Raw genomic sequence first — 55084 nt, 5'->3', positions numbered from 1 at the left:
GGGATGGCGGAACTCGACCCCGTCGACGGACATCAGCCGCCCGTTCGCGGTGCTGTAGACCAGCTCGATCGGCACGCCGTCGCGCGTGGCCGTGATGGTCAGGATCGGGCCGGTGCGGTTGATCACGACATTGGTGAAGCCTTGCCCGATCAGCGTCTCGGCAATGACCTGGTCGTTGTCGAAGCTCGTCAGCACCGGATAGTCCGATTCGACGAGCACGCTGCGGCTCTCGGCCTCGAGCGCGGCTTCGGGGATGACGACGACGTTTCCTTCCGGAGTCGGAACAGCGGTCTGCGCCGCCGCCGTCGTTGCCAGAAGCGCGGCCAGTGCCGCGGTCTTGCCGCCGATCAGGACAGCCTTAAGGGGATTCGTCAGCATGATGATCGTCCTTGTATTTGGTTCTATGGGTGGATTGAAAACTGAACGCCCCGCCCGAGCCGCAAGTTCATGTCGGCGCCGCGCGGGTGCGCCATGCTCACCGGCGCTTGTGCGAAGTTGATCCTGCGTGAGGCTGATGCTGCGCGTCCGGCCGGAACTCGCCGACAACGCCGGGGCCAAATCGCCCTGTTCCGGCATGGTCCCGCCGGGAAGCGGCCTGCCGCCAATCTGGACGGGCATCCGCACCGATTGGCCGCTAGCACCCTTCCCAAGCGTCCGAACGGCGCCGCAACTGAACAGGAGACTTCACATGATCCGCAAATTCGCATTCGCCGCTGCCCTGGGCCTCGCCGCACCTGCCGCTTTCGCACAGACCGCCGATGCCCCGGGCGAGACGACCTTGGACGCGGCCGCGACCTATGAGGCCGCGCGCAACCAGCTGGGCATCCTCCAGTTCTGCCAGACCCAGGGCCACACCGGCGCCGAGGCCGTCGAGGCGCAGACCCAGCTGCTGGCGATGATCCCGGCCGGCGACGAGACGGCCGGCGCCAGCGCCGAACAGGCCGGGGCCGAGGGTACCGTGTCGGTGGGCGACACGCAGATCACGCTGGCAGAAGCGGCCGAAGCGCAAGGCACCAGCGTCGAGGCGACGTGCCAGCAGATCGAGGCGGCGGTGAACCAGGTGGCCGGCTCGCTGCAAGCCGGCTGATCCGGCGGCGGCTCGCGCCTGTCCCTTTACTGACTTCTTGGCGCGTCCCCTTCCACGAGGGGGCGCGTCACCGCCTCGGCGGCCGAGTGATCCTCGGCTTCGGCGCCGGTCTCGACGACCTCGCGCGCTTCCTCCTCGTCATCGTCCTCGAGCGCCGGGGGATCCTCGCCCGCGAGGAAGTTGCCGAACCGCTCCCATCCCGGAACGTGATCGGCCAGAACGCGCAGCACGACCAGCACCGGCACCGCGATCACCATCCCGATCACCGACCAAAGATAGGCCCAGAACGCCACGGCCAGGAACACGACGACCGTGTTCATCTGCAGCCGGCGCGAGACGAAATAGGGCGTGACGATCTGCCCCTCCAGCGAGGTGAGGCCCAGATAGGTCAGCGCCACCATCAGCGGCCAGAAAAGGCCCGGCATCACGATCATCGCAACAAGACCCGAGATCGCGACCCCGGTGATGGAGCCAAGATAGGGGATGAAGTTCAAAACGAAGGCGCCCAGCCCGAACAGCAGCGGCGCCGGCATCCCCCAGGCCCACATCGCCAGCCCGATGGCCAGCCCCAGCCCCGCATTGATGATCGTGATCGCGCCGAGATAGTTGCCAAGCGAATCCTCGATCTCTCGCAGGGCGAGATAAGCGGCGCGCTTCTCGCGCATCCGGTCGAAGCTCTGCACGATCTTGAGATAGAGCAGGTCGCCCGAGGCCATCATGAAGAACAGCAGCACCAGCGTGAAGAGAACCTGCGCCAGCAGCAGCGGCGTCAGCTTCATCACGGTCTGGAGAGTCGATTCGCCTTCCTGCTCGACGCGGATGGTCTGCTCGCCGGGCGTCGCGGGCGCCTCCACGCGCTGCGCCTCGTCGATGCGGCGGGCGGCGTCCTGGAAGTCGCGCAGCGATTCTTGCAGGTCGTCGAACTTCTGTTCGAGCTGCGTGGTGATCAGCGGCATGTTGTTCATCGCCCGGCTGATCGGGCCGCTGGCGGCGTAGGCCAGCACCGCGACGCTGAACAGGATGCCAAGTGTGACACCAAGCGCCGTCAGCGCATCGGGCACGCCATAGCGCCGCGCAAAGCGGCGCAGCGGGGTGAAGACGAAGAACAGCAGCAGCGCCATGGTGACGGGCATGAGGAAGTCGCGCGCTGCCGCGATGGCCCCGAACGCCATGAACAGGAAGATGCCGACCACCGCCCAGCTGGCGAGGCGCGGCGAGCGCCCGGACCCCTCGCCGCCGAAGCGAGGGAAATTATGTTGATCAGACCGTGCCATCTGTGCCCCCCGGCACATGCCCCTGAGCGGGGAACATGATGCGGCAGAACGCCAGAAGGCGCCGGTTGTTCCGGCGCCTTCTGCAGAAGCACGTTTGTTTTACAATCAGATGGACCGATCGCCCGACGCGTCGATGACCCGCGTCGGCAGGCCCATCTCGCCCAGCAGCTCGAGGAAGGGCCGCGCGGGCAGGTCCTCGACATTGGCCATCTGCTTCACGTCCCACGGCCCGCGTGCGATCAGGATCGCCGCTGCAACCGGCGGCACGCCCGCCGTGTAGCTGATCCCTTGGCTGCCGACCTCGGTGAAGGCCTCCTTGTGGTCGGCGACGTTGTAGATGAAGACCTCGCACGGGTTGCCGTCGCGGGTGCCCTTCACCAGATCGCCGATGCAGGTCTTGCCCTCGTAGTCCGGCGCAAGGCTGGCCGGGTCCGGCAGCACGGTCTTGACGACCTTCAGCGGCACGACCTTCTGCCCCTCGGCCAGTGTCACGGGCTGCTCGGAGAGCAGGCCCAGCTTCTGCAGGACCGTGAAGACGTTGATGTAATGCTCGCCGAAGCCCATCCAGAAGCGCACGTCGGCGTCCTTGTAGCGGGCCGAGAGGCTGTGCACCTCGTCATGGCCCGACAGATAGGCGGTGCGCTTGCCGACGACGGGCAGGTCCCATTCGCGGCCGACCTCGAACATGCGGTTCTCGCGCCATTCGCCGCCCTGCCAGGAATAGACCGTGCCGGTGAATTCGCGGAAGTTGATCTCGGGGTCGAAGTTGGTGGCGAACCAGCGGCCGTGGCTGCCGGCGTTGATGTCCACGATGTCGATGCTGTCGATCTTGTCGAAATACTCGTCCTCGGCCAGGCGCGCATAGGCGTTGACGACGCCCGGATCGAAGCCTGCGCCCAGAACGGCCGTGATGCCGGCCGCCGCCACGTCCTCGCGGCGCTTCCATTCGTAGTTGCCGTACCAGGGGGGCGTCTCGCAGACCTTTGCCGGGTCCTCATGGATCGCGGTGTCGATATAGGCCGCGCCCGCGCGGATGCAGCCTTCGAGGACGGTCATGTTGATGAAGGCCGTACCCACGTTAATGACGATCTTGGCGTCCACTTGCCGGATCAGCGCCTCGACCGCGCCCGCGTCCATCGCGTCCAGCGCGTGGCTGGTGAAGGGCATCTGGTGGCCCTTCTCGCGCAGGCTCTCCACGATCGCGTCCGCCTTGGACTGCGTGCGGTTCGCGATGTGCAGGTCGCCGAACTCGGCCGCCCATTGCGCGACCTTGTGCGCGACGACCTGCGCCACGCCGCCGGCCCCGATGATGAGCACGTTCTTATTTGCCAATTCCGTCTCCTTTCCCGAGCTTTGGGTGAAAGGGCGCCTCAGGACAGGCTGCCTTTGTATTCCTCGTAGGGGAAGCTGCGGACGGTGCGGATGCTGCCGTCCTCTTCCCGGATCGCGATGGAGGGCATCGCGACGCCGTTGAACCAGTTCTTCTTCACCATCGTGTAGCCGGCGGCGTCGTCGATGCTGACGCGGTCGCCGATCTGCAGCGGTTGCTCGAAGCGCGCCTCGCCGAAGATGTCGCCCGCGAGGCAGGTCTTGCCCGCGATCTGGTATTCATGCTCGCCCCGGCGCGGCAGCTTGGCACTTTCGCGGTAGATCAAGAGGTCCAGCATATGCGCCTCGGTCGAGCTGTCGACGATGGCGACCTGCTTGCCGTTGTCGATGATGTCGAGAACGCTCACCTCCAGCGTGGTGGTCTTGGTGATGCTGGCCTCGCCCGGCTCGAGGAAGGCTTGCACGCCGAAGCGGTCCTGAAACTGCTTCAGGCGGTCGGCCAGCTTCTGCAGCGGGTAGCCCTCGCCCGTGAAGTGGATGCCGCCACCAAGCGAGACCCAATCGAGGCGCTTCAGGATGTCGCCGAACTCGGTTTCGATCCGGGTGAGCTGGCGGTCGAACAGGGCGAAATCGCCGTTCTCGCAATTGTAATGGATCATCACGCCGCTGATCCGGTCCAGCGCCTGTTCCAGCCGCGCCACGTCCCATTCGCCAAGGCGGCTGAACGGGCGCGCGGGGTCGGCCAGATCGAAGCCGCTGGTGGAAAACCGCGGGTTCAGGCGCAGGCCGGCCGCGATTCCCGATGCCTTACCGGCGAAGCGGTCAAGCTGGCCGAGGCTGTTGAAAATGATCTTGTCGGCGTAGCCGACCGCCTCGTCGATCTCGTGATCGGCCCAGGCCACGGAATAGGCATGCGTTTCCTTGCCGAACTCCTCGTGCCCGAGCCGAAGCTCGTAGAGCGAGGACGAGGTCGTGCCGTCCATGAACTCGCGCATGAAGTCGAAGACGGACCAGGTGGCAAAGCATTTCAGCGCCAGCAGCGCCTTCGCCCCCGAGGCCTCGCGCAGCCAGGCGACCTTCTCCATGTTGGCCCGCAGGGCCGCTTTGTCGATGAGGTAGAAGGGCGTCTGCGGCAAGGTCATCGGGCGGAGAATCCTGTGATCGGGCCGTGGCGTCGGCGGAAGCCGCGATATAGGCGCGGGCCCCGCTTTTCGCAAGGAAACATGACGTTCCGGTGACGACCGACGCCTTCAGCCGGCGGGCGAGGCCGCCCCGAGCCGGCGCAGCTCGCGCTTGACCAGCTCCAGCTCGGCCCGCAGCGCGGCGATCTCGGCCAGCAGGTCCTCGTCCAGCGGCCGCCCCGCCAGAAGCGGCAGCCGCGCCAGGTGCAGCCCGTCGGGGCGCGTCGGCTCGTCCGGCGCCCCGTCATCGGCGGTCAGGACCAGCGTCTGCACGCCGTCGCTGATGGTCGAGCCGGGCAGCGCCACTTCCAGCAGCCAGCCGTCGCCGTCGCCTTCAAGCTGCGCCTGCGCGACGATCTCGCCCAGAAGGGTCAGCGCGACGCGGGCCGGGCGGGCACCGCCCTCCACCCGGCCGCGCCAGACGCCGCCCTTGACCCCGTGGCTCTGGAACCGCAGCATCGCCGTCTCCTCAGATCTGGGCGCGGGTGTGGCGCGAGACGACGACGTCCCGCAGCGTCACCGCGTTCATGAAGGGCGCATCGAAGATCACGTCGATCCAGGCCTTCTCGACCGGCCGCGCCGCGAGATTGGCATAGCCGAGATCGAACTCGATCACCCGCGTGCAGGTCTTGGCGCCGATGGGGTCGCCCATCTGGCGCAGCATCTGCTCGGTGTTCGGGCCTTGCTGGAGGTTCAGCCGCGCGTAGACGACGATCGACCGCTCGGCCTGAAGCGAGGCGTCGAGGCGCAGGATGCTCTGGCTTCCAAGGCCTTCCAGCGCCTCGGCCGGCAGGCCGAGTGAGAACGAGAGGTAGCGGCCACCGAAGCCCATCACCTCCAGCGCAAGGGCGTAATCGGCAAGGTCGGTCGCGTGGCGGTTGCGGCACTGGCGCAGGATCAGCGCGCGGTTCGGGCAGTCGTGGAACAGCGCCACCTCGGGCGAGAGCCAGCGCCCGTTCTCGGGCGCGGCCAGGGCCGTGACGTCATTGGCCGCCTGCATCACCCGCGGCCGCCAGCGCCAGTCCGTTCCCGCGGGAAGCTGCATCCGCGCCAGAGAGCCGCGTGCCCCCGCCACCATCCCGTCCGACAGCTGCAGCAGCTGGCCCAGAAGCTGGTGCAGGTCGCGCGCCTGATCGCGCAGCTCGGGGTCCAGCGGGCGGGCATTGCGGCGCATCGCCGCCTGCAGCCGCGCCCACCGGCGGGCGGCACGCTGGCGCAGCACGCGCGACAGCCAGCCTTCGTTCAGCGCGATCATGTGCGGCCCCGCGCGCCCCGCCCGGTCCGGCGGGCGGCACATGGCCGGTCACATCGAATCGTCATCGCGCCCCCATCCGGTCGAACCCTCTTCGGAGCGATAACCTGCACGGCGAGTCCGGGCAAGTCCTGCAACCATGACACTAGCTGCGGCGCAGCATCTGCCTAGGCCATCAGCGCGTCCAGCCGCGCCGCGCAGATGAAGTCGTTCTCGGTCAGCCCGCCCGCCTCGTGCGTGGTGAAAGTCACGGCGCAGTAGCCCCAGCCAAAGGCGATGTCGGGGTGGTGGCCCTGCTTGTTGCCGAGCCAGGCGGCCAGGTTCGCGGTCTCCACGGCCTTCGCGAATCCCTTGAAGGCGAAGCGCCGGGTGATGGCGGTGCCGGTCTCCGAGAGGCTCCAGCCGTCCAGCTGGCCCATCATCCTGCGCGCCTCGTCGAGGCCGAGCGGCGCGATGCCGCCCTGGCAGGGCAGGCAGGTCTTGCTGGCAAGATCAGTGTCGGTGGTCATGGGCGTCTCCTCAGGCAGCGTCCTTGGGCGGATAGGCGGGCGCGTGCAGGCCAAGCGCGCGGGCCTGCCGGATGTCGGCCAGCAGGTCGCGCCTGGCCGCGGCGAACAGCGAGTCCAGATCGTCTATCACGAAATAGAGCGGCTGGTGGATGTCGATGCGGTAGGGCGTCCTGAGGATGTCGATCACATCGAAAGGCCGCCGCTCGGGCCCGCCGCTGTCATGGCCCGAGATCGCCCAGGGTAGCTCGGTCACCGAACTCGCCAGCCCCGAGCCGAGCGCCTTCACCTCGCCGCCCTCGCGCATCAGCCCGAATTCGATCGAGAACCAGTAGAGGCGGATCAGCCAGCTGTAATCGGCCTTGTCACAGCGTGTGCCCGCCTCGCCGATGGCCTGGCTGAAGGCGGCGAAGGCCGGGTCGGTCAGCAGGGGCGTGTGGCCGAAGATCTCGTGGAAGATGTCCGGCTCCTCGATATAGTCGAAATGCTTGCGCTTGCGGATGAAGCTGGCCGCCGGAAAGGCGCGGTCGGCCAGCATCCCGAAGAACTTGCCGAAGCCAATCAGCGCCGGCACCGGCTCGACCCGCCAGCCGGTCAGCGCGCCCAGCTTGGCCGACACGTCGGGACATTGCGGCACGCGGTCCCGCGGCAGGTCCAGAAGATCGAGACCGCGCAGATAAGGCTGCGCCATGTGCCGCTGCACCGCGGGCATCTGCTGCGCCACCAGATCGCGCCAGACGGCGTCCTCTTCGGCGTCATAGGCGATGAAGCCGTCGGCGTCCGGGTGCTTGGCCTCGTACTCCGTCGATTTGGGCATGCGGTCCTCCTGTATCTCCTCCGAATCCATTCTACCTCCATTCCCAGAAAAAACTTGCCGGAAGCGGCCGACACCATCAGCTTGAGGGCATCACATGCCGCTCCTGCCGTTCTTTTGGGAAGATCATGCCGGACCTCGATGACATTGACCGCCGCCTGCTGCGCCTCCTCCAGCGCGACGCCACCCGCTCCACGCAGGAACTGGCCGAGGCGGCGGGCCTCTCGACCTCGCCAGCCTGGCGGCGGGTCCGGCGCCTGATCGAGGAGGGGGTGATCGGCCGGCAGGTCGCGCTGGTCGCCCCGGCCAAGGCCGGGCTGCACGCGATGGCCTATGTCCAGGTTTCGCTGATGGACCATACCGAGCCGACGCTGGCGCGCTTCGACGCCTTCGTGCAGGACCACGACCAGATCATGGAATGCGCGACGATCACCGGCAGCTACGACTACCAGCTGAAGGTCGTCGCCGCCGACCCCGAGGGGCTGGAGCATTTCCTCATGCGCCAGATGCTGCCGCTCGGCATCATCCGCAGCACGGTGACGCATTTCGTCCTGCGCCAGACGAAATACACGACCGCCCTGCCCCTCTGATCACAACAGCGGCGAGGCCAGTGCCAAGAGATTGTTCCGCAGCCGCCGCCAGGTGGACCAGCGCCGCACCTCCTCCAGCGTGACCTCGCGGGCGCGGGCGATGTAGCTGTCCTGCCGGGCGTCCAGCTCTGCGACGGTGCCCGCATCGAAGAGGGCCATGTTCACCTCGTAGTTCAGCTCGAAGCTGCGGCGGTCGAGGTTCGCGCTGCCGATCATCGCCATCTGCCCGTCCACGGTCATGATCTTCGAGTGCAAGAGCCCGCCCTCGAACAGCACCAGCTTCACCCCCGCCGCCAGCAGCCCGTAATAGAACCCCTCGCTGGTCGCGCCCACGATCAGGCTGTCGTTCCTCGAAGGCAGGATCATCGTGACCTCGACCCCGCGCCGCGCCGCCGCCCGCACCGCCGCATCCAGCGCCGCGTCGGGGACGTAGTAGGGCGTCGTCACCACGACCCGCTCGCGCGCCGCATGCAGCATCCCGGCCAGGCAGTCCGAGATGCTGCCGGCCCTCAGGTCCGGTCCCGTCGCCACGACCTGCGCCATCACGCCCGGCGCCTCGACCGGCTCGACCAGCTGCAGCATGTGGCCCAGATCGCGCCCCGTATAGCTCATCCAGTCGCCCAGGAAGATCGCCTGCAGCTGCCGCACCACCGGCCCCTCGACCGAGACCAGGATGTCCACCCAGGGCGCGAAGCGCGGCTTGATGGCAAAGGCCATGTCGGCGCAGTTGCGGCTGCCGGTGAAGGCGATGCGGTTGTCGATCACCATGATCTTGCGGTGATTCCTCAGGTCCAGCCGCTGGAACAGCATGCTGATGAACGGCAGCCCCCAAGGAAACGCGGTGACGCATTCGGCCCCCGCCGCCTGCATCCGGTCCCACAGCTCGGACCGCACCAGCGCGCGCGAGCCGAGCGCGTCCACGATCACCCGACACTCGACCCCTCGCGCCTCGGCCCGGCAGATCGCCTCGGCGATCTTGGTGCCGCTGTGGTCGGGAAGCCAGATGTAGAAGAGGACATGGACATGGTCATGCGCCCGGTCGATGGCGTCCACCATCCGGTCGATGGCCGTGTCGCTTTCGTCCAGCAGGTGCAGGCGGTTGCCGATCACGGCGCCCATGCCGCCCACGGCCGCATTCGCGGCGACGATCGGCGCCGCACGCTCGGGCGGATCCGAGACCAGCGCCGGAGTCGGCAGGCGCAGCCCGGTCAGCCGGTCCCGCGCATCGGCCATCCGCTGCACGTCGGCCTGGTTCATCCGCACCTCGCCGAACAGGAGATAGGCGGCGATCCCGACCAGCGGCACGGCCTCGACCACCATGATCCAGGCCAGCCGCACGGCGGGATCGACCCGCGGGCGCAAAAGCACGCGCGCGACGATCACCAGCGACAGCGAGGTATGGAAGACGAAAAACAGCGTGGGCCACATGATGGGCGCATCATCCGCGCCGGCCCAAGTAATTGCAATTCCCCGCATCACGGCCTATCTGGGGGCCTGCAACAGCCAAGGCCGCCCGCGATGAACTGGATCACCAATTACGTCCGCCCGCGCATCAACTCGCTGTTCTCGCGCCGCGAGGTGCCCGAGAACCTGTGGACGAAATGCCCCGAATGCGGGACCATGCTGTTTCACCGCGAACTGTCGGACAACCTGAACGTCTGCACGAATTGCGACCACCACATGGCGATCACCCCGCGCGACCGCTTCTCCGCGCTGTTCGACGCCGGCGCCTTCGTCGAGGTGAAGGTCCCCGAGCCCATCGCCGATCCGCTGCAGTTCCGCGACCAGAAGCGCTACCCCGACCGCATGAAGGCCGCACAGAAGGCCACCGGCGAGAAGGAGGCGATGCTGGTCGCCGAGGGCGAGATCGGCCGCACCCCCGTCATCGCCGTCGGCCAGGACTTCAGCTTCATGGGCGGCTCGATGGGCATGTATGTCGGCAACGCGATCATCGCGGCCGCTGAACGCGCGATCGAGACCGGCAAGCCCCTCGTCCTCTTCTCCGCCGCCGGCGGTGCCCGCATGCAGGAAGGCATCCTGTCGCTCATGCAGATGCCCCGCACCACCGTCGCGGTCGAGATGCTGAAGGAAGCGCGCATCCCCTATATCGTGGTCCTGACCCACCCGACCACGGGCGGGGTCACCGCCAGCTACGCCATGCTGGGCGACATCCAGATCGCCGAGCCGAACGCCCTCATCTGCTTCGCCGGCCCCCGCGTCATCGAGCAGACCATCCGCGAGAAACTGCCCGAGGGCTTCCAGCGCGCTGAATACCTGCTCGAACACGGCATGCTCGACCGCGTCACGCACAGGAAGCAGCTGCGGGACGAGCTGGTCTCGATCCTGCGCATGCTCGGCCACATGCCGGCCCCGACCCGCGGCGATTTGCCCGCACCCGCGCCGGCGGCGCCCGCACCCGAACCGGCCACCGCCGGCTGACCATCTTCTGTGCAGAAATATCCCGGGGGTCCGGGGGCTGGCCCCCGGCTTTGTGACGCATGAGCCATACCGATCCCAGCCCGTCCGACCAGATCCTGTCCCGCCTCCTCGGCCTGCACCCCAAGGTCATCGACCTGTCGCTGGACCGGATGCACCGCATCCTGGAAGCGCTCGGCCACCCCGAGCGCCGCATCCCGCCGGTCATCCACATCGCCGGCACCAACGGCAAGGGCAGCACCCAGGCCATGATCCGCGCCGGGCTCGAGGACGGCGGTGCGCGCGTGCACGCCTATACCTCGCCGCATCTCGCCCAGTTCCACGAGCGCATCCGCGTCGCCGGCAACCTCATCTCCGAGAAGATGCTGGCGGACACGCTCGAGGAATGCGAGGCCGCCAATGACGGCGCCCCGATCACCTTCTTCGAGATCACGACCGCCGCCGCCTTCCTCGCCTTCTCGCGCGTGCCGGCGGACTACACGCTGCTCGAGGTCGGGCTCGGCGGCCGGCTGGATGCCACCAACGTGATCGACCAGCCGCATCTGACCGTCATTACCCCCGTCAGCATCGACCACACGCAGTATCTGGGCGAGACGCTGCCGCTCATCGCCGCCGAAAAGGCCGGGATCATCAAGCCCCGCGTCCCCGTCATCGTCGGCCCGCAACAGGACGAGGCGCTGCGCGTGATCGAGGCCCGGGCGCAGGGCCTGACCGCCCCCATCATCGCCCATGGCCAGCACTGGATGATCCAGCCCGACCGGGGCGGCATGGTCTATCAGGACGACCATGGCCTCTGGGACCTGCCGCTGCCAAACCTCGCCGGCCCGCACCAGATCCAGAACGCCGGCACCGCGCTGGCCGCCCTTCGCGCCCTCGGAGCCACCGAGGCGCAGGCCATCGCTGCCGTCACCCGCGCCGAATGGCCCGCCCGGATGCAGCGCCTGAAGCGCGGCCCGCTGGTCGATCTGGCCGGCACGGCCGAGCTGTGGCTCGACGGTGGACACAACCCGGCCGGGGGCGAGGCGCTGGCGGCGACGCTGTCGGCCATGCCGCCGCGCCCGACGCATCTGGTCTGCGGGATGCTGAACACCAAGGACATCGCCGGCTACCTGCGCCCGCTGGCCGCTTATGCCGCCAGCCTGACCGCCATCGACATCCCCGGCGAGCCGAACACCCTGCCGGCCGAGGACACACGCGCCGCCGCCGCCACGGTCGGGATGACCGCCCGCACCGCCCCGGATGCGGCCGAAGCGATTGCCCGGATCACGGCCGAGGATCCCGCCGCCCGCATTCTGATCTGCGGCTCACTGTATCTTGCAGGCCGCATCCTGCGCGAGAACGGCTGACGCGGCGCAACCATCACGCGGCCGGGCGGTTGACCTTGCGGCCGCACCGGAGGAGCCGATGACCGAAGAACGCGACAGCCGCACCGCCGTCCTGCGCGGGCTTGCCAATCGCTGCCCCAATTGCGGCGAGGGAAAGCTGCTTGAGGGCTACCTGACCCTGACCGCGGAGTGCGAACATTGCGGCGCCCCGCTCGGCCGCTACCCGGCCGCCGACGGTCCGGCCTTCTTCACCATGACGGCAATGCTTCTGCTGCTGATCCCGGTGATCGGCTTCATCTGGGGCATCTGGCGCCTGTCGCCCGCGATGCTGCTGATCGTGACCAGCGTCATCATGACCGTGCTGACGCTGATCCTGCTGCGCCTCATCAAGGGCGCCTTCATCGGCTGGCTCTGGGCCCAGAACGAGCAGGACCGCGGGTCCTGACCCGCGGCCCCAAGCCCTGCTGCCAGTCCTACTGCCAGTCCCAAGGGCAGGTGAACTGCCCGAGGCGCGATCTCACCTCGGCCTCGTCCGTGCCCGGCCCTCGGGTAAGATAGGCGACCAGTCCGCGCTTCTTGTCCTCGCGCACCGCGCCCACCGTGGCGCCCGTCCCCTCCAGCGCCTCGTTGTAGACGCGGGTGATCGCCAGCTTGCGAAGGTCCGGCTTGAAGATCTTGCCGACGGCGGTCTTCGGCAGCTCGGGCAGGATCTCGATATGCTTGGGGATGGCCGCGCGCTCGTGGATATGGGTCTTCGCATGTTCGGTCAGCTCGCGCACCGAGACCTCGGCCCCGCCGATAAGCTCGACATAGGCGCAGGGCAGCTCTCCGGCGAAGCTGTCGGGCTGGCCGATGGCGCCGACGAAGGCGACGGCGGGGTGGGACAGCAGCCCCTCCTCGATCTCGGCCGGGTCGATGTTGTGCCCGCCCCGGATGATCAGGTCCTTGGCGCGCCCGGTGATCCACAGATAGCCGTCCGCGTCGATCCGCCCCAGATCGCCCGTCCGCAGATAACGGTCCTCGGCGAAGAGCTTATGGTTCTTGTCCGCCTCGGTATAAGTCGAGCCGGGGAAGACGCCGGGATTGGCGACGCAGATCTCGCCCACCTCGTCAACCGCGCATTCATGCACCTGCCCATTGTCCGAGTGGTTGAGGATACGGACATGCGTGTGCGGCAGCGGAATGCCGACCGAGCCGACCTTCTTCAGCCCGTCCACCGGGTTGCAGCTGACGAGGCAGGTCGCCTCGGTCAGCCCGTAGCCCTCGGCGATCTCGACGCCAGTCGCGGCCTTGAAGCGGTTGTACAGCTCGATCGGCAGCGGGGCCGATCCCGAGATCGCGGTCTTGAGGCTGCTGACATCGGCGTTCACCGGCCGCTGCATCAGCGCGGCGATGGCCGTCGGCACGGTGATGAGGAAGGTCGCCTGCCAGCGCTCGATCAGCTTCCAGAAATTGTCGAAGACTCCGTCGCCGCGGTAGCCCGCCGGCGTCGGCATGACCACATGCGCGCCCGAGGCGATGCAGGACATCAGCACCGGATAGGCCGCGAAGACGTGGAACATCGGCAGCGGGCACATCAGCACGTCCGTCTCGTCGAAAAGCAGCGTGCCGCCGAGCCAGCCGTTGTAGATCATCCCCGAATACTTGTGCTGCGCGACCTTCGGCGTTCCCGTGGTGCCGCCGGTGTGGAAATAGGCGGCGACGCGGTCGCGCTTGGGATCGTCGAAGTCCAGCCCGACATGGTTGCAGCCGCTTGCCGCCGCCTCGAAGGCCAGGACCTTGGCCTTGTGCGCCGCCTTCACCTTGGGCCGGATCAGCGGCACGATGAAGCGCTTGAGGCCGCGCAGGTGGCGGTTCAGGTCGATCTCGACCACATGGGTGACGCTCGGCGCCTGCGCCACGGCCTCGGCCGCCTTCTGCGCCACGTCCGTCTTGGGGAAGGCGCGCAGCGTGACCAGCACCTTGGCATTCGTCTCGCGCAGGATGCCGGCGATCTGCGTCGCGTCCAGCAGCGGGTTGATGGGGTTGACGATCCCCGCCGTCGCGCCCGCCAGCAGGATCACGGGCGTCTCGATGCTGTTCGGCAGAAGATAGGCGACCGTGTCGGTCGGCCCGACGCCGAGGCTGCGGAACAGGTTCGCCGTCTCGGTCACGCGCTGGCGCAGCTCGGACCAGGTCAGGGTCGTCGCCGGATCGCGCGGCCCCGACAGAAGCTGGAACGAGATCGCGGGCCGGTCGGGAAAGCGCTCGGCCGTGCGCGACAGGAAGTCGTAGATGGTGACCGGCAGGTCGCGCTGCTCATAGGCGGCCTCGGCCTCGACCCTGTCGCGGTCCGCGTAATTGCTGAACTTTCCCATTGTGTTCTCTCCTCCCCTGCACGTCGCGTGTCATGCGTCCCCTCGGCCGCAGCATGCGCCATGGCGCGAAAACGGGGCAAGACTTGACTCGCAGGCAGGCACCCGGAACGCGGCGTCATCGGGCATTTCCTCGGATTCTATGCATCGGAACAGTTGTTCTCCTTATGGTTGTGCCGATATAGCTGTCGTACCGCTCGGGAGACCTCAGGATGAACAAGCTCGTCCCTGCCCTTTTGATGCTGTCGTCGGCGCTGCTGCTGGCCGCCTGCGGAACGCCGCCGGCCACGAGCGGGGCCGAGGATCCCTATGCCGTGCAGGTCGGCACCGCGGGGACCGCCACCTGCCCCACCACCACCGCACAGGAAAATTCGGTCGGCGCCGCGGCGACGAACCAGGCGCGGCGCCAGGCGGGCCTGCCGCCGGTCCAGCCCAGCCCCCGGCTTGCGCTGGTCGCGGCGCGCCATGCCTGCGACATGGCGCAGCGGGGGCGCATGACCCATATCGGCAGCACGACGACGGGGCCGGCCGCGCGGGTGCGTGCCGCCGGCTACCAGCCGCGGATCACCGCCGAGAACATCGCCGCCGGGCCCTTCAGCCAGACCCGCGTGCTGGGCGAATGGACGGGGTCCCAAGGCCATCTGAAGAACATCCTGCTGCCGCAGGTCAGCGAGTTCGGGATCGGTCAAGCGATCGCCGAAGATGGCCGGACGCGGTACTGGACGGCCATCTACGCCGCGCCGAAATAGACGGCGCCCGCACCTCCACCGCGCCCGCCTGAGGGCGCGAAGGGCGCCGCAGCGGGATGCGTCAGGCCGCGCTGACCGCGGCCTCGCGCGCCCCGTCGGTGAATTGCATCCGGGCCAGCCGGGCGTAGAGCCCACCTTCGGCCACCAGCGCGTCATGCGTACCCTCGGCCACGATACGGCCCTGGTCGAAGACCACGATGCGGTCGGCCTTCTTCACGGTCGCCAGCCGGTGCGCGACAACGACCGTCGTGCGCCCCTGCGCCAGCCGTGCCACGGCCGCCTGCACCAGCGCCTCGGATTCGGCGTCGAGCGCGCTGGTCGCCTCGTCCAGCAGCAGGATCGGCGCGTCGCGCAGGATGGCGCGGGCGATGGCGATGCGCTGGCGCTGGCCGCCTGATAGCATCACCCCCCGTTCACCAAGCGCAGTGTCGTAGCCCTGCGGCAGCGCGGCGATGAAGTCATGGGCATGGGCGGCGCGGGCGGCAACCTCGACCTCGGCCTCGGGCGCGTCGGGGCGGCCGAGGCGGATGTTCTCGCGCGCCGAGGCGGCGAAGATGACCGGGTCCTGCGGCACCAGCGCAATCCGGCGGCGGAACTCGGCGCGGGCCATGTCGCGCAGATCGACCCCGTCCAGCGTCACCCGGCCCTCCTGCGGGTCCCAGAATCGTTGGATCAGCTGGATGACCGTCGTTTTGCCCGCGCCCGAAGGGCCGACCAGCGCCACCGTCTCGCCGGGGCGGATGCGCAGGTCGACGCCTTCCAGCGCGCGGGCATCGGGACGGGTCGGAAAGCGGAAACCCACCCCCTCCAGCGCGATCTCGCCTCGCAGGGGCTGCGGCAGCGGCAGGGGCGCGGGCGGGTCGGTCAGCGCATCCTCGGCCGAGAGCAGCTCGGCCAGCCGCTCGGTCGCGCCGGCGGCGCGCTGCAGCTCGCCCCAGATCTCGGACAGGGCGCCCGAGGCGCTGGCAACGAGCACCGCGTAGATCACGAACTGCACCAACTCGCCCGCGGTCATAACCCCCTCGCGCACGTCCCGCGCGCCGATCCAGAGGACGCCGATCACCCCGGCGAAGATCAGGAAGATCACGATGGCGGTCATCACCGCGCGCGTGCCGATCCGCGTCAGCGCGACGCGGTAGGAGGACTCGGTCACGTCGTCGAAGCGGGCGATGCTGCGCCCCTCGTGGGTGTAGGCCTGCACGGTCTGCGCGGCGAGCAGCGCCTCGGAGGCGGCGCCGGACGAGGCCGCGATCCAGTCCTGGTTCTGGCGCGACAGGCCGCGCAGGCGCCGGCCCAGCAGGATGATCGGGATCAGGATCGCCGGCACGATCAGCAGCACGAGGCCCATCAGCTTCAGCGAGGTCAGCGCCAGCATGGCCAGCCCGCCTCCGAGGATCAGCATGTTGCGGAGCGCGATGGACAGGGACGATCCGACGACCGACTGGATCAGCGTCGTGTCGGTGGTGATGCGCGAGAGGATCTCGCCGGTCATGACCCGCTCGAAGAAGCCGGGCGACAGGGTGATGACGCGGGCGAAGACCGCCTTGCGGATGTCGGCCACGACCCGCTCGCCGAGGCGGGTGACGAAGAAGTAGCGGGCGGCGGTGCCGAGCGCCAGCAGCGCCACGATCAGCAGCGCGGCGCCGAAATACTCGTCCAGAAGCCCCGCGCCGTCGTCGAAATTGTCCACCACGCGGCGCACCGCAAGCGGCAGGATCAGGCTGATCATCGAGGTCAGCGCCAGCGCCACCATCGCCAGCGCCACCTGCGACCGGTAGGGCCGCACGAAGGGCCACAGCGCCGAGAGCGCGCCCACCCGCTTGCTGACGGGACGGTCTTTCAGGTTGCTCGCGCCGCGTGCCATGACTTGCCTTTCGCTGCCCGGCCCCGGTTTATGCCCCGGGCGCGGGCAGAACAAGCGCGCCCGGCAGGGGGCGGCGCTAAAGCCGCAGCTCGCCCGAGGCCAGCGCGGCCTCCAGCGCCGCCACCGCCTCGGCAAGGCGGGCGTCGATCACGTGCAGGTACTGCGTCCAGTCCAGCAGCCCGGTCAGCTCGGCCGTGCCGTCCGAGATGCCGCGCAGCCCGACCAGCGGCAGCCCGAACGCCTGCGCCGCCCGCAGATGGGCGAAGGTCTCCATGTCCACCATGTCCTCGGCGATGGCGTCATAGGCCGTGCCGCTGACGATGTTGGCGCCGGTTGAAAGGCTGGTGACCGGCAGGCCCGGGATGCGGTGCGGCAGCTCCAGCACGGGCGGCAGGTCGAGGAAGGGCGTCACTCCGCGGGGAAAGCCCAGGGGCGAGGCGTCGATGTCGCGCCAGGCGACGCTGCCGGCCTGGTAGACCTGCGCCTGCGACAGCCGCGCCGATCCCGCCGAGCCGAGCGAGACGACCAGCCGCGGCAGCTCCGCCATCGCGGCCAGCGCGGCGGTCAGCTGCACCGCGGCCTCGATCGGGCCGACGCCGGTCATCAGCGGCGTGATCCGGGCGCGCAGGGCGGGGCCGTATTCGGCCTCGGCCGCCATCACGAAGAGGATGGGAATGCCGGCGATCATGTCGGGGACGGGCGGGGTCATCTGCACCTGCGCTGTGGCTTCGTGCCGGGGTCGCACGGGCCGGGCGCGCGGGTCAATGCCCCTTGCGAGCCGCGCGCCGCCTGTGGCACCTCTGCCCGGCAGAAGCGAGGGCGCGGCAGCATGAACGACACCGGCGGCACGATCACCCGGACCTATGGCGCGCGCGTCGCCCAAGGCAAGCTGCGGCGCGATCCGGCGCAGGAGGCCGTGCTGCCCCATCTGGACCGGGTGCTGGCGCAGATGCGGAGCGCCCCTGCCCCGGCCGCGGCGCGTCCGAAATCGGCCTGGCGCGCCTTCCTGGGCGTCGGCAACCCCGAGCCCGCGCCGGCGCCGGGGCCGCTTGGCCTCTATCTCTGGGGCGGGGTCGGGCGGGGCAAGTCGATGCTGATGGACCTGATGGCCGAGATGGCCGCCGAGGCGGGCATCCCCTGCCGCCGCGTCCATTTCCACGCCTTCATGCAGGAGATCCAGGCCGGGCTGGAGGCCGCGCGCAAGCGGGGCGACCAGGACACCGTGCGCCCCGTCGCGATGGAGGTGGCGCGGCAGGTCCGGCTTTTGTGCTTCGACGAGATGCAGATCACCGACATTGCCGATGCGATGATCGTCGGCCGGCTGTTCCAGGTGCTGTTCGATCAGGGCGTCGTGGTCGTCACCACCTCGAACCGGGAGCCCGAGGAGCTGTACAAGCACGGCCTGAACCGCCAGCTGTTCCTGCCCTTCATCGCCCTGATCCGCCAGCGGATGGAGGTCGTCTGCCTCGACAGCCGCACCGACTATCGCCAGAACCGCACGGGCGGCGGGCAGGTCTGGTTCACCCCCGCCGATGCCGCCGCCCGCGCTGCGCTGAACGCCGAGTGGACTGCCCTGACCGGGGATGCCGCCCCCGCGCCCTGCCGGCTCGAGGTGAAGGGCCGCCAGGTCGAGCTGCCGGCCTGCGCCGGGCGCGTGGCGCGCGCCGGGTTCTGGGACCTCTGCGGCCGCCCGCTCGGGCCGGCGGACTACCTCGCGGTGGCGCAGGCGGTGGACGTGCTGCTGCTCGAGGGGGTGCCGCGCCTTTCGGCCGGGAACTACAACGAGGCCAAGCGCTTCGTCACGCTGATCGACGCGCTCTACGAGGCGAAGGTGCGCCTGATCGCCAGCGCCGCCGACCAGCCCGAACAGCTCTATTCCGAGGGCGAGGGCAGCTTCGAGTTCGAGCGCACCGCGAGCCGCCTGCGCGAGATGCAGGACGCGTCCTGGGGCCAGCGGCCCTAGGTGGCGCTAGACGCCGAGCGTCTGCCGCCCCCGCGCGACCAGCGCCTGAAGCTCGGGCAGGGACATCGCGCCGAAGGCGGCCTCGTCCCCGCAGATGAAGGTCGGCGTGCCGGAAAGGCCCATGTGGTCGGCTAGCAGGTGGCTGGTGGTGATGTGCCGCTCGACGCGGTCGGACTCCATGTCCTCGGCCAGCCGCGCGGCGTCCAGCCCCGCCGCCTGCACCGCCCGCGTCACGCTGGCCTGGTCGACGCGGCCGCGCTGGCGCAGCAGGGCCGCGTGAAGCTGCCAGTAGCGCCCCTGCGACAGCGAGGCCAGCGAGGCGCGCGCCGCGTGTTCCGAACCCGCCCCGAAGATCGGCCATTCGCGCAGCACCACCCGCAGCTGCGGGTCCTCGCCGACGATGCGCTGGATGAGGGGCATCATCGTGCGGCAATGCGGGCAATTGTAGTCAAAGAACTCGGTGAGGGTGATGTTGCCCTGCGGATTGCCGAGGACGGGCGCGGTCGGATCGCGCTCCAGCGCGGCGCGCAGCTCCTCGGGCATCGGGTTCGACCGGGGGGTCTGGGCCAGGGCCGGTGCGGCCAGCAGCGAGGCGCCGGCGGCGAGAAGCAGGCTGCGGCGGTCGGGCATGGCTTGTCCTTTCGGGAAGATCGGGCTGGTATGGTCGTTGGGTAACGTGGCGGGGGCGGATGAGGAAAGCGCGACGGGATGAACGGGCCCTCACGATGGCGTCAGAGGCGCCGGCCGGCGATCCCGTCTGCCCGCTCTGCCTGCGCCCGATCCCGCCCGGCGTGCCGCAGAGCCGCCATCACCTGATCCCGAAGCTGAAGGGCGGCAAGCATGGGGAGACGGTGCTCGTGCACCACATCTGCCACAAGACCATTCACAAGACCCTGCGCGAGGGCGAACTTGCGCGCGAATACAACACGGTCGAGGCCTTGCGCGCCCATCCCGAACTGGCGCGTTTCTGGGCATGGGTCGCCCGCCGCCCCCCCGGATTCACCGGTCGGGTGCGCTGAAACGTCGCTTCAGACCAATCGCGCATAGGATGATCACCGATTCGGCTGCATCATCGAGAGGCGAACAGAAAGGAGACCCCATGTCCCGCCTGATGCTTCCGGCCGCCCTGGCCGCCTTCCTCGCTGCCCCTGCGGCCTTCGCGCAAAGCAGCACCGGCCCGGTCATCATCCCCGCGCCGGAAACCGGCAGCGAGATGACCACCAAGCCCGAGCCGGCGACGACCCGCTCTGGTTGCGGCAAGGCACGTCAGGTGATGTCCTGACATCGGCTGATTTCAGCCGAGAAAAGGCCGCAGTTTCCGGCGGTTGATCCTGCCGCACAGGCGCCGTGATCAGCACGGCGCAGGAAGGTGCAGACTATGCAGAGTTTGCACCCCCCGCCATCACGAGGGTTCACAGCTGCGTGGTTGCCGGCTTGCCACGGCCTGGTTAGGCGCGCGTGCTCGTCTCCTTCACTCAGGCGCTTCCGGCTTCTAGGTCAGCCGGACCAACCTGATTGGAGAAAACAGATGAAATTCGTTCCCGTTGCCGCCGTCGCCCTTCTGGCCACCGGTGCCGCTCATGCCGGCGGCTACGTCGCCCCGGTCACCCCGGTCGAGCCCGCTCCGGTCGTCGCCCCGGTGATCGCGCCCGCCTCCGACTGGACCGGCTTCTACGCTGGTCTGCAGTATGGTCAGGGCTCGGGCGATCAGACGGAGGAAGGTTTCGACGACGTCAGCAGCGACCTCGACGCTTACGGTCTGCATGCCGGCTACAACCACGACTTCGGCCGCTTCGTCCTGGGCGGCGAACTGGACTATAACCGCCTCGACATCGACACTGTCGCTGACAAGGGCGATCTGTGGCGCCTGCGCGGCCGCGCTGGCTATGACGCCGGCCGCTTCATGCCCTACGTCACCCTGGGCGCCGCGCGCGTTTCGGCCGACCTCGGCGGCGGGCTGGACCTGTCCGAGACCGGCGTCACCTACGGCATCGGCGCCGACTTCAAGGTGACCGAGCAGATCGTCGTGGGCGCGGAATACACCCGCCAGAACTTCAGGGACGTCGCTGACATCGACGGTCTGGACGTCGATGGCGACATGGTGCAACTGCGCGCCTCGTTCCGCTTCTGAGATCGGCTTGATCGCAAGGGAAAGGCGGCTCCTCGCGGAGCCGCCTTTTTCATGACCAAACCGGGGTGACCGACCTCAGCGGGTGAACTTCTTGTACTTCACGCGTTTCGGGTTGACCGAATCCGGCCCGAGGCGGCGGATCTTGTCCTCCTCGTAGGCCTCGAAGTTGCCCTCAAACCACTCGACATGCGCATCCCCCTCGAAGGCGAGGATGTGGGTGCAGAGCCGGTCGAGGAAGAAGCGGTCGTGGCTGATGATGACCGCGCAGCCGGCAAAATCGTCCAGCGCGGCTTCCAGCGCCTGCAGCGTTTCCACGTCCAGGTCGTTGGTCGGCTCGTCGAGCAGCAGGACGTTGCCGCCGGATTTCAGCAGTTTCGCCATGTGGACGCGGTTGCGCTCGCCGCCCGAGAGCTGGCCGACCTTCTTCTGCTGGTCGCTGCCCTTGAAGTTGAAGGCGCTGCAATAGGCGCGGCTGTTCATTGTCGCGTCGCCCAGCTGGATCAGTTCGGCGCCGCCGGTGATCTCTTCCCAAACGGTCGCATTGGCGTCCAGCGCGTCGCGGGACTGGTCGACGAAGGACAGCTGCACCGTGTCGCCCAAGGTAATCGTGCCCTCGTCGGGCTGCTCGTCCCCGGTCAGCATGCGGAACAGGGTCGACTTGCCGGCGCCGTTGGGGCCGATGACGCCGACGATGCCGCCCGGCGGCAGGGTGAAGTCGAGGTTCTCGATCAGCAGCTTGTCGCCCATCGCCTTTTTCAGGCCGGTGACCTCGATCACCTTGCCGCCGAGGCGCTCGCCGTTCGGGATGATGATCTGGGCGTTGGCGATCCGTTCCTTCTCGGTCTTGTTCGCCATCTCGTTATAGGCGTTGATCCGGGCCTTCTGCTTGGCCTGCCGGGCCTTCGCGCCGGCGCGGATCCATTCGAGTTCCTTCTCCATGACCTTCTGCTTGGACTTCTCCTCGCGCGCCTCCTGCGCGACGCGCTTGGCCTTGGCCTCCAGCCACGAGGAGTAGTTCCCCTCGTGCGGCAGGCCGCGGCCTCGCTCCAGCTCCAGGATCCAGCTGGTGATGTCGTCGAGGAAGTAGCGGTCGTGGGTCACGGTCAGGATCGTGCCCTTGTATTCGATCAGGTGCTTTTGCAGCCAGGCGATGGTTTCCGCGTCCAGGTGGTTGGTCGGCTCGTCCAGCAGCAGCATGTCGGGCGCTTCCAGCAGCAGCTTGCAGAGGGCAACCCGGCGCCGCTCGCCGCCCGAGAGGGTGCTGACATCGGCGTCGTCCGGCGGGCAGCGCAAAGCCTCCATCGCGACATCGACCTGGCTGTCCAGATCCCACAGGTTCTCGGCGTCGATCTGGTCCTGAAGCGCGGACATCTCGTCGGCGGTCTCGTCCGAGTAGTTCATCGCCAGCTCGTTGTAGCGATCCAGCTTGGCCTGCTTCTTCGCCACGCCCAGCATGACGTTGCCGCGCACGTCGAGCGACTCGTCCAGCTGCGGCTCCTGCGGCAGGTAGCCGACGGTCGCGCCCTTGGCGGCCCAGGCCTCGCCCGAGAAGTCCTTGTCCCAGCCCGCCATCACGCGCAGCAGGGTCGACTTGCCGGCGCCGTTGACGCCGACGACGCCGATCTTGACGCCGGGAAGGAAGTTCAGGCGGATGTTCTCGAAGACTTTCTTGCCGCCGGGATAGGTCTTGGACACGCCGTCCATGTGGTAGACGAACTGGTAGGACGCCATGGGAATCTCCTGCAATTTGCCGCTATCTAGGCGATTGCGGGTCCCGATGAAAGGTCAGCGCAGTTCGGCGGCGAATTCTTCCCCCAGGATGGCGCGCACCGCCTCGACCTGTGGGGCCAGCCGCTCGTGCAGCGCCGCCACCGCTTCGGGCGGCGGCTCCAGCCCGGCGGGATTGGCGAAGACCTTCTGGGTGAGGTTGGCATAGAAGCAGGGGCCGATGCCAAGATGCGCCTCGACCGCGTCCATCACCTCGTGCGGCGCGCGGGCGATGCGGCCGAAGGGGATCACCAGCATGTCGGGATAGTGGCCGAGCCAGCGCGGCAGGTAGGTGGCGTAATCGCCCCGCTCGTCCAGGACGGGGTTGCGGACCTCGGCCAGCCAGTCCTCGACCGTCTTCGGCACCCGCTTCTCGCGGCGCAGGTTCATCCTGAGCTGCGAGATGGCGCGGTCGACCGGGTGGCGCAGCAGGTAGATGACGCGGGCCTTGGGCAGGAGGGCCTTGACCGCCGCGACGCCCTCCTCGGGCAGGCCGGAATATTCGGGCGTGAAGTCCATCGGCATCGCATCGGCCGGCGCGGGGGCGAAGACGCGCTTGTACCACTGGTTGTGGAACATTTTTCCGCCTGTGACCGAGGTCAGGTAGGCGTCCAGTTCAGGCTGCATCGGCACGCCGCGCTTCACGTGCCGGTCGCGGATCTCCTGCGGCTTGTTGCGGTAGTGCCAGGCGATCCAGCGGCGGTGTTCGGGGATGTGCAGGTGGTTGAAATACTGCACCTCCTTGAAGGGCGGGATCCAGACCTGCGCGTGCTGGCCCAGCATCTGCGCCAGCCAGCTGGTCCCGGCCTTCTGCGCCCCGATGCAGAGCGCGCCGGGCTTTCTCGGCTGCCCGTCCGGATCGAAGGCAGGGCTGACGGTCAGGGTGGTCAGGATGCGGCCTTCGGCCACCACCTCGTCAGTCGGTTCGTCCCCAGAGATCATACTCGCCCGCCTCGTCAACCTTCACGGTCACAATATCGCCGGGCTTCAACCCGTCAAAGCCCTGATCGATGAAGAGGTTGCCGTCGATCTCGGGCGCATCGGCCTTGGTGCGGCAGGTGGCGCCGCTTTCGTCGACCTCGTCCACGATGACCTCGAGCCGGGTGCCGACCTTTGCGGCCAGCTTGGCCTCGCTGATGGCCTGCGCCTTCTGCATGAAGCGCTCGAAGCGGTCCTGCTTGACCTCGTCCGGGACGTGATCCGGCAGCAGGTTCGCCCGCGCGCCCTTGACGTTCTCGTACTGGAACGCGCCGACGCGGTCCAGCTGCGCCTCGTCCAGCCAGTCGAGCAGGGTCTGGAACTCGGCCTCCGTCTCGCCGGGATAACCGACGATGAAGGTCGACCGCAGGGTGATCTCGGGGCAGATGGCGCGCCAGGCGGCGATCTCGTCCAGGGTCTTCGCAGCCGCTGCGGGCCGGGCCATGCGGCGCAGGACTTCGGGATGGGCGTGCTGGAACGGAATGTCGAGATAAGGCAGCACAAGGCCGTCGGCCATCAGCGGGATCAGGTCGCGCACATGCGGATAGGGATAGACGTAGTGCAGCCGCACCCAGGCTCCGAGACTGCCCAGGTCCCGCGCCAGATCGGTGATGTGGGCGCGGTGGCCGCGCTCCTCGGCATGGCGCAGGTCAAGCCCGTAGGCGCTGGTGTCCTGGCTGATGACCAGCAGCTCCTTGACCCCTGCGGCGACCAGCTTCTCGGCCTCGCGCACGACCGCATGGGCCGGGCGGCTGACCAGCCGGCCGCGCATGTCCGGGATGATGCAGAACTTGCACTTGTGATTGCAGCCTTCCGAGATCTTCAGATAGCTGTAATGCCGCGGCGTCAGGCTGACGCCTGAAGCCGGCAGCAGGTCGATGAACGGATCGGGCCGCGGCGGCACGGCGCCATGGACCGCGTCCAGCACCTGCTCGTATTGATGCGGGCCGGTCACCGCCAGCACCTTGGGATGCGCGCCGGTGATATAGTCCGGCTCGGCCCCGAGGCAGCCCGTCACGATGACCCGGCCATTCTCGCGCAGCGCCTCGCCGATGGCGTCCAGGCTTTCCGCCTTGGCGCTGTCCAGAAAGCCGCAGGTGTTGACGATCACCGCATCGGCGCCTTGGTAGTCGGCGCTGATCGCGTAGCCCTCGGCCCGCAGGCGCGTCAGGATGCGCTCGCTGTCCACCAGCGCCTTGGGACAGCCGAGGCTGACCATGCCGATGGTCGGCTGGCCCTCGCGCCGCGTCTCAGGGACGCGGGCGCGGGCAAGGTCGGGGCGCAGGTCGGGCGGGTTCTGGTGCATCGCGCGCAGATAAGCGATTCGCGCCCCCGCGAAAAGCCCGATCCGCGAAAGTTACCGGCGGCCCATCAGCCGGCGGATGACCTTGAACATGGCGAAAAGCTTGAGAAGTCGGAACATGAAAGCCTCCATTGGTTTCGCCCCCAACGCGCGGGCCGCCCCAGGGTTCGCCGGAACGTGACTTTCCCCCGTCACGAAGCTGCGGGATAAGGCTTCGATGAAACCGCTGCTCGCCCTTGCCCTTTTGGCCGCCCTCGCCGCGCCCGCCGATGCCCAAGAGCGTTCGGGCATCTACCAGCAGGGCGAGTTCATCGACGTCTGGAACCACCGCGGCGGCCATGTCCTGCAGATGGTCCAGACGCGCGAGCAGCTGGCGGCCACGGGGCGCGTCGTGCGCATCCGCGGCTATTGCCGGTCGGCTTGCACGATCCTGACGACGCTGCCGAACGCCTGCCTCGCGCCCAAGGCCCGGATCGGCTTTCACGCTCCGCGCATCCAGGGCACGCAGATCATCGCGCCCTATGTCGACCAGATCATGGGCAGCTTCTACCGCGGCGGCGTCCGCGAGCGCTGGTTCGGCGGCTGGAACCGCTCGCGCGAGATGCAGGTGATCAGCGCGCGCGAATACACGCGGCTCGACCCGCAGGCGCGCTTCTGCCCCAGCCTCAGCTGATCATTCGCGCAGCCGCCAGCCGGTCGCGAAGATCCAGCGGATGATCCCCAGGCACACCACCACCATCAGCGCGACCGCCGTCAGCGAGGTCCCGACCGGCACGTCGGCCAGGCCGAAGAAGGACCAGCGCACGCCCGAGATGAGGTAGAGGACCGGGTTCAGCTTCGCGACCCCCTCCCAGAAGGGCGGCAGCATCGAAGCCGAGTAGAAGGCCCCGCCCAGGAACACCAGCGGCATGATCACCATCATCGGCACGATCTGAAGCTGCTCGAAGCTCTTGGCCCAGAGGCCGATGATGAAGCCCAGCAGGCTGAAGCCAAGCGCCGACAGCGTCAGGAAGGCCAGCATCCAGAACGGGTGCAGGATGTGCACGCCCACGAAGGCGAAGCTGGTCAGCAGGATCACCAGCGCGATCAGGATCGCCTTGACCGCCGCCGCGCCCACGAAGCCGAGCGTCACCTCGATCCAGCCCACGGGAGAGACGAGGTATTCGTAGATCGTGCCCGAGAACTTTGGGAAGTAGATCCCGAAGCTCGCGTTCGAGACCGACTGCTGAAGCACCGTCAGCATCATCAGGCCCGGCACGATGAAGGCGCCGTATTCCACGCCCTCGACCGACTGGATGCGCCCGCCGATAGCGGCGCCGAAGACGACGAAGTAGAGGACGGTGGACAGGACCGGCGATGCCAGCGACTGCCAGATCGTGCGGAAGAAGCGCATCATCTCCACGTGGAAGATCGCGCCCACGCCGCGCCAGTTGATGCCGGTCATGCGGCCTCCTCCGAGACGAGGGACAGGAACACCTCCTCAAGGCTGGACTGCCGGGTCGAGACGTCGCGCACCGAGATCCCCTGCCCCGCCAGATCGCCCAGAAGCCGCGCGATCCCGGTCCGGTCCGCGCGCGTGTCATAGTCGAAGCGCAGCGAGCGGCCGTCGGCGGACAGCTCCAGCCCGCGCCCCATCAGGCTGGCGGGAACGGCGTTCAGCGCCTCGTCCAGATCGATGATCAGCGTCTTGCGGCCGAACTCGCCCATCAGCTCCGCCGTCGGGCGGACCAGCAGCAGCTGGCCGCGGTTGATGACGCCGACGCGGTCGGCCATCTCCTCAGCCTCCTCGAGATAATGCGTCGTCAGGATGATCGTCACGCCCTCGCGGCGCAGATCGCCCACGACCTCCCACATCTCGCGGCGCAGCGCCACGTCGACGCCCGCCGTCGGCTCGTCGAGGAACAGCACCTTCGGCCGGTGCGAAAGCGCCTTGGCGATCAGCACCCGGCGCTTCATGCCGCCCGACAGCTCGCGCGTGGCGGCGTCGCGCTTGTCCCACAGCGCGAGCGCGCGCAGGATCCGCTCCAGATAGGCGTCGTCCGGCGCCATCCCGTAAAGGCCGCGGGTGAAGCGCACGCAATTCATCACCGACTCGAAGGGCGGCAGCGCGATCTCCTGCGGGACCAGCCCGATCAGCTTGCGCGCGGCGCGCCAGTCGCGGCGGATGTCGTGCCCGCCGACCCGGACCGTGCCGCCGGTCGGCACGACCAGCCCGCAGATGACCGAGATGAGCGTCGTCTTGCCCGCGCCGTTCGGCCCCAGCAGCGCGATGATCTCGCCCTCGTCGATCGTCAGGCTGACATCGTCCAGGGCCTTCGTGCCGCTGCCATACTGCTTTGAAAGCCGGTCGATCTCGATGATCGCAGCCATGATGCGCCCTTTTCTCAATACCGCAGCGTCACGTAGGCAGCGCGGCGACGAATTACCAGCGGCCTCATCTTCTGTGCGGAAATATCCTCTGGGGGTGAGCCGTGCCCGAAAAAGGTCCAGTGGACCTTTTTCAGCGGCGAACGCCCGGTGCATAGCACCGGGCAGGGGGCGAAGCGCCCCCGGCTACGACCGCGCCGCCAGAAGGGCGGCTTCCAGCTTGTCCAGCGCCTCGGCGAAAACCTCATCCTGGATGGTCAGCGGGGCGAGGAAGCGGATCACGTTCCCATGCACGCCGCAGGTCAGCAGGATCAGGCCCCGCTCCAGCGCTGCCTCGCGCACGCGGTTGGCGAAGTCGGGCGCCGGGCTGTCTGTGCCGGGCAGGTTGAACTCGACCGCGTTCATGAAGCCCGGGCCGCGGATGTCGACGATCTGCGGCACCTGATCGCGCAGGCTGGCGAGGCGCTGCTTCAACCGCTGCCCAAGACGAACAGCGCGCTCGCACAGCCCCTCGTCCGCGATGACGTCCAGCACCGCATGGGCCGCCGCCACCGCCAGCGGGTTGCCGGCATAGGTCCCGCCCAGCCCGCCCGGATGCGGCGCGTCCATGACCTCGGCCCGGCCGGTGACCGCACTGATCGGCAGCCCGCCGCCAAGGCCCTTGGCCATGGTCACCAGATCCGCCTCGACCCCGTGATGCTCCATTGCGAACAGCTTGCCGGTGCGGGCAAAGCCCGTCTGAACCTCGTCCGCGATCAGCAGCATCCCGTGATGATCGCAAAGCGCGCGCAGCTCGGTCATGAAGGCGGTCGGCACTTCGTAGAAGCCGCCCTCGCCCTGCACCGGCTCGACGATGACGGCGGCGACACGCGCAGGCTCCAGATCGGCCTTGAAGAGTTGCTGCAGCGCCTTCATCGCGTCCTCGGCGCTGACGCCGTGCAGCGGGTTCGGGAAGGGCAGGTGCCAGACATCGGGCATCATCGGCCCGAAACCGGCCTTGTAGGGCTGGACCTTGCCGGTCAACGCCATGCCCATGAAGGTCCGGCCGTGAAAGCCGCCCGCGAAGCTGACGATGCCGGGACGGCGGGTGTGGTAGCGGGCGATCTTGATCGCATTCTCTACCGCCTCGGCGCCGGTGGTGGCGAAGATCGTCTTCTTCGGGAAATCGCCCGGCACCAGCGCGTTCAGCCGCTCGGCCAGGGCGACGTAGTTCTCGTAGGGGACGACCTGGTGGCAGGTATGGGTGAAGCGGTCCAGCTGGGCGCGCACGGCCTCGACGATGCGGGGGTGGCGGTGGCCTGTGTTCACGACCGCGATGCCGGCGGCGAAGTCGATATAGCGGTTGCCGTCCTTGTCCCAGATCTCGGCGTTCTCGGCGCGCTCGGCATAGACCTGCGTGGTCATGCCGACGCCGCGCGAGATCGCGGCGTTCTTGCGGTCGGTCATCGTGGTCATCGCGCCCTCCCCTCGGGTCTGTCGGCGGCAGATTGCGCCGGCCTCGCGCGCCGCGCAAGCGGGCGTGACTTGCAGCCCCCCGCCCGCCGGGCCACAGTCGGCGGACCTGAAGCCGGAGTTCGACTGATGCGCCTGCGCCTATCCCTCGCCGCCCTGCCCCTCGTCCTTCTGGCTGCCTGCGGCGCGCCCGGCGGCGGCAGCCAGTTCCTGGCCCCCGGCGCCAGCTACACAGTCACGCAGATCGACGGCCGCCCCGCCCCCGAGGGCGTCACGCTGGAGGTGACCGAGACCGGCCGCATCGCGGGGCAGGCGCCCTGCAACCGCTACTTCGCCACCCTCGCGCCGACCGCGACCGGCATCGAGATCAGCGCCCCCGGCGTCACCCGCATGGCCTGCCTCGACCGCGAGCGGACGGCGGCCGAGACCGCATTCCTCGCCGCGCTGGAGGGTCCGCGCACGGTGCTGCCCGGCACCGCGCCCGGCCAACTGGCCCTGCGCGAGGGCAACCGCACGCGCCTCCTGCTGGTGCGGGCGCAATAGGCGCATGTTCCCGATCCGCGATCACAACCCGTCGGAAGGCACACCCTTCGTCACCTGGGCGCTGATCGCGGCGAACATCACGATCTACCTGATGACCCTGCCCGGCAGCCCGGGCGAGGAATGGTGGGTGCGCAACGCCCTCTACCCGATCGCCATAATGAACGGCGAGATGCTGACGGGGCTGGTGAGCCACATGTTCCTCCATGCGGGGCTGCTGCATCTGGGCGGGAACATGCTGTTCCTGTGGATCTTCGGCGACAACCTTGAAGAGCAGATGGGCCATGGCGGCTTCCTGGCCTTCTACCTCGCGGCCGGGCTGGCGGCGGCCGGGGCGCAGATGTGGTTCGACCCCTACTCGACCATCCCGATGGTCGGCGCCTCGGGCGCGATTGCGGGGGTGATGGGCGGCTACCTTCTGCTGTTCCCGCGCGCGAAAGTGGACGTGCTGGCGATCTTCATCATCTTCTTCAAGGTCTTCACCCTGCCGGCCTGGGTGATGCTGGGGATCTGGTTCGCCATACAGCTCTTCGGCGGCTTCAGCGTCGCCAGCGACCAGGGCGGCGTCGCCTACTGGGCCCATGCGGGCGGCTTCGCGGCGGGCGTGATCCTGGCCCTGCCGCTGCTGGCCCGCCTCGGGGGCCCAACCTTCTGGGCCCGCACCCACGGCCACCCGCCCCACCCCGAGACGCAATACACGGCCACCCGCATCCCCCGGGTCCGGCGCTAGGACCTTGCCGGGGGCGGTGCCGCGCCCGGCAGGCCCCATCGAGGGGCCGCCCGCGCGCCGGGGCTGCGCCCTGCGCCCACCTCAGCCCATCCGCCCGACGCTCATGTGCCGCTTGTGCCCGAAGCCCGGTAGGCGCCGCACCTCGAACCCCGCCGCTGCCAGTGCCCGCCGCACATGCCCTGCCGCCGTATAGGTCGCGAAGCTGCCGCCCGGTGCCGTGTGCGCGCCGACCGCGGCCATGAGATCGTCGCCCCACATCTCAGGGTTCTTCGCCGGCGAGAAGCCGTCGAGAAACCACGCATCCGCCTGCCCTTCCCAATCCGGCAGCGTCCGGCGCACATCGCCCAGCACCAGATCCAGCGTGACCTGCCCCACGCGGATCTGCGCGCCGCCCCACCCGTCCCGCAGCTGCGCGGCCAGGGGCGCCAGCGCCGGGAAGGCCGTATGCGCCTGCTCCAGCTGCGCCCGGCTCATGGGGAAGGCCTCGAAGCTGGTCATCCGCACCGGAACATCCGCCACCGCCGCCAGCGCAAGGCAGTTAAGCCCCGTCCCGAAGCCCAGCTCGCCGACATGAAAGCCCGGCCGCAGCCGCGCCGGCAGGTCGTTCCCGTCCAGAAACACATGCCGCGTCTCGGCCAGCCCGCCGCCGAGGCTGAAATAGGGATCGTCGAAGCGCATCGAGACCGGCACGCCCTCGCGCCAGTCCAGCGGCACCTCGCCATCGCCCGCCTGATCCTGTATCCCGTCCATCGCCGCAGCTAGGATAGGATCGCCCGCCGTGACAAGCCCCCCAAGCGTCACCGTGATCGGCGCCGGCATCTTCGGCCTCTCCTGCGCCTTCACGCTGGCCCGCCGCGGCGCCCGCGTGACGGTGCTGGAGGCCAAGCGCGTCGCCGCCGGGGCCTCGGGCGGCCATGTCGGCGCCCTCGCCCCCCACGCGCCCGAGAACTGGAACGAGAAGAAGGCGCTGCAGCTTGACAGCCTGCTGATGGCCCCGGCCTTCTGGGCCGAGGTCGAGGCTGCGTCGGGCCTGCCCACCGGCTACGCCCGCACCGGCCGCATCCAACCCGTCCCCGACGCCGCAACGGCCGACCGCCTCGGCCCGCGCATCGAGGCCGCCCGCACCCGATGGCCCTCGGGCCTCGCCATGGCGCTCACCGACAGCCCCGCAGGCGCGCTGGCCCCGCCCAGCCCCACCGGCCTCTGGCTGACCGACAGCCTGACCGCGCGCCTCAACCCGCGCGCCGCCTGCGCCGCCCTCGCCGCCGCCATCTGCGCCCTCGGCGGCCAGATCGCCCTGGGCGAGTGCGCCACCACCGTCACCGGCGCCGCCATTTGGGCCACCGGCGCTCCGGGACTTGAAGCGCTGACGCAAGACCTCGGCCGCCCCATCGGACAGGGCGTCAAGGGCCAGTCCCTCCTCCTCGATTACGCCGCCCCCGACAGCCCCCAGATCTTCGCCGACGGACTGCACATCGTGCCCCATGCCGACGGCACCACCGCCATCGGCTCCACCTCGGAAAACACCTACGCCCACGAAGACCCCGACGAGCAGGCCGAAGCCCTCCTCGCCCGCGCCATCGCCCTCTGCCCCCCGCTCGCCGAAGCGAAGGTCCTCGACATCTGGGCCGGCATCCGCCCCCGCGCCCGCTCGCGCGCCCCGATCCTCGCGCCCCACCCCGGCCGCCCCGGCCAGATCATTGCCAACGGCGGCTTCAAGATCGGCTTCGGCATGGCGCCCCTCATCGCCGCCCGTGCCGCCGACCTCGTCCTCACCGGCCAGGCGGATCTGCCGCCGACCTTCGCCCTTCCCTGACATCTTCTGTGCGAAAATATCCCCGGGGGAGTCCCGCAGGGACGGGGGCAGCGCCCCCTCTTGCGGCGCCTCCCGCCCCGCGCGACACTCGGGGCCAAAGCCGGAGACGCACATGACCTCGCCCCTCGATCAAGCCTTCGCCGCCATCGACGCCGCCAATGCGCAGGACCCGAACCTCGACGACGGCCAGCCGTCGGAACTGCTCTATGGCCAGCGCATGACCGACGAGCAGCGCCGCCTCTTCCCCGATGCCTCGGACGTCCTGCAGATCGCCTGCCGCGGCCAGCATATCGAGCGCTGGACCCTGCCCCGCAGCGCATTTCCCGAAGGCCGCCCCGGCTACCTGCAATGGCGCCAGGAACAAGGTCGCCGCCATGCCGAGCGCGTCGCCGCAATCATGGCCGAGGCCGGCTACCCGGAGGCTGACCAGGCCCAGGCCCGCAAGCTTCTGACCAAGCAGGGCATCAAGCGCGACCCCGAGGTGCAGGCGCTCGAGGATGTCATCTGCTTCACCTTCATCCGCTGGTACCTCGGCGATTTCGCCCCCAAGCAGCCGGATCACAAGCTGCCCCGCATCATCGAGAAGACCGCCCGGAAGATGTCCCCCGAGGCCCGCGCCCGGGCGCTGCGCGAGTTCGACATCCCCGAGGCCTTTGCCGCCTATTTCCGCGACGAGGGCACGGCCGAGGGCCATGACGCCGCCGTCATCGTCTCGCACGGCCAGCCCGGCGATCCCGAGCCCCAGCAGCAGGCCATCGAGGCCCTTGCGGCCGAGGTCGCCCGCCACCTGCCCGGCCTCACCGTCCGCGGCGCCACCCTCGCCATGCCCGGCGCCCTTCAAGCTGCCACCACCTCGCGCAGCCTCGTCTACCCGATGTTCATGGCCGAGGGTTGGTTCACCGGCATCGAGCTGCCCCGCCGCCTGACCGAGGCCGGCGCGCCCGGCGCCCATATCACCCGCCCCTTCGGCGCCGATCCGGGCCTGCCGGACCTCATCATCGCCAAGGCGCACCAGGCGGCCAAGCAGCAGGGATGGGCGCCCGAAGAGGTGACGCTGCTGCTGACCGCGCACGGCTCGCAGCGCAGCCAGGCTAGCTTCACCATCACCGAGGCGCTGGCCGCCACGCTCGCCCCCCATTTCGCCCGCGTCGTCACCGGCTATGTCGAGCAGACGCCCTTCATCAAGGACTCCGCCTTGGGCCTCTCCCGCGCCATCAGCCTGCCCCTTTTCGCCCTGCGCGCCGAGCATGTGCTCGACGACCTGCCCGAGGCGCTGGACGAGGCCGGCTTCGACGGCCCGCGCCTCGACCCTATCGGCCTTGCCCCCGAGGCGCCCGAGATGATCGCCCGCGCCATCCGCAGCGAATGGGACCGCCAGCCATGACCTCGGACGCGCTTCCCGCCTATGACCCCGCCGCCGAGGGCGCGCGCATGTCCTTCGACGGGCGCATGTCCTATGGCGACTATCTCGGCCTCGACGCAATCCTGACGGCCCAGCACCCGCTGTCGCAGGCGCATGACGAGCTGCTCTTCATCATCCAGCACCAGACCAGCGAGCTGTGGATGAAGCTGGCCCTGCACGAGCTGGCCGCCGCCCGCCGCCACATCGCCGCGGGCGATCTGCGCCCGGCCTTCAAGATGCTGGCCCGCGTCGCCCGGATCATGGAGCAGCTCAACTCGGCTTGGGACGTGCTGCGGACGATGACCCCAAGCGAGTACCAGCTCTTCCGCCCCGCGCTGGCCGAAAGCAGCGGCTTCCAGTCCTTCCAGTATCGCATGATCGAGTTCGTCGCCGGCAACCGCAACATGGCGATGCTCGGCCCCCACGCCCACCGCGCCGACCTGGCGGGCCCGCTGAGGGACGAGGCCGCGCGCCCCTCGCTCTACGACGAGGTGCTGGCCCGGCTCGCCACGGCCGGCTTCGACGTCCCGCCCCGCGCCCGCCTCGACGTGCCGCACCAGCCCGACGCCAAGGCCCGCGCGGCCTGGGCCGAGGTCTACCGCGACCCGCAGCAGCACTGGGAGCTGTACGAGCTGGCCGAGAAGCTGGTCGATTTCGAGGACTACTTCCGCCGCTGGCGCTTCAACCACGTCACCACGGTCGAGCGGGTGATCGGCTTCAAGCGCGGCTCCGGCGGCACCTCGGGCGTCAGCTACCTGCGCCGGATGCTCGACGTCGTCTTGTTCCCCGACCTGTGGGACCTGCGCTCGGACCTCTAGGCAGGCCGCGCATAGTAGGCGTAGCTTCCCGCCTCGCGGAAGCCGAGGCGGTCATACAGCGCCAGCGCCCCGGCATTGGCGCGGCTGACCGCCAGCGCCAGCCGGGATGCACCTTGCCCGTCCGCCCATTCCGCCGCCTGCCGCACGATCCAGGCGCCGACGCCCTTGCGGCGGAAGGCCGGCACCACCTCGATGCCATGCAGCATCGCCACTTCGCGCAAGGCCGCGACGAAGCCCGCACCTGCCGCCCGGTCCGCGATCCGCGCGAGGATCGCCGCCTTCGGCAGCGCCACCCGCGCCATCACCGCCTGCCGCGCCGGTGTGATGTTGCCCTCGGCCCAGATCTGCCGCTGGACCGCCAAGGGCGGCCAGACCGCGAAGCAGCGCATCACCGGCAGCGGCGGCTCGGCCAGCGCCCGGGCCTCGGCCTCCAGCACCAGCGTCGGGATCTCGGGCGCATAGCCCCGCGCCGCCAGCACCCGGATCAGCGCCGCATCCGTGTCGCAGACCCGGAACACCGCCCGCTGGCCCCAGCCTTCATGAACCGCCTCGGCCGCGGCGATGTCCGCCTCGGCCCACGCCCCCGCGACGCGCGCCGAGCTGACCCGTCCGCCGGCCCCAAGGCCTCGCCCGACAAGGAACCCGCCCGCGCGCGCCGTCTCGGCCGCCGGCCAGCTGGCCTCGAAGGCCTCGGCCAGGGCCGCGTCGATCACAGCTTCAGCCGCGCCTTCAAGGCATCCATCGCCTCGGCCACGCGCGCCTCGTCGAGGCCCCGCACGACAAGGTTCGTGCCCCACCCGCTCTGGTCGTGGAACGGATAGGAGCCGAGCGACAGGTCGGCATATTCCCCCGCCACCGCCTTCAGATCCTCGGCCACGTCGCTCTCCCCGCGCCGCACCTCGACCGAGAGCGACTGCACCGGCCGCCCCGCCCCGAGCCGCGGCAGCAGCCAGTCCACCATCGCGCGGAACACCTCGGGCACGCCGGCCATCACATGCGTCCGGCCGATGGAAAAGCCCGGCGCGGCCGAGACCGCGTTGTCGATCAGCGTGGCGCCGACCGGGATGCGCGCCATGCGCAGGCGGTTCTCGGTCAGCGGCACGCCCATCCGCGCGCAGCGGGCCTCCAGCAGGGCGCGCGCCTCGGGATGGATCTCGACCGTGGTGCCATGGGCGTCCGCCACCGCGTCGGCGGTGATGTCGTCATGCGTCGGCCCGATCCCGCCCGAGGTGAACAGCAGGTCGTAATCTCCTCCGAGGCTGCCATCCAACGCCCGGATCGCCGCCACGATGCGGTCATGGTCGTCCGACACCACGCGGATCTCGCGCAGGTCGAAGCCGGTCGCGCTGAGGACCTGCGCCAGGTGATGGGCGTTGCCCTCGCGCGTGCGGCCGGACAGGATCTCGTCCCCGATGACCAGGATGGCGGCTGTGGGATTGTCGGACTGCATGGCGGGCCCTCTGGCTGTTGCACGATCCTTCTATGCCCGCGCGCGGGACTGGAACAAGTGCGGCAAGGCGTCTATCTATCCACGATGACGAAAGGACCGGCCATGGACGACATCCGCACCACCCGCGAGGGTATCCGCATCCACCCGAGCGCGGATTTCGACGGCATGCGCCGGGCCGGCCGCGTCGCCGCGCAGATCCTGGACGAGGTCGGCGCGCTGGTCGAGCCGGGCGTCACCACCGGCGCGCTGGACGACTTCATCCGCAGCCGGATCGAGGAGCTGGGCGTCACCTCGGCCACCATCGGCTATCGCGGCTACCAGCATGCCAGCTGCATCAGCGTGAACCACGTCGTCTGCCACGGCATTCCGGGCGACAAGCTGCTGGCCAATGGCGACATCCTGAACATCGACGTGACGGTGATCGTGGAAGGCTGGTTCGGCGACACCAGCCGCATGTATGTCGCCGGCCGCGCCCCCATCAAGGCGCAGCGCCTCCTCCAGGTCACCCATGACGCGCTGATGAAGGGGATCGAGGCGGTCCGCCCCGGCGCCACCTTCGGCGACATCGGCCACGCGATCCAGACCCATGCGGAAAACCACCGCATGTCGATCGTCCGCGACTTCTGCGGCCACGGCATCGGAAAACAGTTCCACGCGCCGCCGAACGTCCTGCATTTCGGCCGTCCTGGCAAAGGCCCTGTGCTGGAAGAAGGCATGTTCTTCACCATTGAGCCGATGGTGAATCTCGGCCGCCCCGAGACGAAGGTGCTCGCCGACGACTGGACCGCCGTCACGCGCGACAAGTCCCTCTCCGCCCAGTTCGAGCACTCGATCGGTGTCACCGCCGACGGCTGCGAGATCTTCACCCCGTCGGACAGGTTCTTCCCCGACCTCGGCTGATCACCTCATCTTCTGTGCAGAGATATCCCGCGGGGGGTCCGGGGGGCGCGAAGCCCCCCGGACCCCCCGCGGGACGCAACTCAGGCGCGGCCGGCGGCGGCAGACAGCATCGAGGGGTTGATGCCCTGCGCGCGCAGGGCGCGGCCCCACTTGTCCTCGTGCGAGGCGTCGAAGATCAGTTCCTCGGCGCCCTCGCCCGTCAGCCAGCCATTCGCCAGCATCTCGGTCTCCAGCTGGCCCGGTCCCCATCCCGCGTAACCAAGCGCCAGCACCGCCGATTCCGGCCCCTCGCCATGGGCCAGGTCCTCCAGGATGTCGCGGGTGGTCGTCATCGCCAGCGCCCGGCCGATCCGCAGCCGACCCTCGGGGTCGTCGCCATGCTCGGGCACCTTGTGCAGCACGAAGCCGCGCCCCGGCTCGACCGGGCCGCCAAAGCGGACCTCGATCCGGCGGGCGCTGTCATCGGCCTCGATGCCCAGCTGCTCCAGAAGGTCGGCAAAGCCGATCTCGGGCAGGGGTCGGTTGATCACCAGTCCCATCGCACCATCCTCGGAATGGGCGCAGATAAGCAGCACCGAGCGATCGAAGCGCGGATCGGCCATGCCGGGCATCGCGATCAGGATCTTTCCGGTGAGGTTGCCCGCATCGGGCGCTGCGTGATCTTGGGTCATGATCTCTCCTTCGATCCTCAACATCGGAACCCCCGGCACGGGTTGCAAGCGTTGCGCGGATTTGTGACTCCCGCCACCGCCGCTGGCGCGCTATGTCTCGGCGATGACCCGATTTCTTGCAGTTCTGATCGCGCTGACGCCAGTCGCCGCTCCCGCCGCCGAACCCGAGCCGCTGCCGCTTGGGCTGCAATCGGCGCGGCTGCTGCCCGGCTGGACGGCCGAGGACGGCAGCCGCATCGCCGCGCTGGAGCTGGTGCTGGAGCCCGGCTGGAAGACCTATTGGCGCAGCCCCGGCGACAGCGGCCTGCCGCCCAGCTTCGCGTGGGAGGGCTCGCGCAACCTCGGCGAGGTGACCTTCCACTGGCCCGCGCCCGAGGCGATCCAGTCGGGGGGCGTGGCCGAGCTGGGCTATCACGACCGGCTGGTCCTGCCCTTCACCGCCCTGCCTGCGGACCCCGGCAAGCCCATCGCGCTGTCCATGCAGGCCGATCTCGGCCTGTGCGAGAACATTTGCGTGCCCGCCCATCTGGACCTGACCGCGCCGGGCGCGACGGCGACGCGGGACGCGCGCATCCTCAACGCGCTGGCCGCTGCGCCCGAGCCGCTGGCCGACCAGCCCGCCTGCCGGATCGAGGAGATCGCGGACGGGCTGCGCATCACGGTCGCCCTGCCCAGGCCGGCCGAGCTGGCCGCGCTGGAGGTGACCAGCCGGGACGATCTGTGGATCTCGGGCGCGCAGATCGCCGGGGCAGAGGCCAGCGCCGAGCTGGTCGGCCCCGAGGCCGCGCCCTTCCCGCTGGACCCCGGCCACCTGCGCCTGACCGCCATCGGCGCGGGCGGCGCGGTCGAGACGACCGGCTGCCGCCTCTAGGCGCGGGCCGCTCCGCCGCGCCGGGTCAGCACCAGCCCCGCCGCCACCGCGATCCCCAGCAGCGCCAGGACATAGGCGCCCAAGGCGCCGCTGATGCTGCTCAGCGGCCACCAGCCGGGCAGCGCCACGCCAAGCGCGGGCAGAACCGTGACCGGCAGCAGCGTCACCGCGAAGGCCAGCGCCGCCGCGATCGAGGCCGCGCGCACCCCGCCGCCGATCCGCCGCGCGCCGAGGCCGCGGCGGAAGCCCTGCCGCGCCCGGCCGATATCGGCGCCGATTGCCAGCACCGCAGGCACCACCAGCAGAACGACGATCATCCCGAAGGCAAGGCCATAGGCCAGCGTCACCACCGTCGGCTTGAGGAACAGCGCCTGCGAGGACCGCTCGTAGAGCAGCGGCGCGAGGCCCAGGACCGTCGTTGCCGTGGTCAGCAGCACCGGGCGGAACCGGTCGGCGACCGCGTCCATGATGGCGGGGCGCAGCCCCCGGTCCTTGGCGTATTCGTCGATGGTCGAGATCAGCACGATCGAGTCGTTGATGATGATCCCCGACATGCCGATCAGCCCGACGATCGAGAACATGGTCATCGGCAACTGCCAGACATGGTGCCCCCAGACCGCGCCGATGAGGCCGAAGGGAATGACCGACATCACCACCAGGGGCCGCGTCCAGCTGGCGAAGATCCAGGCCAGCACCATGTAGATCCCGACCAGCGCCAGCGCGAAACCGGACAGCGCGTCGCCCAGGAACTCTTGCTCCTGCTCGGCGAGGCCGGTCACGTCGTAGTTGATGCCGAACTCGGCCGCGATCTGCGGCATCAGCTCGGCCTGCAGGATCTGCGTGATCTCGGCCGCGCGGGCCGGATCGTCGTCGGCGATGTCCCCGGTGACCGAGATCATCCGCTCGCCATTCTCGCGCCGCACGACGGAGAAGCCTGCCGCAGTGTCCACCGTCACGATGTCGGCCAGCGGCACCCACTGCCCCGAGGCCGTCCGCATCACCATCCGGTCCAGGAAATCGCCGCGCCGCTCGTCCTCGGGCAGCTCGACCGTGATCGCGCCGGTGCGGGTGCCGACAGGGAAGGTCGCCGCCTCGATCCCGCCGAGCCGCTGGCGCAGCTCGCGCGCGAGGCCCTGCGTGGTGAAGCCGAGCGCCTCGCCCTGCGCGGTCAGGTTCAGCGCCAGCTCGTCCTTGTCGTAGTCCATGCTGTCTTCCAGCGCCGAGACTTCGGGGAAGGCGGCCAGCCGCAGCTTCAGCGCCTCGGCCGCCTCCTTCAGCGTCGCCGCATCCGCGCCGGTCATGCGGACCGAGATCGCGTCGCCCCCCGGCCCCGAGCGGAAGCCGCGGAAGCTGATCGTCTCGAGCCGCGGGTCGGTCGGCATGGCGTCCTGGAGCGCGGCGACCAGCTCGAAGCTGGAATAGGGGCGGTAGTCGGGGTCGATCAGCTCGATCTGCACTGCGCCCAGGAGGTCCGGCTCCTTCGTCTCGGCGCCCGGCAGGGGGCGGCCGGAATTGCCGCCGAGGATGGTCATGGAATGCACGATCGGGTTGATGCCGTATTCCGCCTCGTATTCCGCGGCGACGCGGTCCACGGCCGCCTGCACGCCGTTCATGACGCGCAGCGTGTCCTCGCGACTCGCGCCCGGCAGCATCGCGAAGTTGCCGGTCACGCTGCCCTGCTCGGGCGCGTCGAAGAAGCGCCAGGGCACGGTGCCCGTCGCCAGAGTCGCCACCGACCACGACAGGCCCACCACCGTCAGCGCGATGGCAGGGTAGCGGAAGGCCAGCAGCGCCCGCGTCACCGGCCGGATCACGTGCAGCACGAAGCGGTCGAGCCAGTGGTTCACGAATTGCGAGGGGCGGTCATACCAGCGAACCTTGGCCGAGTTCGCCAGCGCATGGGCCATGTGGTTCGGCAGCACGAGGAAACACTCGACCAGCGAGGCGGCCAGCACCAGGATCACCGTCCAGGGGATGTCGCCCACCATCGTGCCGAAGCGCCCGCCGATCATCACGAGGCCGGCAAAGGCGATGACCGTCGTCAGCGTGGACGAGATGACCGGCGCGCTCATCCGCTGCGCCGCCCGCTCGGCCGCGACCTTGGGCGGCTCGCCCAGCTTGCGGTGGCGGTAGTCGGCATGCTCGCCCACGACGATCGCATCGTCCACGATGATCCCGAGCGTCAGGATCAGCGCGAACAGCGAGATCATGTTGATCGTCATGCCGAAGGCATACATTAGCGCGACGGCGGCCAGCAGCGCCGCCGGGATGCCCGCCGCGACCCAGATCGCGGTGCGGGCATTGAGGAACAGGAACAGCAGCCCCAGCACCAGCCCGAGGCCCAGAAGCGCGTTGTCCAGAAGCAGCGTCAGCCGGGCCGAGATCTGCTCGGCCCGGGCGCGGACCAGTTCCATCTCGACGCCGGCGGGCAGCGCGGAGGCCATCTCGGCCACCACCGCCTCGACGTCGCGCTGCATGCCGATCGCGTCGCCCGAGGCGCTGCGCTCGACCCCCACCATGACGGCGGGGTTGCCGGCGACGAAATAGGCCGTCTCGCGGTCGATGCCCGAGCCGCGGACCTCGGCCACGTCGCCGACGGTCAGCTGCGAGCCGTCCGGCAGCGCCTTCAGCACCAGCGCGGCGACGGCCGCGGGGCTGCGCGTCTCGGCGCCCGTGCGCACCCGCGCCGCGCCCGAGGCGACATCGCCCGCAGGGGTGGCGGCGGCGGCCGCGGCGATGACGCTGGCCACCTCCTCCATCGTGACGTCGTGGCGGACGAGATCGGTCATGCGCAGCTCGACCAGCGTCTCGGGCGCGGTCAGTCCCGTCACGGTCAGCCGCGTCACCCCGCGGGCATAGAGTCGGTTCGACAGATCGTCCGCGATCCGGCCCAGCTGGTCCAGCCCGACCGGGCCGGCGATCACCACGTCCGCGACCCGGTCGCGCCAGGCGCGGCGGCTGATCTGCGGGTCTTCGGTCCCCTCGGGCAGGTCGCCGGCGCCGGCGATGGCGGCCTCGACCTCGGACATGGCGCGGGACATGTCCCAGCCCGGCTCGAACTCCATCCGCACGCGGGCCGAGCCCTGCGTCGCCTGCGAGGTGGTCAGCGCGACGCCCTCGACCCCCATCAGCGCCGGCTCCAGCACCGCCACGACGGACTGGTCCACGTCATCGGCGCCCGCCCCGTCCCACCGGACGTTGACGTCGATTTCCTGCACGACGCTGTCGGGGAAGAACTGCGCGCGCAGCTTCGGCGCGGCATAGAGCCCCGCCACCACCATCACCAGCAGGACAAGGTTCGCCAGCGTCCGGTGGCGCACGAACAGCGACAGGATGCCCCGGCCCGGCGCCGGACCCTCAGCCACGACCGGCCTCGCGCTGCGCCTGCTGCGCCGCCGGTGCGGGCCCCGCCGCCCCGTCCGAGGCTGTCCCCCCGCGCCGGGCCGAGGCGTCGGTGCCGGGCGGCCCGCTGGGTGCGGCGCCGGCGGCAGGTTCGCCCTCGGCCGCGTCCCGCACGCGGATGCCGGTGCCCAGTTGCGGCGCCCGCTCGGCCACGATGCGCGCCCCGGCGAGCGCCGCGGGAACCGCGATCACCACGTCGTCGCCCTGCCGCCGCAGCACCTCGACCGGCTGCGCGAGAAGGCGGTCATCCTCGTCCACGACCAGCACCGCGCCATCGCCGCCGACCGCGGCCGAGGGGATCAGCGCGGCATCGGCCAGCACCGGCTCGGCGATCTCGGCGCGCACGAAGTCGCCCGGGCGCAGCGCCTCAGGCCCCTCGGTCACGCGGGCGAAGACGATGCGGCCGCTGCCGCCCTCGGCGACCGAGGCGGCGGCGCGGTCCAGCACCGCCTCGGCCGAGAGCCGGCCGGAGGTGCCGTCCAGCACCACCGTCACCGGCGTGCCCTGGATCTGCCGGCCGCCGGCAACGAGCCGGGCGAACTGGTCCAGCGACAGCGGGATCTGCACCTCAAGCGCCGTCGGATCGATGATGCTGGCGAGCTGCTCGTTCAGGCTGACCAGCCCGCCCTCGACGGCCGAGACCGCGGTCACCCGGCCGTCGAAGCCGGCGCGGATCTCGGTATCGGCCAGCGCCCGGCGCGCCTCGGCCAAGGCAATGTCGGCGCGGCGCAGCGCGTTTTCGGCGGCGGTGATGGCGCTTTCGGCATCGGCCAAAGCCGCACGCCGCGAGATGACGGCCTGCTCGGCTGTCGAGGCGGCCAGTTCCGTCGCCTCGCGCTCGGTGCTGGTGCCTAGGCCGCGGCCGCTGAGGTCCCTCTGGCGCGTGGCGGCGGCCTCGCGCAGCTCGAACTGACGCTCGGCGGCGGCCAGGTCAGCGGCGGCGATGGTGACGCTGCGCCGGGCGTCGGCCAGCGTGCCCTCGGCATCGGCCCGCTCGGCCTCGCGGCTTTCCAGCGCCGCCTGCGCGGCCGAGGGGTCGATCCGCACCAGCACCTGGCCCGCCGAGACCGTGCCGCCCTCGAACATCGCCTCGTCGAGATAGACGATCTGCCCCGCCGCCCCGGCCCGCAGCTCGAGCTGGCGACGCGACTGGATCGTGCCGAAGACGCGCATCAGGGGCTGCACCTCGCCGGGCTCGACAGTCAGCAGGCGCGCCGAATAGACCTGCTCGGCCGGGGCACGGGCCGGACCCCCGCCCGCGCGCCGCTGCTCGACCGCCTGCCACAGCTGGAAGACGGCCAGAAACAGCAGGCCGAAGGTCAGGAATGTCAGGAACAGCCCGGCGAGGCTGCGGGTGAGAAAGCGCATGGAGGCAGGTCCACCTGTCCGTTGTTCCGGTCTGGCGCATGATGCGGAACCGAAGGCTAAACGGAAAGCGCTTCCAGCCGTTCCGCCAGCGACAACAGGTCGCCCCATGCCTCGCGCTTGGCGGGCGGGTTCGCCAGCAGGTAGCTCGGGGGCATCATCGGCAGCGCCGGGCGCCCGAAGGCCTGCACCCACTGGCCGCGCAGGCGCATGATGCCCTGCTGGCCGATGCCCGCCTGGCAGGCGGCATTGCCCATCAGCACGATCAGATCGGGGCCGGCAAGCTCGATCTGGCGGCGCAGGAAGGGCAGGCTCACGGCAATTTCATCGGCCGAGGGGTCGCGATTGCCGGGCGGACGCCAGCAAAGCGTGTTCGTGATGTAGAGCGCGCGCTCGGCATCAACCGAATCGCGCGCAAGGCCGATCGCGGCAAACATCTTGTCCAGCATCTGCCCGGCGCGCCCGACGAAGGGACGGCCCTGGCTGTCCTCGTCATCGCCCGGCGCGTCGCCGAGGATCAGCACGCGGGCGCCGGGCCGGCCGTCGGCGCAGCAGAAGCGGCGGGCGCCCTTCTTCAGCTCGATCCCGTCGAAAGCCTCCTGCGCCGCGGCCAGCGCCTCGAGGCTGCCTGCGGCCGCGGCAAGGGCCTCGGCTTCGGCGATACGAGCGGACAGATCATCCGCGGCGGCGGGCATGGCAGCGGCGGCGGCCACGGGCGCCGCCATCGGCGCGGGCGCGGCCGCCGGCGCCGGCGGATCGAGCCGGGCGGGCAGCTCGAACCGGTCCAACGGCGCGTCGAGCACGGGCACGTCGACGCCCATCTCGAGCTGCCATTCCAGCAGGGCCAGCGCGACCTCGGCGTCCAGCTCGTCTTCGCGATATGTGGGCGATCCGTCCATGCGGGCAGAGGCTAGGCCGCGGCCCGCCCCTAGTCCACCACCAGCATGTAGCCGGTGCCGCGGACGGTCTGCAGGAAGCGCGGCTCGCGCGGGTCCGCCTCGATTTTGCGGCGCAGGCGCGTGATCTGCACGTCGATGGCGCGCTCGCTGTTCTCGGCCTCCTCGCCCTGCCCGCCGCGACCCAGGTCGTCGATCAGCTCGGCGCGGCTGACCGCGTGGCCCCGGCTGGCGGCCAGGCGCCGCAGCAGAGCCTGCTCGGTGCCGGTCAGGCGCAGGGGGGCGTCGCCGTTCCACAGCTCGCCCTTTTCGGTGTCATAGCGCAGCGCGCCGAGCGTCAGGAACTTCGGCTGCGCGACTTCCAGCGCCGGCACGCGGCGCAGGATCGCGGCGATGCGCAGCAGCAGCTCGCGCGGCTCGAAGGGCTTGGGCAGATAGTCGTCCGCGCCGCTTTCGAGCCCGCTGATCCGGTCCTCGATCTCGCCCTTGGCCGTCAGCAGCAGGATCGGCGTGTCCAGCCGCTTGCGCAGGTCCCGCGTCAGCGACAGCCCGTCCTCGCCCGGCATCATCACGTCCAGCACGATCAGGTCGAACTCTAGCCCCGCCAACAACCGCCGGGCCTGCGCGGCGTCGCGCGCCATGCTGACCATGTAGCCGCTCTTGCGCAGGAAGCGCCCCAGCAGGGACCGGATGCGTTCGTCGTCATCGACGATCAGGATATGGGCGTCCGGCGTGGTCATGGGGTCTCAGCGATCCTCGGGCAGTTCCTTCATGGCCTGATACTGCGCCCGCGTCTCGGGGTCCATCATCGCCTCCAGCACCTGGCGGAAGCCGCTGACCGCCTGCGGCCCTGCCTTGCGATAGGCGGCTCGCATCCGCGCCCGCTGCGCCTCGGACAGGCGCCGCTCCAGCGCGGTGCCCTGCTGCGTCAGGTGCAGCTGCCGCTCGCGCCGGTCGCGCCGGCCGATGCGGCTTTCCACCAGCCCGTCCTCGATCAGCGTCCGCAGCACGCGGTTCAGAGACTGCTTCGTGACGCCCAGCACCGCCAGCAGCGCCGTGACAGTCAGCCCCGGCTCGCGGTTGATGAAATGCAGCGCGCGGTGATGGGCGCGGCCATAGTCCATCTCGCCCAGGATCATGTCGGGATCGGCGGTGAAGGCGCGGTAGGCGAAGAACATCGCCTCGATCCCGCGCCGCAGCTGGTCGTCCGTCAGGAACAGCAGATCCTCGCCCACCATCGTCTGGATCCGCGCCTTTTCCTGCATTTCCAGCCCTTTCGCGTCATATGGCAGCGTTGTTGACTTTCTACGCTTCGATTGCTAGCCGTCAAGAGCTTGCGTAACAAATTGCCAATCCTGCCTCGCAGAACGCAAGAATCGCAAAAGGGGCGGCGGACGGAGAACAAGATGACGGCGGCTTACGACGATCGCGACGGCAAGATCTGGATGGACGGCGAACTGGTCGAGTGGCGCGACGCGAAGGTGCATGTGCTGAGCCACGCGCTGCATTACGCCAGCTCGGTCTTCGAGGGCGAGCGCTGCTATGACGGCAAGATCTTCAAGAGCCACGAGCATTCGCTGCGCCTGATCGAGTCGGGCCGCCTCCTGGACATGCCGATCCCCTATTCTGCCGAAGAGATCGACGCCGCCAAGGAAGAGGTCCTAAAGGCCAACGGCTTCGAGAACGCCTATGTCCGCGTGGTCGCCTGGCGCGGCTCGGGACCGGACATGGGCGTGTCGGCCTCGCGGAACCCGGTGCGGATGGCCGTCTGTGCCTGGGAATGGGGCAGCTATTACGGCGATGCCAAGTGGCAGGGCGCGAAGCTGGACGTCGCCAAGTGGAAGCGCCCCTCGCCCGAGACCATCCCGACTGCCGCCAAGGCCGCCGGCCTCTACATGATCTGCACCATGTCCAAGCACGCGGCCGAGGCCAAGGGCTGCTCGGACGCGCTGTTCATGGACTGGGAGGGCTACGTCGCCGAGGCCACCGGCGCCAATATCTTCTTCGTCAAGGACGGGGAAATCCACACGCCGCTGGCCGACCGCTTCCTGAACGGCATCACCCGCCAGACCGTGATCGAGATGCTCAAGGACAAGGGCTTCACCGTCCACGAGCGCCGCATCCTGCCCGACGAGTTGGAGGGTTTCAGCGAGTGCTGGCTGACCGGCACCGCCGCCGAGGTGACGCCCGTGGGCCAGATCGGCGACTGGCACTTCCAGGTCGGCCAAATCACGCGGCAGGTCGCCGCCGACTACGAGGCGCTGGTGCGCGCCTGATCCACCTGCGCCGCCGCCGCTCTCATCCGCGGCGGCGCTTGCGGGCAGCACATGCAGTCCGAGTGAAGACGTTTGGCAGCAGGCACGTGTCTCTGCGATGATCAGGCCGCTGCTCGTCGCCTCAAGAGCTGCCGTGGAACGGCTCGAAAGAGCCTATCGCCCCCGGCCGCAGCGATGTCGGCCTCACCACTTACGGAGGCAACGCTTCTACCGAAGGCTCGGGGGCTCGAGACCTTCCTCAAAGCGGCTGACCCCTAACCATTCGCGGCCTCCGATCTGCAACACGTAACGTTAACCTCAACGCCGTCGCATCCGCTGGATACGACAGCCCGACCGTTCGAACAGGCTGAAGCTTCCCCACCTCTGGACGATCGCAGTCTAAGCCGGGTGCCAATCCTGCGGCACCCAGTCCAGCCCCGTCATTCGATTACAAGATCCGCGTGCAGCGCGCCGGCGGCATGAATCGATTTCAAGATGCTGATCATGTCGCGCGGCCGCACCCCGAGCGCATTCAGTCCGCCCACCAGGTCGCTCAGGCTCGTCTGCCCTCCGACCTCCGCAAAGCCGATCCCTGGCTCCTCGCGCAGTTCGACGGCCGTGCGCGGCACGGTCACTGTCTCGCCCGCCGCGAAGGGGTTCGGCTGCGAGACCATCGGAGCCTCGCTGACCCGCAGTGTCAGGCTCCCTTGCGACACGGCAACGCGCGAGATCCTCACCCGCTCGCCGACAACGATCGTCCCCGACTTGTGGTCGATCACGACCTTCGCTCGATCCTCGGGCTCGATCAGAAGGTTCTCGATCCGTCCGACGACGCGCGCCGGATTGACACTGCCGAGATTGCGGAAGCTGACCATGACGGTTCCGCTGTCCATGGTGACCGCAAGCTGGCGGCCGAAGTCGCTGTTGATCGCGTCCTCGACACGTGCCGCCGTGGTGAAATCGGGGTTACGCAGCGCGATCCTGATGTTGTCGATGCTCGAGAAGTCAAACTCCACCTCTCGCTCCACCCGGGCACCTCCCGGAATCGTACCCGTTGTCGGAACCCCGTCCACCGCGCGCGCCGCGTCTCCGCTGACAGATGCACCGCCTGCCAGGATCGAGCCTTGCGCGACTGCATAGATGTTGCCATCCGCCGCCTTCAACGGTGTCATGACCAGCGTCCCGCCGAGCAGGCTCTTGGCGTCGCCAATGGCCGAGACTCCGACTGAGATCCGGCTTCCCGAGCGGGCGAAGGGCGGCAACGTCGCGGTCACGATGACCGCTGCGACGTTCTTGGACCGCAGCGCTTCATCGGTCACGTTGACGCCAAGGCGTTCCAGAAGCCCCGCAAGCATCTCCTCGGTGAATGGCGCGTTCCGAAAGCCGTCGCCAGTTCCGTCCAGACCAACGACGAGCCCATAGCCGACAAGATCGTTCCCGCGCACCCCATCGAACTCTGCCAGGTCTTTGATCCTGACAGGCGAGCCGTGTGCCGTCGTCACCACAAGGCACAATGTGACGATCCAAGCGAGGAACCGGCTCATCGCAGGTAGTCCACGAGCTTCAGCTTCGAAAGTCGCGCAGTAACGGCATATAGCGTCTCCAGCTGACCATCGACTTCCTTCAGTGCCGCTGCAGTTTCGAAGGCGTCGACGCTGCGGATCTCGGCTCGCGACAGCTCAAGCGTTGACATGGCGGCAGCGCTCGTGCTCCTCGCCCTGTCGACAACCTGCTCCGTCAGGCCGATGCGCCCCTTCTCCCCGATGAGGCCGTGCTCGGCCGCGAGCAGGCTGCGGCCAGCCATCCCCAGCAGCGCGCCGCGCTGATCCTGCTGCCCCGGCAGAACCCCTCGGTCAAGGATTGCGGCCATCGCCAGCCCCTTCAGGACATCACGAACAGCAGGCGATGCGGCCGATGTTCCGATGGCCACGGACATGTCCTCCGCCACCTTGATCTGCTGGCTTTGTCCGAGTGTCCCCGCGTACGCATTGTCCAAGAAGCCGTTGCCGCCCGGTGGAGCATCGAACCATGCCGTGATGGCGCTGGCGATCTCGCCTGCGTCCGTCATTCCAGAGGTCACCGTCGCCAAGCGGTCAAGCATCTGTGCCGCCGATGCCAGCGGCGGGCGATCGGATGCCAGTCCGGACAACAGGAAACGCCCGCCCACGGCACCATTCAGGCGCTGAACCGCCCCGTCGAAAATCATCGTGGCGTGGTTGGCGCGTATCGCGAGCGCGTCGTTCGCATCGCGGAACGGATCGGTGGCAAGTTCGACCCCCAGATGCGCCGCGTCCTGACGGACGGCCTCGAGCACGTCCTGAAGGCCCCGCGTCAGCATGGCAGCGTCCGATGCGTTCCGCTGATACTGCGCCATCGACGCAAGGCGCGCCTCGATGCTGCTCAGCGTCAGCGTGTTGCCGTTCAATCGCTTGCCAACATCGGCAGTCTCGCCGCTCGCCATTTCACTGCTCAAGGTGGTCATGGTCGACTTCAGGCGGCCGGTGGCCATCTGCAGTGCGTAGGCACGGGCTTGATCGCCAACATTGTAGATCGACATTTTACATCCTCAGCAGGTAGTTGAGCATCTCGTCGATGGCCTGGATCACGCGGGCATTGGCGGCGTAGGCTTGTTCGTACTGGAGAAGCCGCTGCATCTCCGCGTCACTGTCGACACCGTCTGCCATCTGCCGCGATTGAAGCAGCGAATAGCGCACGCTGGTGACGGCGAGGCCGCCTTCGCCTTCGACGCGCGCTGAGACGGTCCTTGCTCCGACGGTTGCGAAGCGAGCGGCGAGCGACGCGGTACCGGTAAAGGTACTGCCGGGTCGAGGGGGCTCGGGAGCATTGAGCGCCTCCAAAAGCCCGAAGAGGACCGAGGATTTCGAGGCAGGCTCAGGACCGCTGGCCGTGATGCCGGCTCGAAGACGCCAAGGCTCTCCGCCAGCCGAAGGATCGACGGAGCCGTTGATGGCAAGGCGAGATGCAAGACCCAATGGCACAACCGGCCCCGCTGGCTGTGCGCGGTCGATGAAAATGCCTGACTGGCCGGGTGCCAGACTGGGATCGACCTGCGGATCGGACAGTCGCGTATGGAGATCGACCGCGAGCGCATCGAGGTCGTTCTGCAGTCTTGGCGCAAGACGGTCGCGGATATCAAAATGGGCGCCGAGGGATCCGCCGGCGAAGAGACGAAGCTGATCCGGTGCGATCTCCTGTCCGTTGAAGACGAGGCTCGCGAGGCCGATACCGAGCGATTGTTCCGGTTGCACCTGGCCCACCGGGCTGAAGCCGAGGCGGGAGGGCGATGTTCCATCCAGAAGAACGGCACCTTCGCGGGTGAAGAGGGCGACAGCACTACCCTCTCGCAGGACCTGCTGGATCGGAAGGATCGTCGCGATGCGATCGACGACGACCTGCCGCTCGTCCTGGAGCGAGGATGAATCGTGCCCCTCGGCCTGCGTGGCCGCGATCCGCCGGTTCAGGTAGACGACCCGGTCCAGGGACGAGTTGATGAGCGCCACCTCGCTTGAGATCGCCTGTTCCGCCTCCGTCCGGGCAGCCTGAACCGCGTTGGACGCGGCATTGAGACGTCCTGCTAGGGCCACCGCGCCATGAGCCACTTCTGCCAAGCGCAGCTCGTCGTCAGGTCGTGCGGCAGCCGAAGAGAGCGCAGCCTGAAATCGCGACAGCGCCGTCTCAAGGCCATGTGCCTCGCCTGGAAGCCCGATCACCTGCTCCATCTGACGCAGATGTGCCACCCGCGTCGACGCATCCGATCGGGAGGCGGCAGCGCCCCGCGCCTCTGCCAGAAGACCGGCATTCACGTGGCGGATGATGCCGTCGACGCGGACGCCTCCGAAGTTCCCGCCAAGGCTCTGGGGGCTGAGGGCAACCTCGCGGCGCGCATAGCCCGGGGTCATGACGTTGGCGAGGTTCGCGGCGACCGTCTCGGTCCCCCGTGAGGTGGCCGAAAGCCCGGTCAAGGCATTGGAGAGGGCGCGGGCGATACTCATCATTAAACTCCGGAGCGCGGGCCTTGGGCCCTACCGCTTGATGTTGGTGGTTTCCTGCAGCATCTCGTCGACCGTCTGGATGATCTTGGCGTTCGACGAATAGGCGCGCTGCGTGGTGATGAGCTCGGTCAGCTCCTGCGCCACGTCGGTCGTGGAAGCCTCGCGTGCATAGCCGAGGATATTGCCGGTCGGGCCGTCGCCTGCGTCCCAGAGAAAGAAGCTTCCCGAGATGGGCGAGATCTTGAAGGACTGGCCGTCGGTCGTGATGAGCCCGTTGGGGTTAGGCACGTCGACCAGCGGGATCTGGTAGAGGCGCTTGATGAACCCGGTGTCGTAGCTGGCGCGAATGAAGCCGTCCTGATCGATCTCGACCGAGACGAGGTTGCCGACCGGCGAGCCGTTCTTCACGATGTTGGTCGGGGAGAAACTAGCCGAGAGCTGCTTGAGCCCGGCACCGCCGCCGGGCACGCCCACGAACATCGAGATCCCCCCGCCACCGACGTTGAGCTGAACGGTCCCGTTCGCCCTATCGTACTCTGCGCCGTCGAGCGCGATCACGTCGACGATGCTGCCGCCGAGCGCCTGCGTGTCATTGAAGATCACCCTATAGGAGGCGATCGGGTTGGCGGCCGGATCCGTCGCCGAGTCGCTGATGGTCATGGTCCAGGTGTTCGACATTCCGACGCCCGTGGCGAGGGTTGGCTCGAACTTGACGTCGAGATATTCTGCAGTGCCGAGGTTCCCGTAGTACTCGACGCGCAGAGGCAGCTCGGCGCCCGACGAGCCCGCTCGCGTTTCGGTGGCCGGGAGGTTCACGCCAAGCGAGATGCGGTTCGTCGGATCGCCCGAGGCCTGGTTCGTCTGGATCCGGACGGGTTCCAGTGTGCCGACCGTGTCGCGCGAAGCCAGAGGCACGTTGCCGTTCGAATCGACCGCCCATCCCAGCAGAACCAGGCCGCCATCGGTGCGCAGGATGCCGTTTTGATCGGCCCGGAAGGAGCCGGTGCGCGTCATCATGAACGGCATCTGGCTCATGCCGTTGTCGAGGTCGGCGGCACTGGTGACCGGCAGGAAGCCACGGCCAGAAATCGCGAGGTCGAGCGGGTTGGTCGTCGTTGTAAGAGCCCCATCCTCGTCGATGATGCGCGAGGTGGTGACGCGGACGCCGCCGGCCGAGTAGAGGCCGGCGACACGCGTCTGGTTCAGCACGATGGAGTGGAATTCGGATTCGACGCGCTTGTAGCCGAAGGTGCCCGAGTTCGCGATGTTGTCGGAGATCGTCCCGAGGCGGGAGGAGTTGGCCGCGAGGCCGGAAACCCCGGCATTCATGGCGGAGGACAGAGACATGAAGCGACCCTTTCTAATGCGTCTTTCGGCGATCCTTGCGCAGACAGCTTAAGATTCGGCTAAGGCGCGTCCTCGGCGCCGGCCTATCTCAATAAAATGACCTCGATCCGGTTGTTCTGCGGGTCCATCGGGTTGCCGCTGCGGTTGCGGCGGTCGCCGAAGGCGCTGACGCGCTGGATGCGGCGCTGCGGAAAATCCGCCTGCTCCAGCAGGTTGCGCACCGTGTGGGCGCGGGCGTCGGACAGCGCCCAGACCGGCGAGGAGACCAGCGTCTCGGGATAGGCGCGCACATGGCCGGAGATGGCGATCTGGTTACGGGTGTGGCCAAGGGCACTTGCCACGATGCGCATCAGCGAGGTCAGCGCGGGCTGCGGCTGGCCGGTATCCTCGACGAAGAGCGGCGCCTCGGTCAGGTCGGACAGCTCGATCACCAGCCCCTCGTCCGTCATGCGGGTGACGACGTGCTTGAGGAGATTGGTCATCTGCATCGATTCGGCGCCGCTGCCGGTCAGGATGTTCTGGACCTCGCGGGCCACCTCTTCGAAATCGGCGGCGGCCTCGCTGTCGCGGAGCGGCTGCTGGATAGAGTGGCGCACCGCATCCTCGGTCCCGTCACCCGACGAGCCGGGGGTCTTCATCACGGTGGGCGAGAAATAGTCGGCAAGTCCGGTGCGTTGCGCCTCGGTCGTGGCGTTCAGCAGCCACATGAGAAGGAAGAAGGCCATCATCGCGGTCACGAAGTCCGCATAGGCCACCTTCCAGGCGCCGCCATGATGGCCGGCCTCGCCGCCGCCTTCGACCCGCTTGATGATAATGGTCGGGCCCGCCGAGCCCTTGCCGCCAGCCATGATGTCACCCCGAACCGAATGCTGCAGTGGGCATCTTGCCCCACCGGCACCCGTCCGCCTAGGCGACCGCTCAAATGCTGGACATCTAGCGCTCAGTCATAGCTGCGGCGGTCCTCGATGACCTTGCCATCGTTGGGCAGGCTGCCGGGAGGCACGATCTGGATACGGCCCTTCAGCTTCAGCGTGTCGATCACCGAGGGCTCGAAGCGCTCGGCGCCGTCCTGGGCCGTTTCCAGCTGCACGGTCATCACGTCCATCTCGCCCTGCCGCTCGGCGATGACGCGGGCCCGGGCGACGTCGGGATGGCGCGAGACGAGAGCCGCGACCTGTTCGGGGCGCACGAACATGCCCTTGATCTTGGTCGTCTGGTCGGCCCGGCCCATCCAGCCCTTGACGCGCATGTTGGTCCGGCCGCAAGGGCTGGTGCCCGCCAGCACCGCGGACAGGTCCCCGGTCGCGAAGCGGATCAGCGGGTAGTCGGGGTTCAGCGTCGTGACCAGCACCTCGCCCACCTCGCCCTCGGGGACCGGATCGCCCGTGCCGGGGCGCACGATCTCGACGATCACGCCCTCGTCCACGATCATCCCCTCAAGCGCCTCGGTCTCGTAGGCGATGTTGCCGAGATCGGCGGTGGCGTAGCATTGCCGCGTGACGATGCCCCGGTCGGCGTAGAGCTGGCGCAGCGAAGGAAACAGCGCGCCGCCTCCGACCACGGCCTTGCGGATCGCCAGCACCTCGCCCGTCTCGTCGGCGCGGTCGAGGATCACCTTCAGGAAATCCGGCGTGCCGGCATAGCAGGTCGTGCCGATGTCCACGGCGGCCCGGACCTGAAGGTCGGTCTGTCCGGTGCCGGCGGGCAGGACCGTCGCGCCCACGGCCCGCGCACCGGATTCGAACATCATTCCGGCCGGCGTCAGGTGGTAGCCGAAGCAGTTCTGCACGATGTCGCCGCGCCCTACGCCCGAGGCATGAAGGAAGCGGCCAAGACGCCACCAGTCGCCGTTCACGCGGCCGGGTTCATAAATCGGGCCGGGGCTCTGGAAGACGTGGTCGAATTCGGTCAGCGCGCGGGTCGCGTAGCCGCCGAGCGGGGGCAGCGCCTTCTGCGCGGCCGAGAGGCCCGCCTTGCGGATCACCGGCAGGCGCGCCAGCGCGGCGCGGTCCGTGACGGCCGCCGGGTCCACCTCGCGCAGCAGCTCGGCCAGCGCGGGCGCGGCCTTGGCGCGGGCGATGGCGGCGGGAAGGGCGGATGCCAGCGCCTTCTCCCGTGCCTCGGAGTCACGGGTTTCCAGTTCGTCGTAATGTGCCATCTTCAGGCTCCTCAGGCCAGCCAGCGCTTGCGGCGGCGGTAGCTGCGCACGTCGCGGAAGGACTTGCGCCCCTCGTCCGACATGCCCAGGTAGAATTCCTTCACGTCCGGGTTCTCGCGCAGCTGCGCCGCCGGTCCGTCCATCACGATGCGCCCGTTCTCCATGATGTAGCCGTAATGGGCGAAGCGCAGGGCGACGTTGGTGTTCTGCTCGGCCAGAAGGAAGGTCACGCCCTCGCCCTCGTTCACGGCCTTCACGATCTGGAAGATCTGCTCGACCAGCTGCGGGGCAAGGCCCATCGACGGCTCGTCCAGCAGGATCATCTCGGGGCGGGACATCAGCGCGCGGCCCATCGCGGTCATCTGCTGCTCGCCGCCCGAGGTGTAGCCGGCCTGGCTTTTCCGACGCTCGCGCAGGCGCGGGAAATAGTCATAGACCATCTCGAGATCGCGCTTGATGGCAGCGCTGCCGTCCTTGCGGGTATAGGCGCCGGTCAAGAGGTTCTCCTCGACCGTCAGGTGCTCGAAGCAGTGGCGGCCCTCCATCACTTGGATGATGCCGCGCTGGACCAACGCGGCCGGGTTCTGCCGGGTCAGCGATTCGCCCTGATACGTGATCGTCCCCTTGGTCACCTCGCCCCGCTCGGAGGCGAGAAGGTTCGAGATCGCCTTCAGCGTCGTCGTCTTGCCGGCGCCGTTGCCGCCCAGAAGCGCGGTGATGCTACCCTTCGGGACCGACAGGCTGACGCCCTTCAGCACCAGGATGACGTGGTTGTAGATCACCTCGATGTTGTTCACGTCCAGCAGCGACTCGCGGTGTTCGGCGTCCAGCATGGCCTCTCCTTTCCGTGGCGGATGGCCGGCGGCGGGGATGCCGCCGGCCGCAGGGGTCAGCCGCAGCGCGGCGTGATGTTGCTCTCGGCGGCGAAGGCGGCGCTGTCTTCCTCGATCAGCGGGTCCAGCACCTCGGCATCCGGCTCGATGAAGTCGGTGATGAGGCTCCACTGACCGTCGCCTGCGCTCCATTGCTGAAGCCGGGCAAGGCCGTCGCCGCCGTGGTTCTCGCAGGACAGCGCGATCGGCTGGCCGAAGTCCGGCAGGCCCAGCTCCTCCATCCGCTCGGCGGTGATCTCCAGCGCCTCAAAGCCGTCGCGCAGCTGGGCGGCGTTGATCTCGGCCTCGCCGGACAGCTCCTGTCCCTTGCGGATCGCCTCGGCGATGACCATCGCCGCATAGACGCCGCGGGAATAGAGCACCGTGCCCGCCTGATCGCCCGCACCCGAGGCGCGGCCCGCGTCATAGACGTATTGCTGCAGCTCGTCATAGATCGGGTAGTCGCGGCCGACGCCGTGGAAGGTCAGCGCCTTGTAGCCGTCCGCCCCCGCACCCGCGGCGCGCACGTCGTTCTCCGAACCCGACCACCAGATGCCGATGAAGCGGTCCATCGGGAAGCGGATGTTCACGGCCTCCTGGATGGCGGCCTGGTTCATGACGCCCCAGGCATACATGATGACGAAGTCCGGCCGGTCGCGGCGGATCTGAAGCCATTGCGACTTCTGCTCCTGCCCCGGCGCGTCGACCGGCAGCAGCACCAGCTCGAAGCCGTGCTTCTCGGCCAGCTCTTCCAGCGTGCGGACCGGCTCGCGGCCATAGGCCGAGTTGTGATAGACCAGCGCGATCTTCTTGCCGTTCAGATCGCCGCCCTCGACCTCGAGCGCGTGCTTGACCG

Annotated in this window: 54 protein-coding genes and 1 pseudogene (2 of these 55 running past the window's edge); 19 read left to right on the top strand and 36 right to left on the bottom strand. The window is 69.0% G+C overall.

The features are described 5' to 3' along the window. Positions 1–378 carry the 5' portion of a hypothetical protein gene (locus BLP73_RS13585; RefSeq protein ID WP_090745632.1) on the bottom strand. Its footprint begins 264 nt before the window's first position, so only the first 378 of its 642 coding nucleotides appear in the window; its start codon is at positions 376–378; its stop codon lies beyond the left edge, outside the window. Between the two features lie 310 nt (positions 379–688). Here BLP73_RS13585 and BLP73_RS13580 point away from each other — a divergent pair, with 310 nt between their 5' ends. Further along, positions 689–1087 carry a pore-forming ESAT-6 family protein gene (locus tag BLP73_RS13580; protein WP_090745629.1) on the top strand — a complete coding sequence of 133 codons (399 nt, stop codon included), beginning with the start codon at positions 689–691 and terminating at the stop codon, positions 1085–1087. 26 nt (positions 1088–1113) lie between these two features. Here BLP73_RS13580 and BLP73_RS13575 read toward each other — a convergent pair whose 3' ends face one another. The 7 genes from BLP73_RS13575 to phhA all read right to left on the bottom strand — a co-directional run bounded on the left by BLP73_RS13575 (position 1114) and on the right by phhA (position 7446). Further along, entirely contained in the window at positions 1114–2361 is a 1248-nt protein-coding gene (locus BLP73_RS13575) for an AI-2E family transporter (protein WP_090745625.1), read from the bottom strand. Positions 2362–2466: 105 nt separating this feature from the next. Continuing rightward, on the bottom strand, positions 2467–3693 hold the full coding sequence (locus BLP73_RS13570; protein WP_090745622.1) for a saccharopine dehydrogenase family protein: 1227 nt from the start codon (positions 3691–3693) through the stop codon (positions 2467–2469). A gap of 38 nt (positions 3694–3731) precedes the next feature. After that, complete coding sequence (locus BLP73_RS13565) at positions 3732–4826, bottom strand: carboxynorspermidine decarboxylase (RefSeq protein WP_175453368.1); 1095 nt, start codon at positions 4824–4826, stop codon at positions 3732–3734. A gap of 114 nt (positions 4827–4940) precedes the next feature. Continuing rightward, entirely contained in the window at positions 4941–5330 is a 390-nt protein-coding gene (locus tag BLP73_RS13560) for a hypothetical protein (protein WP_090745616.1), read from the bottom strand. 10 nt (positions 5331–5340) lie between these two features. After that, on the bottom strand, positions 5341–6168 hold the full coding sequence (locus BLP73_RS13555) for a DUF6478 family protein (RefSeq protein WP_090745613.1): 828 nt from the start codon (positions 6166–6168) through the stop codon (positions 5341–5343). A gap of 122 nt (positions 6169–6290) precedes the next feature. Then, the gene (locus BLP73_RS13550; RefSeq protein WP_090745610.1) at positions 6291–6632 is read right to left on the bottom strand and encodes a 4a-hydroxytetrahydrobiopterin dehydratase; all 342 of its coding nucleotides are present in this window, start codon (positions 6630–6632) and stop codon (positions 6291–6293) included. A gap of 10 nt (positions 6633–6642) precedes the next feature. Then, positions 6643–7446 carry a phenylalanine 4-monooxygenase gene (gene phhA / locus BLP73_RS13545; RefSeq protein WP_090745607.1) on the bottom strand — a complete coding sequence of 268 codons (804 nt, stop codon included), beginning with the start codon at positions 7444–7446 and terminating at the stop codon, positions 6643–6645. Between the two features lie 125 nt (positions 7447–7571). Here phhA and BLP73_RS13540 point away from each other — a divergent pair, with 125 nt between their 5' ends. Continuing rightward, positions 7572–8033, top strand: a complete 462-nt coding sequence (locus BLP73_RS13540; protein WP_090745604.1) for an Lrp/AsnC family transcriptional regulator — start codon at positions 7572–7574, stop codon at positions 8031–8033. Here BLP73_RS13540 and cls read toward each other — a convergent pair whose 3' ends face one another. Further along, positions 8034–9509, bottom strand: a complete 1476-nt coding sequence (gene cls, locus BLP73_RS13535) for a cardiolipin synthase (RefSeq protein WP_245686675.1) — start codon at positions 9507–9509, stop codon at positions 8034–8036. A gap of 42 nt (positions 9510–9551) precedes the next feature. Here cls and accD point away from each other — a divergent pair, with 42 nt between their 5' ends. The 3 genes from accD to BLP73_RS13520 are packed head-to-tail and all read left to right on the top strand — an operon-like array spanning position 9552 to position 12239. Further along, on the top strand, positions 9552–10472 hold the full coding sequence (gene accD / locus BLP73_RS13530; protein ID WP_090745597.1) for an acetyl-CoA carboxylase, carboxyltransferase subunit beta: 921 nt from the start codon (positions 9552–9554) through the stop codon (positions 10470–10472). Between the two features lie 59 nt (positions 10473–10531). Continuing rightward, positions 10532–11815 (top strand): bifunctional folylpolyglutamate synthase/dihydrofolate synthase, encoded by a 1284-nt coding sequence (locus tag BLP73_RS13525; RefSeq protein WP_090745594.1) that lies wholly within the window; start codon positions 10532–10534, stop codon positions 11813–11815. A gap of 58 nt (positions 11816–11873) precedes the next feature. Next, the gene (locus BLP73_RS13520) at positions 11874–12239 is read left to right on the top strand and encodes a DUF983 domain-containing protein (RefSeq protein ID WP_090745591.1); all 366 of its coding nucleotides are present in this window, start codon (positions 11874–11876) and stop codon (positions 12237–12239) included. A 28-nt stretch (positions 12240–12267) separates the two neighbouring features. Here BLP73_RS13520 and BLP73_RS13515 read toward each other — a convergent pair whose 3' ends face one another. After that, positions 12268–14151: an acyl-CoA synthetase gene (locus BLP73_RS13515; RefSeq protein ID WP_090745588.1), complete on the bottom strand. Its 1884-nt coding sequence runs from the start codon at positions 14149–14151 to the stop codon at positions 12268–12270. Positions 14152–14360: 209 nt separating this feature from the next. Between BLP73_RS13515 and BLP73_RS13510 the strand changes: the two genes are divergently transcribed. Further along, a complete protein-coding gene (locus BLP73_RS13510) occupies positions 14361–14897 on the top strand; it encodes a CAP domain-containing protein (protein ID WP_245686674.1) in 537 nt (178 codons plus the stop codon). Between the two features lie 61 nt (positions 14898–14958). Here the strand turns inward: BLP73_RS13510 and BLP73_RS13505 are convergent, their stop codons facing one another. Together BLP73_RS13505 and BLP73_RS13500 are read right to left on the bottom strand one after the other, a co-directional pair. Then, the gene (locus BLP73_RS13505) at positions 14959–16761 is read right to left on the bottom strand and encodes an ABC transporter transmembrane domain-containing protein (protein ID WP_090745581.1); all 1803 of its coding nucleotides are present in this window, start codon (positions 16759–16761) and stop codon (positions 14959–14961) included. Between the two features lie 76 nt (positions 16762–16837). Beyond that, on the bottom strand, positions 16838–17470 hold the full coding sequence (locus tag BLP73_RS13500; protein WP_090745578.1) for a 5'-methylthioadenosine/S-adenosylhomocysteine nucleosidase: 633 nt from the start codon (positions 17468–17470) through the stop codon (positions 16838–16840). A 120-nt stretch (positions 17471–17590) separates the two neighbouring features. Here BLP73_RS13500 and zapE point away from each other — a divergent pair, with 120 nt between their 5' ends. Continuing rightward, entirely contained in the window at positions 17591–18724 is a 1134-nt protein-coding gene (gene zapE, locus BLP73_RS13495; protein ID WP_090745575.1) for a cell division protein ZapE, read from the top strand. A 6-nt stretch (positions 18725–18730) separates the two neighbouring features. Here zapE and BLP73_RS13490 read toward each other — a convergent pair whose 3' ends face one another. Beyond that, entirely contained in the window at positions 18731–19354 is a 624-nt protein-coding gene (locus tag BLP73_RS13490) for a DsbA family protein (RefSeq protein ID WP_090745573.1), read from the bottom strand. 95 nt (positions 19355–19449) lie between these two features. Between BLP73_RS13490 and BLP73_RS13485 the strand changes: the two genes are divergently transcribed. The 3 genes from BLP73_RS13485 (at position 19450) to BLP73_RS13475 (ending at position 20855) form a co-directional block, all read left to right on the top strand. Continuing rightward, a complete protein-coding gene (locus tag BLP73_RS13485) occupies positions 19450–19743 on the top strand; it encodes an HNH endonuclease family protein (RefSeq protein WP_090745570.1) in 294 nt (97 codons plus the stop codon). Between the two features lie 80 nt (positions 19744–19823). Further along, on the top strand, positions 19824–20006 hold the full coding sequence (locus tag BLP73_RS13480) for a hypothetical protein (RefSeq protein WP_090745568.1): 183 nt from the start codon (positions 19824–19826) through the stop codon (positions 20004–20006). 246 nt (positions 20007–20252) lie between these two features. After that, on the top strand, positions 20253–20855 hold the full coding sequence (locus BLP73_RS13475) for an outer membrane protein (RefSeq protein ID WP_090745565.1): 603 nt from the start codon (positions 20253–20255) through the stop codon (positions 20853–20855). 75 nt (positions 20856–20930) lie between these two features. Here the strand turns inward: BLP73_RS13475 and ettA are convergent, their stop codons facing one another. Genes ettA through rimO form a run of 3 tightly spaced genes read right to left on the bottom strand, consistent with a single transcriptional unit; the run spans position 20931 to position 24906 of the window. Beyond that, on the bottom strand, positions 20931–22586 hold the full coding sequence (gene ettA, locus BLP73_RS13470) for an energy-dependent translational throttle protein EttA (protein WP_090745562.1): 1656 nt from the start codon (positions 22584–22586) through the stop codon (positions 20931–20933). Between the two features lie 54 nt (positions 22587–22640). Further along, positions 22641–23564, bottom strand: a complete 924-nt coding sequence (locus BLP73_RS13465) for a sulfotransferase family protein (RefSeq protein WP_090745559.1) — start codon at positions 23562–23564, stop codon at positions 22641–22643. After that, positions 23539–24906, bottom strand: coding sequence for a 30S ribosomal protein S12 methylthiotransferase RimO (gene rimO, locus BLP73_RS13460; protein ID WP_175453362.1), 1368 nt, complete (start codon positions 24904–24906; stop codon positions 23539–23541). The genes BLP73_RS13465 and rimO overlap by 26 nt, the downstream gene beginning before the upstream one ends. 214 nt (positions 24907–25120) lie before the next feature. Between rimO and BLP73_RS13455 the strand changes: the two genes are divergently transcribed. After that, positions 25121–25576, top strand: a complete 456-nt coding sequence (locus BLP73_RS13455; protein ID WP_090745553.1) for a hypothetical protein — start codon at positions 25121–25123, stop codon at positions 25574–25576. On the opposite strand, the gene BLP73_RS13450 is transcribed toward BLP73_RS13455, so the two are convergent. From BLP73_RS13450 to BLP73_RS13440, 3 genes are all read right to left on the bottom strand, one after another. Beyond that, the gene (locus BLP73_RS13450; protein WP_090745839.1) at positions 25577–26338 is read right to left on the bottom strand and encodes an ABC transporter permease; all 762 of its coding nucleotides are present in this window, start codon (positions 26336–26338) and stop codon (positions 25577–25579) included. A 5-nt stretch (positions 26339–26343) separates the two neighbouring features. Then, positions 26344–27273 (bottom strand): ABC transporter ATP-binding protein, encoded by a 930-nt coding sequence (locus BLP73_RS13445; protein WP_090745550.1) that lies wholly within the window; start codon positions 27271–27273, stop codon positions 26344–26346. Positions 27274–27456: 183 nt separating this feature from the next. Beyond that, a complete protein-coding gene (locus BLP73_RS13440; RefSeq protein WP_090745547.1) occupies positions 27457–28725 on the bottom strand; it encodes a 4-aminobutyrate--2-oxoglutarate transaminase in 1269 nt (422 codons plus the stop codon). A gap of 126 nt (positions 28726–28851) precedes the next feature. Here BLP73_RS13440 and BLP73_RS13435 point away from each other — a divergent pair, with 126 nt between their 5' ends. Continuing rightward, entirely contained in the window at positions 28852–29265 is a 414-nt protein-coding gene (locus tag BLP73_RS13435) for an META domain-containing protein (RefSeq protein WP_090745544.1), read from the top strand. Positions 29266–29269: 4 nt separating this feature from the next. Further along, the gene (locus BLP73_RS13430; RefSeq protein WP_090745541.1) at positions 29270–29992 is read left to right on the top strand and encodes a rhomboid family intramembrane serine protease; all 723 of its coding nucleotides are present in this window, start codon (positions 29270–29272) and stop codon (positions 29990–29992) included. 81 nt (positions 29993–30073) lie between these two features. On the opposite strand, the gene mnmC2 is transcribed toward BLP73_RS13430, so the two are convergent. Further along, positions 30074–30742 (bottom strand): tRNA (5-methylaminomethyl-2-thiouridine)(34)-methyltransferase MnmC2, encoded by a 669-nt coding sequence (mnmC2, locus tag BLP73_RS13425; RefSeq protein WP_139165968.1) that lies wholly within the window; start codon positions 30740–30742, stop codon positions 30074–30076. A 28-nt stretch (positions 30743–30770) separates the two neighbouring features. Between mnmC2 and BLP73_RS13420 the strand changes: the two genes are divergently transcribed. The 3 genes and pseudogenes from BLP73_RS13420 to BLP73_RS13405 all read left to right on the top strand — a co-directional run bounded on the left by BLP73_RS13420 (position 30771) and on the right by BLP73_RS13405 (position 34028). After that, positions 30771–31808, top strand: coding sequence for an NAD(P)/FAD-dependent oxidoreductase (locus BLP73_RS13420; RefSeq protein ID WP_090745538.1), 1038 nt, complete (start codon positions 30771–30773; stop codon positions 31806–31808). Positions 31809–31920: 112 nt separating this feature from the next. Continuing rightward, positions 31921–32478: pseudogene (locus tag BLP73_RS13415) on the top strand (DUF4202 domain-containing protein); the annotation flags it as partial. A gap of 695 nt (positions 32479–33173) precedes the next feature. Beyond that, complete coding sequence (locus BLP73_RS13405) at positions 33174–34028, top strand: tryptophan 2,3-dioxygenase (protein WP_245686673.1); 855 nt, start codon at positions 33174–33176, stop codon at positions 34026–34028. On the opposite strand, the gene BLP73_RS13400 is transcribed toward BLP73_RS13405, so the two are convergent. Together BLP73_RS13400 and BLP73_RS13395 are read right to left on the bottom strand one after the other, a co-directional pair. After that, positions 34025–34741, bottom strand: coding sequence for a GNAT family N-acetyltransferase (locus tag BLP73_RS13400; protein ID WP_090745532.1), 717 nt, complete (start codon positions 34739–34741; stop codon positions 34025–34027). The two genes, BLP73_RS13405 and BLP73_RS13400, sit on opposite strands and share 4 nt — an antisense overlap. After that, the gene (locus BLP73_RS13395) at positions 34738–35478 is read right to left on the bottom strand and encodes a competence/damage-inducible protein A (protein WP_090745530.1); all 741 of its coding nucleotides are present in this window, start codon (positions 35476–35478) and stop codon (positions 34738–34740) included. Before BLP73_RS13395 ends, BLP73_RS13400 begins: the two co-directional genes overlap by 4 nt. A gap of 84 nt (positions 35479–35562) precedes the next feature. On the opposite strand from BLP73_RS13395, the gene map reads away from it, so the two are divergent. Beyond that, entirely contained in the window at positions 35563–36378 is an 816-nt protein-coding gene (map, locus tag BLP73_RS13390) for a type I methionyl aminopeptidase (RefSeq protein WP_425415693.1), read from the top strand. Positions 36379–36458: 80 nt separating this feature from the next. On the opposite strand, the gene BLP73_RS13385 is transcribed toward map, so the two are convergent. Beyond that, on the bottom strand, positions 36459–37049 hold the full coding sequence (locus BLP73_RS13385) for a YqgE/AlgH family protein (protein WP_090745525.1): 591 nt from the start codon (positions 37047–37049) through the stop codon (positions 36459–36461). A gap of 103 nt (positions 37050–37152) precedes the next feature. Here BLP73_RS13385 and BLP73_RS13380 point away from each other — a divergent pair, with 103 nt between their 5' ends. Beyond that, on the top strand, positions 37153–37920 hold the full coding sequence (locus BLP73_RS13380; RefSeq protein WP_090745522.1) for a protein-disulfide reductase DsbD domain-containing protein: 768 nt from the start codon (positions 37153–37155) through the stop codon (positions 37918–37920). Here the strand turns inward: BLP73_RS13380 and BLP73_RS13375 are convergent. Genes BLP73_RS13375 through BLP73_RS13355 form a run of 5 tightly spaced genes read right to left on the bottom strand, consistent with a single transcriptional unit; the run spans position 37917 to position 44848 of the window. Beyond that, positions 37917–41285 (bottom strand): efflux RND transporter permease subunit, encoded by a 3369-nt coding sequence (locus tag BLP73_RS13375; protein ID WP_090745519.1) that lies wholly within the window; start codon positions 41283–41285, stop codon positions 37917–37919. The genes BLP73_RS13380 and BLP73_RS13375 overlap by 4 nt on opposite strands. Then, positions 41278–42690, bottom strand: coding sequence for an efflux RND transporter periplasmic adaptor subunit (locus tag BLP73_RS13370; protein ID WP_175453361.1), 1413 nt, complete (start codon positions 42688–42690; stop codon positions 41278–41280). Before BLP73_RS13370 ends, BLP73_RS13375 begins: the two co-directional genes overlap by 8 nt. 56 nt (positions 42691–42746) lie before the next feature. After that, positions 42747–43586 (bottom strand): uracil-DNA glycosylase, encoded by an 840-nt coding sequence (locus tag BLP73_RS13365; protein ID WP_090745514.1) that lies wholly within the window; start codon positions 43584–43586, stop codon positions 42747–42749. 29 nt (positions 43587–43615) lie between these two features. Then, a complete protein-coding gene (locus BLP73_RS13360) occupies positions 43616–44323 on the bottom strand; it encodes a response regulator (protein WP_090745511.1) in 708 nt (235 codons plus the stop codon). A 6-nt stretch (positions 44324–44329) separates the two neighbouring features. After that, complete coding sequence (locus BLP73_RS13355) at positions 44330–44848, bottom strand: MarR family winged helix-turn-helix transcriptional regulator (protein WP_245686672.1); 519 nt, start codon at positions 44846–44848, stop codon at positions 44330–44332. A gap of 141 nt (positions 44849–44989) precedes the next feature. Between BLP73_RS13355 and BLP73_RS13350 the strand changes: the two genes are divergently transcribed. Beyond that, a complete protein-coding gene (locus BLP73_RS13350) occupies positions 44990–45859 on the top strand; it encodes a branched-chain amino acid aminotransferase (RefSeq protein WP_090745508.1) in 870 nt (289 codons plus the stop codon). Positions 45860–46278: 419 nt separating this feature from the next. Here BLP73_RS13350 and BLP73_RS13345 read toward each other — a convergent pair whose 3' ends face one another. The 8 genes from BLP73_RS13345 to BLP73_RS13310 form a co-directional block, all read right to left on the bottom strand. Next, complete coding sequence (locus BLP73_RS13345; RefSeq protein ID WP_090745505.1) at positions 46279–47382, bottom strand: flagellar basal body P-ring protein FlgI; 1104 nt, start codon at positions 47380–47382, stop codon at positions 46279–46281. Next, positions 47379–48395 carry a hypothetical protein gene (locus tag BLP73_RS13340; RefSeq protein WP_090745502.1) on the bottom strand — a complete coding sequence of 339 codons (1017 nt, stop codon included), beginning with the start codon at positions 48393–48395 and terminating at the stop codon, positions 47379–47381. Before BLP73_RS13340 ends, BLP73_RS13345 begins: the two co-directional genes overlap by 4 nt. A gap of 1 nt (position 48396) precedes the next feature. Then, positions 48397–49851, bottom strand: a complete 1455-nt coding sequence (locus BLP73_RS13335; protein ID WP_175453360.1) for a FlgK family flagellar hook-associated protein — start codon at positions 49849–49851, stop codon at positions 48397–48399. Positions 49852–49881: 30 nt separating this feature from the next. Then, the gene (locus BLP73_RS13330) at positions 49882–51198 is read right to left on the bottom strand and encodes a flagellar hook protein FlgE (protein WP_090745496.1); all 1317 of its coding nucleotides are present in this window, start codon (positions 51196–51198) and stop codon (positions 49882–49884) included. Between the two features lie 83 nt (positions 51199–51281). Beyond that, the gene (locus BLP73_RS13325) at positions 51282–52046 is read right to left on the bottom strand and encodes an OmpA/MotB family protein (RefSeq protein WP_090745493.1); all 765 of its coding nucleotides are present in this window, start codon (positions 52044–52046) and stop codon (positions 51282–51284) included. 92 nt (positions 52047–52138) lie between these two features. Continuing rightward, positions 52139–53356, bottom strand: coding sequence for a phenylacetate--CoA ligase family protein (locus BLP73_RS13320; protein WP_090745490.1), 1218 nt, complete (start codon positions 53354–53356; stop codon positions 52139–52141). An 11-nt stretch (positions 53357–53367) separates the two neighbouring features. Further along, positions 53368–54189, bottom strand: coding sequence for an ABC transporter ATP-binding protein (locus BLP73_RS13315; RefSeq protein WP_090745487.1), 822 nt, complete (start codon positions 54187–54189; stop codon positions 53368–53370). A gap of 56 nt (positions 54190–54245) precedes the next feature. Continuing rightward, positions 54246–55084 carry the 3' portion of an ABC transporter substrate-binding protein gene (locus tag BLP73_RS13310; RefSeq protein ID WP_090745484.1) on the bottom strand. It continues 442 nt past the right edge of the window, so 839 of the gene's 1281 nt are visible here — the last part of the coding sequence; its start codon lies off the right edge, out of view — the gene reads right to left on this strand; the stop codon is at positions 54246–54248.

This window comes from Paracoccus tibetensis, assembly GCF_900102505.1.
Taxonomy (GTDB): domain Bacteria; phylum Pseudomonadota; class Alphaproteobacteria; order Rhodobacterales; family Rhodobacteraceae; genus Paracoccus; species Paracoccus tibetensis.
This window is presented reverse-complemented; position numbering and strand designations above follow the sequence as displayed.

Bases quoted from the DNA above. Each gene is read 5' to 3' on its own strand.
- BLP73_RS13580 (WP_090745629.1), top strand. From the start codon at position 689: ATGATCCGCAAATTCGCATTCGCCGCTGCCCTGGGCCTCGCCGCACCT.
- BLP73_RS13575 (WP_090745625.1), bottom strand. From the start codon at position 2,361: ATGGCACGGTCTGATCAACATAATTTCCCTCGCTTCGGCGGCGAGGGG.
- BLP73_RS13560 (WP_090745616.1), bottom strand. From the start codon at position 5,330: ATGCTGCGGTTCCAGAGCCACGGGGTCAAGGGCGGCGTCTGGCGCGGC.
- BLP73_RS13555 (WP_090745613.1), bottom strand. From the start codon at position 6,168: ATGTGCCGCCCGCCGGACCGGGCGGGGCGCGCGGGGCCGCACATGATC.
- BLP73_RS13550 (WP_090745610.1), bottom strand. From the start codon at position 6,632: ATGACCACCGACACTGATCTTGCCAGCAAGACCTGCCTGCCCTGCCAG.
- phhA (WP_090745607.1), bottom strand. From the start codon at position 7,446: ATGCCCAAATCGACGGAGTACGAGGCCAAGCACCCGGACGCCGACGGC.
- BLP73_RS13540 (WP_090745604.1), top strand. From the start codon at position 7,572: ATGCCGGACCTCGATGACATTGACCGCCGCCTGCTGCGCCTCCTCCAG.
- cls (WP_245686675.1), bottom strand. From the start codon at position 9,509: ATGCGGGGAATTGCAATTACTTGGGCCGGCGCGGATGATGCGCCCATC.
- accD (WP_090745597.1), top strand. From the start codon at position 9,552: ATGAACTGGATCACCAATTACGTCCGCCCGCGCATCAACTCGCTGTTC.
- BLP73_RS13525 (WP_090745594.1), top strand. From the start codon at position 10,532: ATGAGCCATACCGATCCCAGCCCGTCCGACCAGATCCTGTCCCGCCTC.
- BLP73_RS13520 (WP_090745591.1), top strand. From the start codon at position 11,874: ATGACCGAAGAACGCGACAGCCGCACCGCCGTCCTGCGCGGGCTTGCC.
- BLP73_RS13515 (WP_090745588.1), bottom strand. From the start codon at position 14,151: ATGGGAAAGTTCAGCAATTACGCGGACCGCGACAGGGTCGAGGCCGAG.
- BLP73_RS13510 (WP_245686674.1), top strand. From the start codon at position 14,361: ATGAACAAGCTCGTCCCTGCCCTTTTGATGCTGTCGTCGGCGCTGCTG.
- BLP73_RS13505 (WP_090745581.1), bottom strand. From the start codon at position 16,761: ATGGCACGCGGCGCGAGCAACCTGAAAGACCGTCCCGTCAGCAAGCGG.
- BLP73_RS13500 (WP_090745578.1), bottom strand. From the start codon at position 17,470: ATGACCCCGCCCGTCCCCGACATGATCGCCGGCATTCCCATCCTCTTC.
- zapE (WP_090745575.1), top strand. From the start codon at position 17,591: ATGAACGACACCGGCGGCACGATCACCCGGACCTATGGCGCGCGCGTC.
- BLP73_RS13490 (WP_090745573.1), bottom strand. From the start codon at position 19,354: ATGCCCGACCGCCGCAGCCTGCTTCTCGCCGCCGGCGCCTCGCTGCTG.
- BLP73_RS13485 (WP_090745570.1), top strand. From the start codon at position 19,450: ATGGCGTCAGAGGCGCCGGCCGGCGATCCCGTCTGCCCGCTCTGCCTG.
- BLP73_RS13480 (WP_090745568.1), top strand. From the start codon at position 19,824: ATGTCCCGCCTGATGCTTCCGGCCGCCCTGGCCGCCTTCCTCGCTGCC.
- BLP73_RS13475 (WP_090745565.1), top strand. From the start codon at position 20,253: ATGAAATTCGTTCCCGTTGCCGCCGTCGCCCTTCTGGCCACCGGTGCC.
- ettA (WP_090745562.1), bottom strand. From the start codon at position 22,586: ATGGCGTCCTACCAGTTCGTCTACCACATGGACGGCGTGTCCAAGACC.
- BLP73_RS13465 (WP_090745559.1), bottom strand. From the start codon at position 23,564: ATGATCTCTGGGGACGAACCGACTGACGAGGTGGTGGCCGAAGGCCGC.
- rimO (WP_175453362.1), bottom strand. From the start codon at position 24,906: ATGCACCAGAACCCGCCCGACCTGCGCCCCGACCTTGCCCGCGCCCGC.
- BLP73_RS13455 (WP_090745553.1), top strand. From the start codon at position 25,121: ATGAAACCGCTGCTCGCCCTTGCCCTTTTGGCCGCCCTCGCCGCGCCC.
- BLP73_RS13445 (WP_090745550.1), bottom strand. From the start codon at position 27,273: ATGGCTGCGATCATCGAGATCGACCGGCTTTCAAAGCAGTATGGCAGC.
- BLP73_RS13440 (WP_090745547.1), bottom strand. From the start codon at position 28,725: ATGACCACGATGACCGACCGCAAGAACGCCGCGATCTCGCGCGGCGTC.
- BLP73_RS13435 (WP_090745544.1), top strand. From the start codon at position 28,852: ATGCGCCTGCGCCTATCCCTCGCCGCCCTGCCCCTCGTCCTTCTGGCT.
- BLP73_RS13430 (WP_090745541.1), top strand. From the start codon at position 29,270: ATGTTCCCGATCCGCGATCACAACCCGTCGGAAGGCACACCCTTCGTC.
- mnmC2 (WP_139165968.1), bottom strand. From the start codon at position 30,742: ATGGACGGGATACAGGATCAGGCGGGCGATGGCGAGGTGCCGCTGGAC.
- BLP73_RS13405 (WP_245686673.1), top strand. From the start codon at position 33,174: ATGGGACCGCCAGCCATGACCTCGGACGCGCTTCCCGCCTATGACCCC.
- BLP73_RS13395 (WP_090745530.1), bottom strand. From the start codon at position 35,478: ATGCAGTCCGACAATCCCACAGCCGCCATCCTGGTCATCGGGGACGAG.
- map (WP_425415693.1), top strand. From the start codon at position 35,563: ATGACGAAAGGACCGGCCATGGACGACATCCGCACCACCCGCGAGGGT.
- BLP73_RS13385 (WP_090745525.1), bottom strand. From the start codon at position 37,049: ATGACCCAAGATCACGCAGCGCCCGATGCGGGCAACCTCACCGGAAAG.
- BLP73_RS13380 (WP_090745522.1), top strand. From the start codon at position 37,153: ATGACCCGATTTCTTGCAGTTCTGATCGCGCTGACGCCAGTCGCCGCT.
- BLP73_RS13370 (WP_175453361.1), bottom strand. From the start codon at position 42,690: ATGCGCTTTCTCACCCGCAGCCTCGCCGGGCTGTTCCTGACATTCCTG.
- BLP73_RS13365 (WP_090745514.1), bottom strand. From the start codon at position 43,586: ATGGACGGATCGCCCACATATCGCGAAGACGAGCTGGACGCCGAGGTC.
- BLP73_RS13360 (WP_090745511.1), bottom strand. From the start codon at position 44,323: ATGACCACGCCGGACGCCCATATCCTGATCGTCGATGACGACGAACGC.
- BLP73_RS13355 (WP_245686672.1), bottom strand. From the start codon at position 44,848: ATGCAGGAAAAGGCGCGGATCCAGACGATGGTGGGCGAGGATCTGCTG.
- BLP73_RS13350 (WP_090745508.1), top strand. From the start codon at position 44,990: ATGACGGCGGCTTACGACGATCGCGACGGCAAGATCTGGATGGACGGC.
- BLP73_RS13345 (WP_090745505.1), bottom strand. From the start codon at position 47,382: ATGAGCCGGTTCCTCGCTTGGATCGTCACATTGTGCCTTGTGGTGACG.
- BLP73_RS13340 (WP_090745502.1), bottom strand. From the start codon at position 48,395: ATGTCGATCTACAATGTTGGCGATCAAGCCCGTGCCTACGCACTGCAG.
- BLP73_RS13335 (WP_175453360.1), bottom strand. From the start codon at position 49,851: ATGAGTATCGCCCGCGCCCTCTCCAATGCCTTGACCGGGCTTTCGGCC.
- BLP73_RS13330 (WP_090745496.1), bottom strand. From the start codon at position 51,198: ATGTCTCTGTCCTCCGCCATGAATGCCGGGGTTTCCGGCCTCGCGGCC.
- BLP73_RS13325 (WP_090745493.1), bottom strand. From the start codon at position 52,046: ATGGCTGGCGGCAAGGGCTCGGCGGGCCCGACCATTATCATCAAGCGG.
- BLP73_RS13320 (WP_090745490.1), bottom strand. From the start codon at position 53,356: ATGGCACATTACGACGAACTGGAAACCCGTGACTCCGAGGCACGGGAG.
- BLP73_RS13315 (WP_090745487.1), bottom strand. From the start codon at position 54,189: ATGCTGGACGCCGAACACCGCGAGTCGCTGCTGGACGTGAACAACATC.